Annotated in this window: 41 protein-coding genes (1 of these 41 only partly in view); 18 read left to right on the top strand and 23 right to left on the bottom strand. The window is 61.9% G+C overall.

The genetic code is table 11. The features are described from left to right. From Q0478_RS09940 to Q0478_RS09915, 6 genes are all read left to right on the top strand, one after another. Positions 1-1,836: 2-oxoglutarate dehydrogenase E1 component (locus tag Q0478_RS09940; protein ID WP_298678834.1), on the top strand; the 1,836-nt coding region annotated here is incomplete at its 5' end. A gap of 3 nt (positions 1,837-1,839) precedes the next feature. Next, positions 1,840-3,318 carry a 2-oxoglutarate dehydrogenase complex dihydrolipoyllysine-residue succinyltransferase gene (gene odhB, locus Q0478_RS09935; protein ID WP_298678833.1) on the top strand — a complete coding sequence of 493 codons (1,479 nt, stop codon included), beginning with the start codon at positions 1,840-1,842 and terminating at the stop codon, positions 3,316-3,318. Positions 3,319-3,431: 113 nt separating this feature from the next. Further along, the gene (locus Q0478_RS09930; RefSeq protein WP_298678832.1) at positions 3,432-4,451 is read left to right on the top strand and encodes a glycosyltransferase family 2 protein; all 1,020 of its coding nucleotides are present in this window, start codon (positions 3,432-3,434) and stop codon (positions 4,449-4,451) included. Then, positions 4,448-4,843, top strand: coding sequence for an MAPEG family protein (locus Q0478_RS09925; protein ID WP_298678831.1), 396 nt, complete (start codon positions 4,448-4,450; stop codon positions 4,841-4,843). The genes Q0478_RS09930 and Q0478_RS09925 overlap by 4 nt, the downstream gene beginning before the upstream one ends. A 27-nt stretch (positions 4,844-4,870) precedes the next feature. After that, the gene (lpdA, locus tag Q0478_RS09920) at positions 4,871-6,259 is read left to right on the top strand and encodes a dihydrolipoyl dehydrogenase (protein ID WP_298678830.1); all 1,389 of its coding nucleotides are present in this window, start codon (positions 4,871-4,873) and stop codon (positions 6,257-6,259) included. A 12-nt stretch (positions 6,260-6,271) separates the two neighbouring features. Then, positions 6,272-6,790 (top strand): hypothetical protein, encoded by a 519-nt coding sequence (locus Q0478_RS09915; protein WP_298678828.1) that lies wholly within the window; start codon positions 6,272-6,274, stop codon positions 6,788-6,790. 168 nt (positions 6,791-6,958) lie between these two features. Here Q0478_RS09915 and Q0478_RS09910 read toward each other — a convergent pair whose 3' ends face one another. After that, positions 6,959-8,872, bottom strand: coding sequence for an AsmA family protein (locus Q0478_RS09910; RefSeq protein WP_298678826.1), 1,914 nt, complete (start codon positions 8,870-8,872; stop codon positions 6,959-6,961). A gap of 113 nt (positions 8,873-8,985) precedes the next feature. Between Q0478_RS09910 and rimO the strand changes: the two genes are divergently transcribed. Beyond that, positions 8,986-10,374 carry a 30S ribosomal protein S12 methylthiotransferase RimO gene (rimO, locus tag Q0478_RS09905; RefSeq protein WP_298678824.1) on the top strand — a complete coding sequence of 463 codons (1,389 nt, stop codon included), beginning with the start codon at positions 8,986-8,988 and terminating at the stop codon, positions 10,372-10,374. A gap of 172 nt (positions 10,375-10,546) precedes the next feature. Here the strand turns inward: rimO and Q0478_RS09900 are convergent, their stop codons facing one another. Together Q0478_RS09900 and Q0478_RS09895 are read right to left on the bottom strand one after the other, a co-directional pair. Continuing rightward, positions 10,547-10,912 carry a YigZ family protein gene (locus tag Q0478_RS09900; RefSeq protein WP_298678823.1) on the bottom strand — a complete coding sequence of 122 codons (366 nt, stop codon included), beginning with the start codon at positions 10,910-10,912 and terminating at the stop codon, positions 10,547-10,549. Positions 10,913-10,915: 3 nt separating this feature from the next. Beyond that, on the bottom strand, positions 10,916-11,644 hold the full coding sequence (locus Q0478_RS09895; protein WP_298678821.1) for a M48 family metallopeptidase: 729 nt from the start codon (positions 11,642-11,644) through the stop codon (positions 10,916-10,918). A 151-nt stretch (positions 11,645-11,795) separates the two neighbouring features. Here Q0478_RS09895 and Q0478_RS09890 point away from each other — a divergent pair, with 151 nt between their 5' ends. Both Q0478_RS09890 and Q0478_RS09885 read left to right on the top strand, forming a co-directional pair. After that, entirely contained in the window at positions 11,796-12,038 is a 243-nt protein-coding gene (locus Q0478_RS09890) for a hypothetical protein (RefSeq protein ID WP_298678819.1), read from the top strand. Between the two features lie 124 nt (positions 12,039-12,162). Beyond that, positions 12,163-13,269 (top strand): class II histone deacetylase, encoded by a 1,107-nt coding sequence (locus Q0478_RS09885; protein WP_298678837.1) that lies wholly within the window; start codon positions 12,163-12,165, stop codon positions 13,267-13,269. Between the two features lie 17 nt (positions 13,270-13,286). On the opposite strand, the gene Q0478_RS09880 is transcribed toward Q0478_RS09885, so the two are convergent. From Q0478_RS09880 to Q0478_RS09865, 4 genes are read right to left on the bottom strand one after another with little or no spacing between them, the layout of a single operon-like run. Beyond that, entirely contained in the window at positions 13,287-13,895 is a 609-nt protein-coding gene (locus tag Q0478_RS09880; RefSeq protein WP_298678817.1) for a pyridoxamine 5'-phosphate oxidase family protein, read from the bottom strand. Continuing rightward, the gene (locus tag Q0478_RS09875) at positions 13,888-14,616 is read right to left on the bottom strand and encodes a 1-acyl-sn-glycerol-3-phosphate acyltransferase (protein ID WP_298678836.1); all 729 of its coding nucleotides are present in this window, start codon (positions 14,614-14,616) and stop codon (positions 13,888-13,890) included. Before Q0478_RS09875 ends, Q0478_RS09880 begins: the two co-directional genes overlap by 8 nt. Beyond that, positions 14,613-15,524, bottom strand: coding sequence for a cell division protein FtsX (locus tag Q0478_RS09870; protein ID WP_298678815.1), 912 nt, complete (start codon positions 15,522-15,524; stop codon positions 14,613-14,615). Before Q0478_RS09870 ends, Q0478_RS09875 begins: the two co-directional genes overlap by 4 nt. After that, a complete protein-coding gene (locus Q0478_RS09865; protein ID WP_298678813.1) occupies positions 15,524-16,201 on the bottom strand; it encodes a cell division ATP-binding protein FtsE in 678 nt (225 codons plus the stop codon). The genes Q0478_RS09870 and Q0478_RS09865 overlap by 1 nt, the downstream gene beginning before the upstream one ends. Positions 16,202-16,391: 190 nt before the next feature. On the opposite strand from Q0478_RS09865, the gene Q0478_RS09860 reads away from it, so the two are divergent. Continuing rightward, a complete protein-coding gene (locus tag Q0478_RS09860) occupies positions 16,392-17,216 on the top strand; it encodes a zinc-ribbon domain-containing protein (RefSeq protein ID WP_298678811.1) in 825 nt (274 codons plus the stop codon). 22 nt (positions 17,217-17,238) lie between these two features. On the opposite strand, the gene Q0478_RS09855 is transcribed toward Q0478_RS09860, so the two are convergent. The 5 genes from Q0478_RS09855 to argH all read right to left on the bottom strand — a co-directional run bounded on the left by Q0478_RS09855 (position 17,239) and on the right by argH (position 23,043). Then, positions 17,239-19,818 (bottom strand): TIGR02302 family protein, encoded by a 2,580-nt coding sequence (locus tag Q0478_RS09855; protein ID WP_298678810.1) that lies wholly within the window; start codon positions 19,816-19,818, stop codon positions 17,239-17,241. 35 nt (positions 19,819-19,853) lie between these two features. Next, entirely contained in the window at positions 19,854-21,125 is a 1,272-nt protein-coding gene (gene lysA / locus Q0478_RS09850) for a diaminopimelate decarboxylase (RefSeq protein WP_298678808.1), read from the bottom strand. Positions 21,126-21,187: 62 nt separating this feature from the next. Then, positions 21,188-21,325: a hypothetical protein gene (locus Q0478_RS09845; protein WP_298678806.1), complete on the bottom strand. Its 138-nt coding sequence runs from the start codon at positions 21,323-21,325 to the stop codon at positions 21,188-21,190. A 24-nt stretch (positions 21,326-21,349) separates the two neighbouring features. Continuing rightward, a complete protein-coding gene (locus Q0478_RS09840) occupies positions 21,350-21,655 on the bottom strand; it encodes a DUF2834 domain-containing protein (protein ID WP_298678804.1) in 306 nt (101 codons plus the stop codon). After that, entirely contained in the window at positions 21,652-23,043 is a 1,392-nt protein-coding gene (gene argH / locus Q0478_RS09835; RefSeq protein WP_298678802.1) for an argininosuccinate lyase, read from the bottom strand. The genes Q0478_RS09840 and argH overlap by 4 nt, the downstream gene beginning before the upstream one ends. Positions 23,044-23,066: 23 nt before the next feature. Between argH and Q0478_RS09830 the strand changes: the two genes are divergently transcribed. The 4 genes from Q0478_RS09830 to Q0478_RS09815 all read left to right on the top strand — a co-directional run bounded on the left by Q0478_RS09830 (position 23,067) and on the right by Q0478_RS09815 (position 26,419). After that, a complete protein-coding gene (locus Q0478_RS09830; protein WP_298678800.1) occupies positions 23,067-23,672 on the top strand; it encodes a TlpA disulfide reductase family protein in 606 nt (201 codons plus the stop codon). Between the two features lie 150 nt (positions 23,673-23,822). Further along, positions 23,823-24,215 (top strand): hypothetical protein, encoded by a 393-nt coding sequence (locus Q0478_RS09825; protein WP_298678798.1) that lies wholly within the window; start codon positions 23,823-23,825, stop codon positions 24,213-24,215. Next, positions 24,212-25,141: a sterol desaturase family protein gene (locus tag Q0478_RS09820; protein ID WP_298678796.1), complete on the top strand. Its 930-nt coding sequence runs from the start codon at positions 24,212-24,214 to the stop codon at positions 25,139-25,141. Before Q0478_RS09825 ends, Q0478_RS09820 begins: the two co-directional genes overlap by 4 nt. A gap of 87 nt (positions 25,142-25,228) precedes the next feature. Continuing rightward, on the top strand, positions 25,229-26,419 hold the full coding sequence (locus Q0478_RS09815) for a lytic murein transglycosylase (RefSeq protein WP_298678795.1): 1,191 nt from the start codon (positions 25,229-25,231) through the stop codon (positions 26,417-26,419). 77 nt (positions 26,420-26,496) lie between these two features. Here Q0478_RS09815 and Q0478_RS09810 read toward each other — a convergent pair whose 3' ends face one another. Together Q0478_RS09810 and Q0478_RS09805 are read right to left on the bottom strand one after the other, a co-directional pair. Then, positions 26,497-27,291, bottom strand: coding sequence for an alpha/beta hydrolase (locus Q0478_RS09810; RefSeq protein ID WP_298678793.1), 795 nt, complete (start codon positions 27,289-27,291; stop codon positions 26,497-26,499). Then, positions 27,288-27,893, bottom strand: coding sequence for a 2-hydroxychromene-2-carboxylate isomerase (locus Q0478_RS09805; protein WP_298678791.1), 606 nt, complete (start codon positions 27,891-27,893; stop codon positions 27,288-27,290). The genes Q0478_RS09810 and Q0478_RS09805 overlap by 4 nt, the downstream gene beginning before the upstream one ends. 133 nt (positions 27,894-28,026) lie before the next feature. Between Q0478_RS09805 and Q0478_RS09800 the strand changes: the two genes are divergently transcribed. Then, entirely contained in the window at positions 28,027-29,037 is a 1,011-nt protein-coding gene (locus Q0478_RS09800) for a ribose-phosphate pyrophosphokinase (RefSeq protein WP_298678789.1), read from the top strand. A 34-nt stretch (positions 29,038-29,071) separates the two neighbouring features. On the opposite strand, the gene Q0478_RS09795 is transcribed toward Q0478_RS09800, so the two are convergent. From Q0478_RS09795 to Q0478_RS09765, 7 genes are all read right to left on the bottom strand, one after another. Continuing rightward, the gene (locus tag Q0478_RS09795) at positions 29,072-29,416 is read right to left on the bottom strand and encodes an H-type lectin domain-containing protein (RefSeq protein ID WP_298678787.1); all 345 of its coding nucleotides are present in this window, start codon (positions 29,414-29,416) and stop codon (positions 29,072-29,074) included. A 153-nt stretch (positions 29,417-29,569) separates the two neighbouring features. Further along, positions 29,570-29,965: a F0F1 ATP synthase subunit epsilon gene (locus Q0478_RS09790; protein WP_298678785.1), complete on the bottom strand. Its 396-nt coding sequence runs from the start codon at positions 29,963-29,965 to the stop codon at positions 29,570-29,572. A gap of 11 nt (positions 29,966-29,976) precedes the next feature. Beyond that, on the bottom strand, positions 29,977-31,401 hold the full coding sequence (gene atpD / locus Q0478_RS09785) for a F0F1 ATP synthase subunit beta (RefSeq protein ID WP_298678783.1): 1,425 nt from the start codon (positions 31,399-31,401) through the stop codon (positions 29,977-29,979). 18 nt (positions 31,402-31,419) lie between these two features. After that, on the bottom strand, positions 31,420-32,301 hold the full coding sequence (locus Q0478_RS09780; protein WP_298678781.1) for a F0F1 ATP synthase subunit gamma: 882 nt from the start codon (positions 32,299-32,301) through the stop codon (positions 31,420-31,422). A 15-nt stretch (positions 32,302-32,316) separates the two neighbouring features. Beyond that, the gene (gene atpA / locus Q0478_RS09775; protein WP_298678779.1) at positions 32,317-33,855 is read right to left on the bottom strand and encodes a F0F1 ATP synthase subunit alpha; all 1,539 of its coding nucleotides are present in this window, start codon (positions 33,853-33,855) and stop codon (positions 32,317-32,319) included. Then, positions 33,856-34,416, bottom strand: a complete 561-nt coding sequence (locus tag Q0478_RS09770; RefSeq protein ID WP_298678777.1) for a F0F1 ATP synthase subunit delta — start codon at positions 34,414-34,416, stop codon at positions 33,856-33,858. It abuts the gene before it with no gap. 301 nt (positions 34,417-34,717) lie between these two features. Beyond that, positions 34,718-35,458 carry a class I SAM-dependent methyltransferase gene (locus tag Q0478_RS09765; protein WP_298678775.1) on the bottom strand — a complete coding sequence of 247 codons (741 nt, stop codon included), beginning with the start codon at positions 35,456-35,458 and terminating at the stop codon, positions 34,718-34,720. A gap of 61 nt (positions 35,459-35,519) precedes the next feature. On the opposite strand from Q0478_RS09765, the gene gloB reads away from it, so the two are divergent. The 3 genes from gloB to Q0478_RS09750 all read left to right on the top strand — a co-directional run bounded on the left by gloB (position 35,520) and on the right by Q0478_RS09750 (position 39,713). Further along, the gene (gene gloB, locus Q0478_RS09760) at positions 35,520-36,236 is read left to right on the top strand and encodes a hydroxyacylglutathione hydrolase (protein WP_298678773.1); all 717 of its coding nucleotides are present in this window, start codon (positions 35,520-35,522) and stop codon (positions 36,234-36,236) included. A 156-nt stretch (positions 36,237-36,392) separates the two neighbouring features. Next, positions 36,393-38,714: an ATP-dependent Clp protease ATP-binding subunit ClpA gene (gene clpA, locus Q0478_RS09755; protein ID WP_298678771.1), complete on the top strand. Its 2,322-nt coding sequence runs from the start codon at positions 36,393-36,395 to the stop codon at positions 38,712-38,714. A 3-nt stretch (positions 38,715-38,717) separates the two neighbouring features. Further along, the gene (locus tag Q0478_RS09750; protein ID WP_298678769.1) at positions 38,718-39,713 is read left to right on the top strand and encodes a M23 family metallopeptidase; all 996 of its coding nucleotides are present in this window, start codon (positions 38,718-38,720) and stop codon (positions 39,711-39,713) included. Here the strand turns inward: Q0478_RS09750 and Q0478_RS09745 are convergent. Then, on the bottom strand, positions 39,703-40,497 hold the full coding sequence (locus tag Q0478_RS09745; RefSeq protein ID WP_298678767.1) for a methyltransferase domain-containing protein: 795 nt from the start codon (positions 40,495-40,497) through the stop codon (positions 39,703-39,705). The two genes, Q0478_RS09750 and Q0478_RS09745, sit on opposite strands and share 11 nt — an antisense overlap. Next, a protein-coding gene (ftsH, locus tag Q0478_RS09740) for an ATP-dependent zinc metalloprotease FtsH (RefSeq protein WP_298678764.1) crosses the window boundary here: on the bottom strand, positions 40,494-40,533 show its final stretch. 1,883 nt of this gene lie beyond the right edge of the window; only the last 40 of its 1,923 coding nucleotides appear in the window; its start codon lies beyond the right edge, outside the window; the stop codon is at positions 40,494-40,496. Before ftsH ends, Q0478_RS09745 begins: the two co-directional genes overlap by 4 nt.

Below are 40,533 nucleotides of genomic sequence, written 5' to 3'. Positions count from 1 at the left end.
CAGCTGGGCGACAAAGAGCGCAAGCAGGTTATGGGCGTGCTCTTGCACGGGGACGCAGCCTTTGCAGGCCAGGGCGTGGTGGCCGAGGGCTTTGGCCTCTCCGGCCTCAAGGGCCACCGCACCGGCGGCACCATGCACATCGTGGTGAACAACCAGATCGGCTTTACCACCGCGCCGCATTTCTCGCGCTCCTCGCCCTATCCGACAGACATCGCCCTCATGGTCGAAGCGCCAATTTTCCACGTCAACGGCGATGACCCGGAGGCCGTGGTTCACGCGGCCAAAGTGGCCACGGAGTTCCGCCAGAAGTTTGGCAAGGACGTGGTGCTGGATATTTTCTGCTACCGCCGGTTTGGCCACAACGAGGGCGACGAGCCCATGTTCACCAACCCGTTGATGTATAAGAAAATCAAGAAACAAAAGACCACCCTCAGCCTCTATACCGCCGAGCTGGTCAAAGACGGTCTCATCCCCGAGGGCGAGATCGAGGATATGAAAGCCGCCTTTCAGGCTCATCTCTCCGAAGAGTTCGAGGCCGGCAAGGACTACAAGCCCAACAAGGCCGATTGGCTGGATGGCAAGTGGTCCCATCTCAACCGCGACAAGGAAGATTACCAGCGCGGTGAAACCGCCATCAAACCCGAAACCTTTGCCGAGATCGGCCGCGCGCTGAGCGCCGCGCCAACAGGCTTCCCCGTCCACAAGACAGTGTCCCGCCTGCTGGAAACAAAGGCCAAAATGTTTGAAAGCGGTGAAGGCATTGATTGGGCCACGGGCGAGGCTTTGGCCTTTGGCTCGCTGCTCACCGAGGGCTACCCCGTGCGCCTCTCCGGGCAGGATGCCACCCGGGGCACCTTCTCGCAGCGCCACTCCGGCCTCATCAACCAGGACACGGAAGAGCGCCACTATCCGCTCAACCACATCCGCGCCGGTCAGGCCCAGTATGAAGTGATCGACTCCATGCTCTCCGAATATGCGGTGCTGGGCTTTGAATATGGCTACAGCCTTGCCGAGCCCAACGCGCTCACCCTCTGGGAGGGCCAGTTCGGTGATTTCGCCAACGGCGCGCAGATCATGTTTGACCAGTTCATCTCCTCGGGCGAAAGCAAATGGCTGCGCATGTCGGGCCTCACGGTGCTGTTGCCGCATGGCTATGAAGGCCAAGGCCCCGAGCACAGCTCGGCCCGCCTTGAGCGCTTCTTGCAGATGTGCGGCCAAGACAACTGGATCGTGGCCAATTGCACCACACCGGCCAACTATTTCCACATCCTGCGCCGCCAGCTGCACCGCACCTTCCGCAAACCGCTCATCCTGATGACGCCGAAATCGCTTCTGCGCCACAAGCTCGCGGTGAGCAAAACAGAAGAGTTCACAACCGGTTCCAGCTTCCACCGCATCCTCTGGGATGATGCCCAATACGGCAACTCAGACACAACGCTCGCCAGCGACGACAAAATCAAACGGGTCGTCATGTGCTCCGGCAAGGTCTATTATGATCTGCTCGAAGAGCGGGACGCGCGCGGCCTTGAGGACATCTACCTCATGCGCGTGGAGCAGTTCTATCCCTTCCCGGCCCAATCCGTCGTCAAGGAGCTGTCGCGCTTCAAAAACGCTGAGGTGGTCTGGTGTCAGGAAGAGCCGAAGAACCAGGGCGCCTGGACCTTCATCGAGCCCAATATCGAATGGGTCCTGGGCCGTATCAAAGCCAAGCATGGCCGCCCGCAATACGCTGGCCGCCCGGCCAGTGCCTCGCCCGCCACGGGCCTCGCCTCCGCTCACAAAGCACAACAAGCCGCTCTCATTGACGAAGCGCTCACACTGAAAAAAGGGAAATAACCCATGACCGAAGTTCGCGTTCCCACTCTGGGCGAATCTGTCACCGAAGCCACAGTGGCCACATGGTTCAAAAAGCCGGGTGATGCCGTGCAGGCCGATGAAATGCTCTGTGAGCTTGAAACCGACAAGGTGACAGTCGAAGTCCCTGCGCCCACATCCGGCACCTTGGGCGAGATCATCGCCGCAGAGGGCGAGACGGTTGGCGTTGATGCGCTTTTGGCAACCCTCACCGCCGGAACCGCAGCGGCCGCTCCGGAAGCGTCCCAAGCCAGCGCCCCCGCAGCGGCCAGCGTTGATGTGATGGTCCCCACCCTTGGTGAAAGCGTCACCGAGGCAACAGTTTCCACATGGTTCAAGCAAGTCGGTGACACGGTTGCCCAAGACGAAATGCTCTGCGAGCTGGAGACTGACAAGGTCAGCGTCGAAGTGCCCAGCCCCGCCGCCGGGGTGCTCACCGAAATTCTCGCCGCCGAGGGCAGCACAGTTGAGGCGAGCGCCAAGCTTGGCGTGATCAGCTCGGGCGAAGGCGCAGCCGCTGCCCCCGCGCCCAAAGCCGAAGAGGCCCCCGCCAAACCCGCCGCCGCAGGGGCAAAAAATGCCCCCGCCGCCGAAAAGATGATGGCCGAAAAAGGCATCGACGCCAGCGCTGTGACAGGCACAGGCAAAGACGGACGGATCATGAAAGAAGACGTTATGAAAGCAGCCGCGTCCGGCGGGGCCGCCGCCTCTGCCCCCGCACCTGCCGCACAGGCCCCGCGCGCGCCTGTCGCCGCCGATGATGCGGCCCGCGAAGAGCGTGTCAAGATGACCCGCCTGCGCCAGACCATCGCGCGCCGCCTGAAAGAGGCGCAAAACACCGCCGCCATGCTGACAACCTACAACGAAGTCGACATGTCCGCCGTGATGGCCCTGCGCAACCAGTACAAAGGCGAATTCGAGAAAAAGCACGGCGTGCGCCTCGGCTTTATGTCTTTCTTCACAAAGGCTTGCGTGCACGCGCTGAAAGAAGTGCCCGAGGTGAACGCCGAGATCGACGGGACCGATGTGGTCTATAAAAACTTCGTCCACATGGGCATCGCCGCCGGCACGCCCACAGGCCTTGTGGTGCCTGTCATCCGCGATGTCGACCAGATGAGCTTCGCTGCCATCGAGAAGGCCATCGGCGAGAAAGGCCGCCGCGCCCGCGACGGCAAGCTCTCCATGGCCGAAATGCAGGGCGGCACTTTCACCATCTCCAATGGCGGTGTCTATGGCTCGCTCATGTCCTCGCCCATCCTCAACCCGCCACAGTCGGGCATCCTCGGGATGCACAAAATCCAGGATCGCCCCGTGGCGATCAACGGTCAGGTGGTCATCCGCCCGATGATGTATCTGGCGCTGAGCTACGATCACCGCATCGTTGACGGCAAAGGCGCGGTCACCTTCCTCGTGCGCGTCAAGGAAGCGCTGGAAGACCCCCAGCGCCTGTTGATGGACCTCTAAGCGGTGCGCCGTAAAGGCACACCCTACGATGCCAAGCTGCGCACCCTCTCCCGTAGGGTGCGCATTCACTGCGCACCACCCCACGCAGGCATGTGCCGCATGATCCGTCATACATGACAGCGCCTGCCCCCCACCCCGGCACGGCTCTCGCCGCTGCCATGCGCAATGAAGGCCCCTACCTTCTGGAGTGGCTCGCCTATCACCGCGTCATCGGCTTTGAGCATGTGATCATTGTCACCAATGACTGCACCGACGGCTCCGACAGGCTGCTCGATGCCCTCGCCGCCCGCGGGCTCGTCACGCATCTGTCCCAAACCGTGCCCGAAGGGGCCGCGCCGCAAGAGGGCGCCATGCGGCTTGTCTTTGCCCATCTCGCCGCCACAGAAGGCGCCGAATGGCTCTGCCACATCGACAGCGACGAGTTTCTCAATATCCGCGCCGGCCAGGGCCGCCTTGACGATCTCTTCGCCGCAGCCGGGCCGGCCGATGTCATCGCCCTGCCCTGGTTTTTCTTCGGAACCAGCGGCCATAGGGCACGCACCCTGCCGATATTGCCACAGTTTACCGCCTGCGCCGCCAGCCTGCCAGCGGCGCAAACCAAGTTCAAATCGCTCTTTCGCTTCGCCAAATTCACCCATGCCCATGACCACCGCCCCACCGGGCCGCGCAGCAACGAAATCTGCGTCAAAAGTGCCGCAGGAGAGCGGCTCGTGAGCAATCTGCACGGCTCCGTGAAGCGCGCCAAATATCAGCCCTTTGACAAAGCCGTCGCCCCCGAGGTGGCTGTGCTCAACCACTACGCCACCCGCGCAGAAGAGGATTTCCTGATGAAAAACCTCCGAGGCGACGGGCAAGGCCCGCTGAAAACCAAATACCACCTCGGCTCCAAATGGTTCCAGATCGCCAATCAAAACGCGGCGCAAGACCACTCGATCCTGCGCCATTGGCCCGCCACCGAGGCGCTTATGGCCACATGGCGCAGCGATCCGGATATCCTGGCGCTCGAAAACGCCTGCCTGGCCGCCGACACGGCCGCACGCACCGCAGCACTCACCCCAGAGGCCCGCGCAGGCTGGACCCGGCCACAGTGGGCTGGCACAACAGGGCCAACAGACAAGGAGTGCGCCCCATGACCCCCGAACTCACCGTTCTCGCCCTCGCCGCCCTGTTGCAGGCGCTGCAATTCGTGCTCTACGCCGTGCCCGCCAACCGCGATCTTGGCCCCGGCTACACCATGTCGGCCCGCGACCGCCCCCCGAGCCGCGAAATGTCGCCCCTCACAGGCCGCTTGGGCCGCGCGATGGACAACCACTTCGAGGGCCTCATCCTCTTCACAATCGCCGTGCTGGTCGTGACGCTGGGGGGCCAGTCCACCGGCTTCACAGCCACCTGCGCCTGGGTCTATCTTGCCGCGCGCGCCGCCTATATCCCCGCCTACGCCTTTGACATGCGCCCCGGGCGCAGCCTCGTCTGGGCGCTGGGCTTTTTTGCAACCCTCTTCATGATCCTCGCGGCCCTCCTCTGAGCCGCCCCACAAAAAGGAGCCACTCCCATGGCATCATATGACGCAATCATCATCGGCGCCGGCCCCGGCGGCTATGTCTCCGCCATCCGCTGCGCCCAACTCGGCCTCAAGACAGCCGTTGTCGAGGGCCGCGCAACCCTGGGCGGAACCTGCCTCAACGTGGGCTGCATCCCCTCCAAGGCGCTCTTGCACGCCTCGCACATGCTGCACGAAGCCGAACACAACTTCGCCACCATGGGCCTCAAGGGCAAAGCCCCGTCCGTCGACTGGAAGCAGATGCTCGCCTATAAAGACGATACCATCGGCCAAAACACCGGCGGCATCGAGTTTCTCTTCAAGAAAAACAAGATCGACTGGCTCAAAGGCTGGGCCAGCATCCCCGAAGCGGGCAAAGTGAAAGTCGGTGAGGAGCTGCACGAGGCCAAAAACATCGTCATCGCCTCAGGCTCAGCACCCGCCACGCTCCCCGGCGTGGAGATCGACGAAAAAACCATCGTCAGCAGCACAGGCGCGCTGGAGCTCGGCAAAATCCCCAAAAAGCTCGTGGTCATCGGCGCAGGTGTCATCGGCCTTGAGCTCGGCTCCGTCTACGCGCGCCTCGGCTCCCAAGTCACCGTGGTGGAATATCAAGACGCCATCACACCGGGGATGGACGCCGATGTGCAGCGCAGCTTCAAGCGCATCCTTGAAAAGCAGGGCCTCACCTTCGTGATGGGCGCCGCCGTGCAGTCCGCCAAAGCGGCCAAGGGAAAGGCCAGCGTCACCTACAAAACCAAGAAGGGCGAGACCGAGGAAACCATCGAGGCCGATATCGTCCTCGTCGCCACGGGCCGCAAACCCTTCACCGAGGGCCTCGGCCTTGACGCGCTCGGCGTGAAAATGTCCCCGCGCGGCCAGATCAAAACCGATGCCCACTGGGCCACAAACGTCAAAGGCCTCTACGCCATCGGCGATGTGATCGACGGCCCGATGCTGGCCCACAAGGCCGAAGACGAGGGTATGGCCGTCGCCGAGGTGCTGGCTGGCAAGCACGGCCACGTCAACTACGGCGTCATTCCAGGCGTGGTCTACACCGCCCCCGAGGTGGCCACCGTCGGCAAAACCGAGGCCCAGCTCAAGGAAGAGGGCGTCAAGGTCAAGGTCGGCAAGTTTAACTTCATGGGCAACGCCCGCGCCAAGGCCGTGCACCAGGGCGAGGGCTTTGTCAAAATCATCACCGATGCCGCAACCGACCGTATCCTCGGCGCGGCCATCATCGGCCCGGCCGCGGGGGATATGATCCACGAGCTCTGCGTGGCAATGGAGTTCGGCGCCTCCGCCGAAGACATCGCCCTGACCTGCCACGCCCACCCGACCTACTCCGAAGCCGTGCGCGAAGCCGCCCTCGCCTGTGGCGACGGCGCGATTCACGCCTAAGGCTGCGCAGCGGTGAAGCCGACACATCTCGCTCTCGCAGCGGCACTCACCATGGGCGTGGCCTTCACAGGCCGCGCCCTCTGGCAGACGGCCCATCCACCCGCGCCCGCCGCCGCCTATTCGGCGCTGTTTGAGGCCCACTGCCTCAGCCGCCTTGCCACAGTGCAAAGCGGCGGGGCCGACCCTCACGCCGATCTGCCCAAAAACGCCCAGCACATCACCCGGCTCGATGCCGCCGGCCTTCAGGCCATCCAGAAGCGCGACAGCTGCCAGGTCAAAGACGCCACCCGCCTGATGACAAAAGCGCAACGCGACGCCGCCGTGGCCAACATCGTCGCACTCCTTGCAGCAAAGCTTCCCGACCTCAGCGAAACAGACGATCCCCTCCCCTGGGATCTGCACCGCGCCTTCGTGAGCACGCCCACGGCAGAGCAGCCGCAAAAATGGGGCGTCATCCTCACACGCAACAAGCCCGACAGCGGCGATGCGCTGCAAATGACCGTCACCCAACTGGCCCTGCCCCGCCCCTAAAGCGCAGAGCTCCCGCAAGAACCCCCTTTTCCCTTTCTTATTGCCCTAAATATCCCGGGGGAGCGCGAGGGGGCAGCGCCCTCTCGCATATCGTGGGGAGCGCGAGGGGGCTGGCCCCCTCGCACGGGTCGGATTTTCGCACAGCGAAAATCCGAAACCAAAAGCCCCTCACTCAAATATTTTCAGCAACTCTTTCTTCAACTTCTCCTCAACGCCCTGCTTCACCGCGTCTTGAACGGTTTCGCCCCCGCTGACACCCAGCTCTTCCCCAACCTTCTTCTTAAGCGCATCCTCCGCGCGTTGCTTCACCTCTGCCTTCTTCTCCTTGAAGTTCAGGTCAATCGCAGCGCTCAGATCGGGGCGTATCTTGGGCGCGCTCCACGGTCCGGATACGCGCACCGGAAAGGCCAGGTCCTTGCCCCTGTTCGCGCCCAAGGCCACGGGCGTGAAGACATAGTCAACCGTCTGCGCGCCCAGCCCGACTAGGCCCTTGCCGCTGGCGGTAAAGCCGGGCAGCACCATGTTGAGGTTCTCGTTGCGCAAGACACCGCCCGCCATGTCAAAGCGCGCGCCCAGCCTGTCAAACACGGTTGTGCCCTTTTCGCCATTGCCCGTGCCCATCAGCCCGTTGAGGTCAAACCCCGCAATCGTGCCCCCCGCCATGGCAATCGAGCCGTGGCCCGAAAGCGTGTTCATGATCGCGTCCAAACTGCTGCCAGAGCCGAGAAACTTTATAGACCCATCCGCCTTGCCCGAAAGCCGCTCAATGCCCATGAGGTCGGTGAGCAGCGGCTTTACATCGGCCTGCAACACATTGAGGGTGCCGCCCACAGACAGCCCGCTGCGGTTGTTCACCACGAACTCTCCGGCAATCTGCCCGCCATAGCCCGTAGCCTTGGGCAGCTTCATCACCAGCCGCGAGTTGTCCAAGCTGATGCCGATCTGGCTCGCGCCGAGCTTGATCATCCCTGCATCGAGCGATTGCACCGCAAGGCTCACCTCGGCGTTCACAGCCGCCAGCCCGCGCGCATCAATCGGCGCGGTGCTCCAGCCTGCGCTGCCCGTCTCTTCCCCGCCGCCGCCCGAAGCCGCCAGCGCCGAAAAGTCGAGCGCCCCCGCCGCAAGCCTTGCGGTGAGGCGCGGCTTGGCCCCGCCAAGGCGGATGTCCGCATCGCCCGTAAAACTGTTCTGATCAAGGTTGAGCGTCATCCCCCGCAGGTTCAAAACCTCCCCGCCGGAGAAAATCACCTTGCTCGCAAGGTCAATCTCTCGCCCCAGCCCGCGCGGCAACTCGGCCGCGCCCAGCCCGAGGTTCTGAAGGAATTGCGCGGTGCGCGATGTCTTGAGCGCCAGCTGCCCCTCGGCCTCCAGCGCGCGCGTCATCCGCCCGTCAAAGCTCAGGCTGCCCCCGCCGGTGACAAGGCTCGCGACAACAGGCGTCAGCCGTCCGGTGATCAAATCGCGCGCAGTCTCCGCGCGCGCCTCAATCTCCAAGGTCGCCCCGCCGCGCGCAAAGCTTGCGCCCAGCGTCGCAGGCCCCGCCAGATCGGGCAGGCGCAGGTCAAGGTCCAGCGCCGTGAGCGTCTCGCGCGTGCCGGCGCGGCGGTCCTCCAGCGTCACGGTTCCGCCCGTCACAGTGGCGCGCGCCAGGCTGAACGGCGTCACAGCGCCCGCGCTCTCCCCCTCAGCCGCAGCATCCCTCCCGCTGCCAAAGTCCCAGCTCACCCGCCCGTCCTTGGCGGTGATGAGCGTGATCTCTGGGCGCAGCACATCAATATGGCGGATCTCAATCTCGCGCCTCAGCGCCGCCGCCGCCACGCCGATGTTGAGCCCCTCCGCCACCAGCAGGGGCGTGTCGTCCCACGCCGGCCCGGCCACGCGCACAGGCCCGGTTTTTACGCCCAACACAGGCCAGATGCTCAGCCCGATCTCGCCGGATAGCGTCACCTCCCGCCCCAGTGCCTTGGAAATCTGTGCACTCGCCAGCTTGGCAATCCGCTCCTTGGGCAAAAGCATGAGCCCGATGGCGGCAAACCCCACAAAGACAGCCACACCAAACAAGATACCGCGCAAAATCCGCATGAAACCACACTCCTCTTCTCTCTGTCCGAGGTAGGCCCCGGCAGGCCCAAGCGCAAACAACTTCCCGCGCGCGCCCCCTTCCCCAAGCGCATTTCTGCCGCTATACGCGGGCCATGTCACAAAATCCTCCCGATCTGCGCCCAGATCTTGCCCGCGCCACGCTCTCTGAAACACGCCGTGAAGGCCAGCCGACCATCGGCATGGTCAGCCTTGGCTGCCCCAAGGCGCTGGTTGACAGCGAGCGCATTCTCACCCGGCTGCGCGCGGAAGGCTATGGCATCTCGCCCGATTATGCAGGGGCCGATGCCGTAATCGTCAACACCTGCGGCTTTCTGGATTCCGCCAAGGCCGAAAGCCTCGATGCCATCGGCGAGGCGCTGACAGAAAACGGCAAGGTCATCGTCACAGGCTGTCTGGGGGCGGAGCCTGAGTATATCCGCGCCCATCACCCGCGCATCCTCGCCGTGACGGGCCCTCACCAATACGAACAGGTGCTTGACGCTGTGCACGCGGTTGTGCCGCCCAGCCCCGACCCTTTCATTGACCTTCTGCCCGCCTCCGGCATCAGCCTCACACCGCGACACTATAGTTATCTAAAGATATCAGAAGGTTGCAACCACAAGTGCAAGTTCTGCATTATCCCCGATATGCGCGGGCGTCTCGCCTCGCGCCCGCACAAAGCCGTGCTGCGCGAGGCCGAAAAACTGGTGGAAAACGGCGTCAAGGAACTGCTGGTCATCAGCCAGGATACCTCCGCCTATGGCACAGACTGGAGCCGCGAGACGCGCCTGCAAGGGGGCGGCGAGCAGCCCATCACCACGCTGGCGCGTGCGCTTGGCCAGCTCGGCGGCCCAAAAGAGCTTTGGGTGCGTCTGCATTACGTTTACCCCTACCCGGCGGTGCGCGAACTCATTCCGCTCATGGCCGAGGGCCTCGTGCTGCCCTACCTCGACATTCCCTTCCAGCACGCCCACCCCGATACGCTCAAACGCATGGCCCGCCCGGCCCACGCCGAGCGCACCCTTGATCGCATCACCGAGTGGCGCAGCCTCTGCCCCGACATCACCCTGCGCAGCACCTTCATCGTCGGCTACCCAGGCGAAACCGAGGCAGAGTTCCAGACCCTTCTGGACTGGATGGACGAGGCCCAGCTCGATCGTGTTGGCTGCTTCAAATACGAAAACGTTGCCGGCGCGCGCAGCAACGCCCTGCCCGATCACGTCGCCGAAGAGGTGAAGCAAGAGCGGTGGGAGCGCTTCATGCAAAAGGCGCAAGCCATTTCCGAAGCCAAGCTCGAAGCCAAAGTCGGCCAGCGCATTGATGTGATCATTGATGACATCGACGCAGAGGGCATCGCCACCTGCCGCACCAAATCAGACGCCCCCGAAATCGACGGCAACCTCTTCATTGATGAAAATACCGAAGGCCTGCATGTCGGAGATATCGTCTCTGTCGAGGTCGATGAAGCCGGCGACTATGACCTCTGGGGCAAGCGCGTCTAGGCCCGCCCGCGGGCTGGGCGCACATGACCTTACCAGAGTCTGAGGCGAGCGCACGCTGCGCTCACCGTCTCGCCTTTTTGGCCCGCTCGGGCAACCGGCAGCGCCCGGTGCACGCTTTGTGCACGGGATGTGCACGCATGTCACCCCCCCCGACTCACGGTGCAGGTAAACCTTAACGCCCCCGCAAAAAGGCTTCAAAATAGGCGCTCACCGCGTCTTGCACATGGCGAAACCGGTCGCCCCCCAAGTGCTTGCCGCCATACCAGCGCGTCACCACCAACCCGTGGCCCAAGAGCCCTTCCCGCTCCAGCATCCGCAGGATGACCATGCCAGCGCCGCTCTCGCCGTCATCACTCTTCAAAGGAGTGCCATCAGGCAGGAGAACAGCCCAGGTATTATGCGTCGCCTTGGCGTATTTCTTGTTCTTTTTCAGCGCCTTGAGAAGCGCGTCCATCTCGGCGCGGCTCTGGGCCGGCGCACCGGATACCGCATAGCGCGAGCCGCGATCCCGGATGATATTTTCAAGCTGGTTGAGCACCCGTCAGAGCCGGGACGCGGCCTGACGCACCGCCTCGATCCGGGCCGCATTGGGCGGGTGCGTGCCCAAAAAGCGATCCCCCGGATCGGGGATGCGGCTGAAGAACGCCGCGCCGCGCAGCGGATCATACCCCGCCTGTGCGGTGATCTGCGTGCCCAGCACATCCGCCTCCAGTTCATAGTCCTTCGAATAGGTTCGCGCGCCAAGCTGTGCGCCAATTTCGCCAGCGTTTTGAAGCGCTTGCCCCTCAGCACCGGTGAGCGCGGCGAGCCCCGCAAACACCAGCGCCCCGGCCTGCGCGTTGCGCCTCTGGCGCGTCAGATGACCCGCGATATGGTGGGCCGCCTCATGGCCCATCACAAAAGCCAGCTCATCGGCGTTGCGCACCTCCGCAATCATCGCCAGCGTGAAGGCCAAAACAGGCTGCCCCTGCGCATCCAGGGTCTGATAGGCATTCACCGGTTGGTTCGGCCTGTCATCAATCACAATCTGGAAATCACAATTCAGCCAGGGGGCCTGTGCGCGGCACAGGCGCTCTGCCACCGGCTCCACCGTGTCCACAACCCGCAGGAATTGCCGCGCCGCCGCCACAGAGTCCAGCGGCGCCGATAGGGGGGCTGACACAGGCGCAGCCTCTGAAACCGGCGCAGGCTGCGGCGGTGCGCCCGCCGACATACAGCCCGCCAAAAGCCCCAGAGAGACAAGGCCCAGCGCTCTGTGCAATATCTTCATTGCCCTGTTTCCTTTGGGTTTTTTCGTTACCTCCAAAGCATAGCCCCAGTCAAACCCGCGCGCCAGCCCCCATCCGGCCCGCACCACGGCCACGCCCTCTCTGTGGCAATGAGGGCTTTGCAAGTGGCAAAGATCAGCCTATCCTGAGCCTATGTTTTCAATCGAACACGAGTTTGACTGCACGGTGATCACCCTGGTTGATGAGGGCGGGGCGCACCTGCGTGAAGACGTTGTGATCAGCGCTTTTGGCGACTGTGTGACGCTGGACCAATACGACGCGCGCACCGACAGCACCGCCAAAATCACCCTCTCGCTGGCACAGCTGAAAGACCTCGCCGCTGCGCTCGATCTGCCCGAAGGGGTTTACGCGCGGGTGGCAAGCGACCCCGCCTGACGCCCCGTTTAGGATGTGTTCAGGCATCTGTGCAAAGCTCTGGGCGGCTTGCCATTATGCTGTGTTTTTGTCCTTATAGGCACAAACAGGAAAGGCGCGGCACATGAGCAGCACAAAATCAGCCCTGCAAACAGGTTTTTTTTATGATGAACAAACCTTCTGGCACGGCGGGGGCCATTATGCGCTGACATTCCCTGTGGCCGGGTTGGTGCAGCCGCTTGTCAGCGGCGGCCTGCCCGAAGCCCCCGAGACCAAGCGCCGCTTCAAGAACCTGCTGGAGGTCACAGGGCTCAGCAAAGAGCTGGCAATGCAATCAGCGCGCCCATGCACCCAAGACGAGCTGGCACGGGTGCACCCCCTTGATTTTTTGAATAAATTCAAAGAGATGTCAGACAGCAACGGCGGCGAGCTGGGCCTGCGCACACCGTTCTTGAAAGGCGGATACGAAATCGCTGCGCTCTCTGCGGGGCTCTCGCGAGCCGCCTTGGAGGATGTGCTCACCGGCAAACTCAAAAACGCCTATGCGCTCTCGCGCCCGCCGGGGCACCACTGCCTGCCCGATTGGCCCAACGGCTTTTGTCTGCTCAACAATCTGGCCATAGCCATTGAAGCAGCCCGCGCTGCACAGCTCGCGCAGCGCTTTGTGGTGATCGATTGGGATGTGCATCATGGCAATGGCACCGAACATATCTTCTATGAGCGCGATGACGTGCTCACGATCTCGATCCATCAAGACCGCAACTACCCCACAAACACCGGCGCCCTTGCCGATAAAGGCAAGGGTAAGGGGCTGGGATATAACATAAATATTCCCCTGCCGGCCGGCGCGGGCCATATCACCTATCTGGAGGCGATGACCCGTTTGGTTCTTCCCGCCTGCGAGGCCTTCCAACCAGATGTGATCATTGTCGCCTGCGGGTTTGATGCGGCTATCTTTGATCCGCTGGCCCACCAATTGTGCACCGCCGAGACTTTCCGCGAGATGACCCGCCTTGTGCGCGACACGGCTGAGCGTCTTTGCGAGGGGCGGTTGATGATGTCCCATGAGGGCGGCTATTCCGAGGTCTATGTCCCGTTTTGCGGCCATGCGGTGCTTGAGGAAATGTCAGGCAGCGCCCTCACCGCGCCCGACCCGATGGCCCAGGTCGTGACCGCCCGCCAACCGGCGGCGACGACCACCGCATTTTTCTCGGGGCTGATAGATGAAATGGTCAAAGAACACCTTGGCTAACCGCGCCTAAACCGCGGCTACCAAAGTGTTTTTTCCGCCCGGGCCAGCCAATTCGCATCATAGTCTGCGCCGCCTTGCGCGCCAGCGGTCTGCTCGGCCAGTATCTCGCCCACCGTGGGCAGGTCTGGGCTTTCATCGCCACCGCGCCAAAGCCCCGCCCGCATCGGCGCGCGCGCGCATTGGGCGTAAATTTCCGCAATCTTGATCACCACAACAGAGCGCGGCAACCGCCCTCTGTCGCTGAACCGCGCAATAAGCGCTTGGGACAGGCTCACACGGGCCCGCCCGTTCACCCGCACCACAGTGTCCGATCCCGTCACCATAAACATCAGCGAAATGCGCCCGTCTTCGACAATGTTGCGCAGCGTATCCATGCGGTTGTTGCCCCGCCAATCGGGCAAAAGCAGGGTCTCGGCGTCGGGCGCTTGCACCACGGGGCCGTCGTCGCCACGCGGGCTGCCGTCTGTGCCCTGCGCGCCCACTGTCGAGACAACACAAAAGCGGGAAGCCATGATCCATTGGTGATAGAGCGGTGTCAGCCGCCGGGCCACCTTGCGCAGCGAGGCCTCCCCCGGCGGGCCATACAGCTCTTGGAGCGTGGCGATATCGCTGACATAGTCAGCCATCAAACCCGGCCTCGCGCATCAGATCATCCGAGCACCCTTCCACCTCACGCTCAAGGCGCTCCATAAAGGCCGCTTGCCCCAGGCCCGGCGCAATCGGCTCCATGAACTGCACCACAGCCAGGCCGGGCTTGCGCCCGATCGTGCCCTTTGGCCAAAACAGCCCCGCATTGGTGGCCACTGGCACACAGGGCTGGTTCATCTGTTCGTAAAGTGCGTAAGTGCCTATTTTGTAGGGTCTTTTTTCACCCGGTTTGACACGCGTGCCCTGGCTGTAAATCACCAATTGCCCCGCGCGCACGACCCCGGCCTTCACATCGTCCAGCATTTTCTTGATGGCCAACCCGCGCTTGCCACGGTTCACCGGCACACAGCCGATCCGATGGGCATAAAGCCCGATCACCGGCATCCAAAGGATTTCGCGTTTCATGATAAACTTGGCAGCCGGGCTGGCGTAAAAGATTATCAGGATATCCAGAAACGACTGGTGCTTGGCCGCAATCAGAACCGCCCCCTCAGGTGGCGTGCCCCGCACCTCATGGCGCAGCCCGATCATCCAACGCGCCGACCACAGCACCCAGGCACAATAGCTCTTGCAGGCCAGCCGCGCCCCGCGCGTGCTGATCAGTGCCCAAGGCAGAAAGACCAGCCCAATCAGCAACATCATCACCGCATTCAGACTGACAAAAACAAGGGACATGCCCCAACGCAATGCACCCATCAGCGCAACTCCTTCAATGTGCGGCGGGCCGCTGCCTGTGTCGCGCCAAAAGCCACGGCTCCGGCCAGGGGCGGCAGCCCCAAAGGCCAGAGCCAGCTTGCCCCCGAAAAGCCCAACCCGCTCAACAAACCGCTTTCTGCGCTGCCACTGGGCAAAAAGAGCAGGCCGATCACGCCCAAACACATCCCCAGCGCCGCGCCTGACAGCGCGCGCAGCGTAAAGCGGCGCACAAAGGCGCTGGCAATATAGCTGTCTTTCGCGCCCACAAGCCGCATCACTGTGATCACCGTGGCATTGGCCGCCAGCGCCGCATTGGCCGCCAGCGTGATCATCGCCGCCATCACCCCGAAAATAAGCCCGATCAGCAGCCAGCCCAGCGCCGAGAGCCGCGCCGCCGCATGGGCCAGGGGCTTGCGCCACCGCGCATGATCATCCAGCACAGCGCCGGGCACCTCGCCCAGCAGCCGCAGGCGTAGCGCCTCGGTATCAAGCCCCGCAGGCGTTTGCACAACTTCAATGAGCTGCGGAATGGGCAGATCGGCCAGCGGCATCTCTGTGCCCAGCCATGGCTCCAAAAGCGCGCGCTGCTCGGCGTCACTCAAGACCCGCGCAGCGGCCACACCCGGCGTTGTGTTCAAAACGGCCAGCGCCGCCTCGGTTTGAGCCTGCATCTGCCCTCTGGGTGCCGAAATCCGGATCGTCGCCGATTGCGCAAGCTCCGCTTCCCAGCGCTCTGCAAGCTTGCCCGCCGAAACCGACAGCGCCAAGACAAACACCGCCAGGAACGCCATAACCGCCGCCGCAAACACAACCAGCCGGGCCGTAAACCCGGTGGGTGGCACCGCGCGCTCGGCCTGGGCATCGCCAATGATGAACCCGCTGATTTTATGGATATTTCCCCGCAACCGCATCACAGATCTGCCCCCGCAAGCTGCACCCGGCGGTTGGCAATGCGCAACACCCGCGCCTGAACCTGCGTCTTGGCCGCGCGGATCAATCCCAGATCATGGGTCGCAATCACCACGGTCTTGCCCATCTTGTTCAGCTCAACCAAAAGCTGCAAAAGCCTCTGGGACATCTCCCAATCAATATTGCCCGTCGGCTCATCCGCCAGAATCACATCCGGCGACATGATGACCGCCCGCGCCAAGGCCGCGCGCTGGCGCTCGCCACCGGACAGCTCCGGCGGCAAGGCCGCAGCACGGGCGCGCAAGCCCACCCAGCTCATAAGTTCGGCCAGGTTTTGCTGCTCATCTGCAACCGAATGCCCCGCCACCGTAAGCGGCAGGGCAATGTTGTCGGCTATCGGCAGATGGTCAAGAAACTGGCAATTCTGATGCACCACACCAATCCGGCGACGCAGCTCGGCAAGCCCGTCCCGATCCAGGCTGCGCACATCCTGATCAAACAGGCGCAAATGCCCCGCCGTTGGCAGAAGCTCACCATAACAGAGCTTCAAAAGCGTGGTCTTGCCCGCACCCGACGGGCCGGTGAGAAAATGAAAAGACCCCGCCGGCAAGGTCAAGGACAGCTCGCCCAAAAGCTCACCATCGCCATAACTATAGGCCACGTCGTTCAGCTCAATCACCCACACACCCCGCTGCGCCCCTTGAGGGCCCGATTTGCGCCAGACCATGCCCCAGACGCCGCAAAGTTGCAATCCGCAAGCGCTGTGAAGGCGATTGGGAAGGCCCTGAAATTTGCTCTTTCCGTGCAAAAGCTTAACGCCTATGCTGCACCAAGGTATCGGTATTCAGATTGGGGATGTAGGGGGCGAAATGCGGTTGGTATGCCCGAATTGTGGCGCACAATATGAGGTGCCGGATGATGTGATCCCGCAAGATGGGCGCGATGTCCAATGCTCCAACTGTGGCGATACATGGTATCAGCACCACCCGGACTTCCCTCCCGAAAGCGCGGACACCCCGCCAGATCAAGCCGCTGCGCCAGATCAGGCCGCGGCACCCGAGCCAACGGCGCAAACGCCGCCAGGCCCGTCTTCAGGCCCGTCTTCAGGCCCCGCGCCAGACCCGTCAGAAGCGCCCCGGCGCGAACTTGACCCGGCCGTGGCCCAAGTGCTGCGCGAGGAGGCGGCGCGCGAATCTGCCGCCCGCAAGCAGGAAACGCCGCCATTGGAAGCGCAGCCAGATCTGGGAATAGACGCTCCGGAGGATGAAGCCACCCGCCGCCAGCGCGAATCCAGCGAGCGGATGCAAAAGATCCGGGGCGAAGCCGCAGCAGCGCCCACGGCCATTGCCATGGCGGCCAGCGGATCGCGGCGGGATGTGCTTCCGGATGTCGATGAAATCAACTCGACCCTGCGCAAAGACAGCGAACGGCGCAAAACAGCCTCCGAAGTGGCGGCTTCCCGGGATGCCGCCCCCCGCCAAAGCGGCTTTTTGCGCGGTGTGCTGCTGATGCTCCTTCTCGCGGCTCTGCTGCTGGTGATCTATGTCTTCGCCAAGCCCATGGCAGAGGCTGTGCCGCCGCTTGCCCCTCTGCTGGAAAGCTACAGTGCCGCTGTGCTTGACGCGCGGATCTGGCTGGAGGGCCAACGTCAGGAGCTTCTCGAACTGCTCGGCGCGGCCTCTGACGGCGGATAAAACAAGCAGGGGTCCCATCCGCTCAGAAGCGGTCCAGCAAGCGCTCCAGATAGCTGCGTTCGGTGGGTGAGCGGCTGGCCTCGCCCGTGCGTCGGCGGATCTCGTCCAAGAGCTCGCGCGCGCGGCGATAAACGTCATCTTCCCCCAGCATCTCTTCGCCATCGGCGGAAAAGCCGCGCCGGTTGCGCCCCAGCGGATCACTGCTTTCGCGGCCCGCAGTTTCGGCATTCTGCCCGCTTTGCCCCTCCTGGCCCTCACGCGCCTGCGCCAGAGCTTCGCCAAGGTTGTCCATGCCCTCGCGCAAATTCTCCATTGCCTCGGCCTGCCTATCAAGCGCCTCGGCCAGTTCGTTCTGGCGCAGGGCCTCTTCGGCCTGCGCCATGGCGCGGCCCGCGTTGTCCAGTGCCTCGCGGGCGGCCTCACCCGCTGCGCCGCCCATTTGCGGCAGCCCCTCTGCCTGGCGTGAAAGCTCATCGCGCAAGGCTTGCTGGCGCTCCGCCAAAGACCGCTCCTGCGCGCCGCCTTGCCCTTGGCCTTCGTCCTCGCCCGCGCCGTTCTGGCCTGCGTCCGCGCGCCCCTCGCCCTGGCCTTCATGCTGCTCCCCACGCCCTTCGCCGCCGTTGCGGCCTTCGTTTTCGCCGCTTTCGCCAGCGCGGGCATTGGGGTTGAACTGCTCCTGAAGGTCGCGGAAGGCCTGATCCGACAGGCCTTGCTGCTCGCGCAGGGTCTCGGCCAGCCCCTCCATGGCTTGCTGTCCTTCGCCCTGGCCACTCTGGTTCTGGGTGACGCGCATGTTTTCCATCATCTCCTGAAACTCACGCAAAGCCTGCTCGGCTTCGGCCATCCGGCCCTGCTCCATGAGCTCCTGAATGCGGTCCATCATATCCTGCAAATCCTGTTGGGAGAGTTGCAGGCTCTCTCCGCGCTCGCCCGGCTCCCCATCCTGCGGATCTTGCGGCTGTTGTTGGGCCAGTTGGCGCATATAATCTTGCGTGGCCTCGCGCAGCTCTTGCATCAGCTCGGCAATCTCTGCGTCAGAAGCCCCATTGCGCAGCGCTTGCGAGAGCTTGTCCTGTGCGTCGCGCATCCGCTCCAGCGCGTCCGAGAGGCTCCCGTCTTCCAGGTTGAGCGCCAGCTGCCAGAGCGCCTCGGCAAGCTCTGCCACTGTGGCATCGTCCATCCCGTCAAGGGCGAGGCGGGTTTCCAGACGGCGCAGAACAACCCGCAGGCGCAGATAATCGGTTTCGCGTTTGAACAGCCCGTCGGGCGCGTGAGAAATAGCGCGCAAAAGCTGGGCCACGCGCGGCCCATTCTCCCGGTTCCAGAGCAGATCGCGGCGCAGCTCGACCACGGCCGCCGCAAGAGGGTTGAAAAACTTGCGTGCAACCAGCCGGGCCTCAAAGGGGCCGCTGCTGCCGCTCTGGCCCTTGGCATCCTGGGCCGTCAAAGTGATCAAGACCGGCAAATTGGCCCAGACATCGCGGGAAAAATCCTCCAGCAAGGTCTCTTCAAAATCATCCCGCGCCCCCGCAACCGGCAGCGGCAAAGGCAAGGTCAACGGTGCGCGCGGCTCCGGCGCGAGCGCCAGGCCATACCGGCGCTCAAGGGCTGCCAGATCCAGTTCAATCAGAACATCTCCGCCGCGCACCCCGTAATCGTCCAGAGCCTCAAAGGGCATGGTAAACAGCCCCCCCGCGGCGGTTTCCGCTGGGCCCATGGGCTCAACCAGCGGAGGGTGGTCTGCCTGCATGGTGATCTGCCAGGCCCGCCCCCCCGGCCCCGAAATATCCAGCGCCCCGCTCCGGGTCACAGCGAAACTCTGGGCCGCTGCTGCCTGCGAAGCAGCCGTGCCCAACTGGGCAGACAGCGTTTCAGACACCGTAAGCGCCCCTGCGGCGCCATAGAGCCGCAGAGTGACCACGCTGTCTTGCGGCACAGTCAGCGCGCCCGCCGGAATTTCGTTGAGATAAAGCGCCGGGCGCCCGGTATAGGCGGGCGGCTCGATCCAGCCCTCCCAGCTCGGCCCTGCCAGGGCTGTGCTGCCCGCCGGTGCGGCTCCGAAGGTCTCGCCCAGGGTCAACAGCCGGCCGGGCGCACCAAACAGCAGCGCCACAACGGCAGCCAGCATGGCCAGATGGCGCAGCCCGATGGGATCGGCCGCCGCCAGCCGCACCACAGGCCCAACCGCGCGTGCCTGCCGGACGCGGGCCAGCATCCGGCGCTGGTATTCGGCCCAAACCGCTTCTGAGGCGCTGTCTCCCTTGCCGATCACCTGCTCATCGCGCAGCGCACGCAAGGGCTGCCCCTCAAGGCGGGCATCCACCCGGGCCAGCGCGTCCTCGGCGCGAGGCCGCTGGAAATGACGCTGGGCATACCAAAGCCCGAAAACTGCCGCCAGCCCGGCCAAAGCCAGCACAGCCCACACAAGCTCAAGCGCCAGCAGGCTGTGCAACCCCATGAGAAAAAAGGCAAAAACCGAAAGCCCGAGCCCATAAAGCGGCCAGAGCGCGGCACAAAGCCGTTCGGCCCACAACCCCAGATGGGTGAGCCTGACCTTTTGGTTCAGGTCGTTTTGCTCCGGCTTTGACAGGCCAACTGCCACGGCACGCCTCCGCTTGTTCGCATGGCCAATGCCCCTCAGCGCGTTAGCCATGCGGGTATGCTATCGCGCGCGAGCATCTCTTCCAAGCTCGGACGTGCGCGGATGACAGCAAATTGATCCCCTTTCACCAACACCTCTGGGATAAGCGGGCGCGAGTTATACTCGCTCGCCATCACTGCGCCGTAAGCCCCCGCGCTGCGAAAGGCCACAAGCGCGCCCTCTTTCATCGCCGTCATGCTGCGCGCCTTGGCAAAAGTGTCACCGCTTTCACAGACCGGCCCGACAATATCGTAGACCTCGGGTTCAGCGCCCGCCTCAGGCTCCACCACAGGGATGATATCGTGATAGGCCTCATACATCGCGGGGCGAATAAGGTCGTTCATCGCCGCATCCAGAATGAGAAACTGCCGCCCCTCGCCCTGTTTGACATAGACAACATCGCTCACCAGCACACCGGCATTGCCCGCAATAAGCCGCCCCGGCTCGATCTCGATCTCGCAGCCCAAATCGCCCAGCACCTCTTTCACCATCTTGCCGTAATCGGTTGGCAAGGGCGGCGCTGTGTTGCTGCGCTCGTAAGGGATGCCAAGGCCGCCGCCCAGATCAAGCCGGCGAATGTCATGGCCATCTTCCCGCAGCGCCAGCGTGAGCTCCCTCACCTTTTCATAAGCAAGGCGGAACGGCTCAAGCTCGGTGAGCTGGCTGCCGATATGCACATCAATCCCGACAACCTCGATCCCCGCCATCTCGGCGGCTTGGGCATAGACCGCGCGCGCCTTGGCAATCGGGATACCGAATTTGTTCTCGCTCTTGCCCGTGGCAATCTTGGCATGGGTCTTGGCGTCGACATCGGGGTTCACGCGGAGGGTGATCGGGGCACGCACCCCAAGCTCAAGCGCCACACGGTTGAGCCGCGCCATCTCGGGTTCGCTCTCGACATTGAATTGGCGGATACCCCCCTCCAGGGCCATGCGCATTTCTGCCTGCGTCTTGCCCACGCCGGAGAAAACAATCCTGTCCCCCGGCACGCCTGCGGCCTTCGCGCGGGCGTATTCCCCGCCCGAGACAACATCCATCCCTGCGCCCAAATCAGCCAACACTTTGAGAATCGCCAGGTTTGAGGCGGCTTTCATGGCATAGCAAACAAGGTGTTCCATGCCCTCAAGGGCCTCGTCAAACAGGCGGAAATGCCGCTCAAGCGTGGCCGTGGAATAGCAATAAAACGGCGTGCCCACCTCTGCCGCAATGGTGCGCAGAGGCACATCCTCGGCATACAGCTCGCCGTTGTTGTAAAGAAAATGGTCCATCGCGCGCCCCTTCGCTGTCTTGCGCCTGCTCTAGCGCAAAGCAGCGCGCGCGCCAAGGCGCTTCAGTTCTTCACAACCCCGACAGTGGCATAGCCCGTCACGCTCACACCGCTTGCGCCTTGCGGGCGCTCCGGGGCTCCGTTCGCGCCACACCCTGCCAAACAGCCGCAGGCCAATGCAACAAAAAGACACCGCATCATCACAACACTCCTTTGGCCCGAAGCCTAGCCCTTGCGGCTGCGCAAATACAAGTAGAGCGGCAGCCCACAGCTCACCCCGATGCAAAAAGTCGCCGGTATCGCAACAAGGCGCAGCCAGTCGCGCTTTTGCAGCGTCTCATAGATCACCCAAACCGTGAGACTCAGCGCCGCGATGATCAGATCCCACGTCAAGCCGGTGGTGGAGGCATTCACATACCACGCCTGTGACAGCCCCGTCAGGCCCACACCCTCTTCGCGCATGTAGCTCACAAAGTAAACCATCGGGTGGATCGCCCCCCAAAGCGCAAGTGCCAGCCAGACGGGCTTCATGCCAACGCCTCTTTCCAGCGTGCGATCTGCTTGCGCACCTCGCTGGGCGCCGTGCCGCCATAGCTCGTGCGCGAGGCCACAGAGGCCTCCACCGTGAGAACGTTAAACACATCCGCCGTGATCGCGCCGTTCACGCTCTGCATCTCTTCAAGGCTCAGGTCGGGTAGGTCACAACCCTTTGCCTCGGCCATGGCCACAAGGCTCCCCGTTACATGGTGCGCATCCCGAAACGGCATGTTGAGCACCCGCACACACCAATCGGCAAGGTCGGTCGCGGTGGAAAACCCGCTGCCCGCCGCGCCGGCAAGGCTCTCGCGGTTGCCCTGCATATCGCGCACCATACCCTCCATCGCCGCAAGCGCCAGCATCAGGTTGTCCGCCGCATCAAAGACCTGCTCCTTGTCTTCCTGCATGTCCTTTGAGTAAGCCAGCGGCAGCCCCTTCATCACCATCATCAGCGCCACATTGGCCCCGAAGATGCGCCCCACCTTGGCGCGGATCAGCTCTGCCGCGTCCGGGTTCTTCTTCTGCGGCATAATGCTGGAGCCGGTGGAGAAACTGTCTGAGAGGCTCACAAAGCGGAACTGCGCAGACGACCAGATCACCAGCTCCTCGGCAAAACGGCTCAGGTGCATGGCGCAAATGCTCGCCGCACTCAAAAACTCCAGCGCAAAGTCGCGGTCACTCACCGCATCCAGCGAGTTCGCCGCAGGGCGATCAAAGCCAAGCGCCTCGGCTGTCATGTGCCGGTCAATCGGAAAGGATGTGCCCGCCAGCGCCGCCGCCCCCAATGGGCACTCGTTCATGCGCGCGCGCGCATCTTCAAAGCGGGACGCATCGCGCCCCAGCATCTCGACATAGGCCATCATATGATGCCCCCAAGTCACCGGCTGCGCAGTCTGCAAATGGGTGAAACCGGGCATCACCCAATCCGCCCCCGCCTCGGCCTGTGCCAAAAGCGCCTTTTGCAGCGCACGGATGCCACCTATGGCCGCATCCATCTGCCCGCGTGTCCAAAGCTTGAAATCGGTCGCCACCTGGTCGTTGCGGCTGCGCGCGGTGTGCAACCGCCCCGCAGGCTCACCAATGAGCGCTTTCAGGCGGCTCTCCACATTCATGTGGATGTCTTCCAACGCGGTCGAAAATTCAAAGCTTCCCGCCTCGATCTCTGACAAGACAGTGAGCAGCCCTTCCCTCATCGCCTCCGCATCGCTATCTGTGACAATGCCTGTCGCAGCCAACATGGCGGCATGGGCCCGAGAGCCGGCAATATCCTCGGCCGCCATACGTTGGTCAAACCCGATCGAGGCGTTGATTGCCTCCATGATCGCGTCGACGCCAGCCGAAAAGCGGCCGCCCCACATCTGGTTCGAGGTCTCGTTGCTCATTGCTCTTACTGCCTTTGGAAAGGATGAATATGTCTCGCTCCACGCTGGTTTATACCGCCCTCGCCGCATTCGCAATCATCGCAGGGCTTTTCGCATATGCGCCCTCGCGCGGGCTTACGGGGGGCCTCTCAGAGGACAGCCGCGCCGAAATTGCCGCGCTGCAAACGGGCGATATGAAAAAGCTGGTGGTGCACCCTGCCCCGCAGGCGCTGGCCAGCGCGGCCTACACGCTAGACAGCGGCGGCACAGCGCAGCTCGCAGAGCACAAAGGCAAGGTTATCCTGCTCAATTTCTGGGCCACGTGGTGTGCGCCTTGCCGCAAGGAAATGCCCATGCTGGCCGAGCTCCAGCGCGAGCTGGGCGGGCCTGACTTTGAAGTTATCACACTCGCCACCGGCAAAAACGACCCCGCCGCAATGCAACGCTTCTTTGCCGAAATCGGCGTCAGCAACCTGCCGCTCCACACCGATGCCAACTCGGCCGTGGCGCGCGAGATGGGCGTGCTCGGCCTGCCCGCCACCGTGCTCATCAGCCGCGATGGTGTCGAAGTCGCCCGCCTGCTGGGCGATGCCGATTGGGCCTCTGACAGCGCCAAGGCCATCCTGCAAACCCTGATCAGGCCCCGCTGAGCACAGGCCCTCTCAGCACAGGCCCTCTCAGCACAGGCCCACTGAGCACAGGCGCGCGCAAAAAAGCGCCGCCGCCCCGCCCAAGCAAAAGCAGCCTTTGACAGCGGCGCTTCTTTTGCGCTTAGCTCAAGGCGAAGGGAGGCGGTGCGGATGCCACTGGAGATACTCTTGCCCCTCGTGGTGCTTGGCATTGCAGGCTTGGGCCTGGCCCTGCACCTTCTGGGCTTTAGCACCCCCCTGCGGCTCACCTGTGAGGCCCATGTGCGCGCGGCCTGGCTGCGCGAACACCCCGAAGATGCGCCCCAGACAATCCTGCTCACCCAAGACGGGCGCGCCGCCCTTTTGCGGCTGGCTTCAGGGCACTTGGGCCTTCTGCGCGCCTTGGGCGCCGATACCGTGGCCCAATATCTGGGCCGCGCCACATGGCAGATCACGGCCAACGGCATCAAGCTCACCCTGCCGGATTTTGCCACACAGCCCCTCAACATCCGCCTCACCGAGGCCGAACGCCAAGACTGGCTGGCTCTGAAGGATCACCTATGAACACCCCCCTCACCTACCCGGATGTCACCAGCCTCGCCGTGCCCGTTTTTATCGCTGCCATCCTGCTCGAACTGGGCTGGATCCTCTTCAAAAAGCGCGGCGGGCGCTATGAAACCCGCGATGCGCTCACCTCGCTGATGATGGGCGCAGGCAATGTGGCAACAGGGCTGCTGCTGGGCTTTGTCACCTACGGCTTCCTCATGTGGCTCTGGCAGCTCACCCCGCTTGATCTGGGCAGCTCTCTGGCCGCAGTTGTGCTCTGTTTCGTGCTTGATGATCTGCGCTACTACTGGGTCCACCGCCTCGGCCACCGCGTTCGCTGGGTCTGGGCCAGCCACATCAACCACCATTCAAGCCAGCACTACAACCTCACAACTGCTCTGCGCCAAACATGGACAGGCACGTTCACCCTGATGATGCTCCTGCGCGCGCCGCTGATCCTGCTGGGCTTTCACCCGGCGCTGGTGCTCTTCTGCGGCGGCCTCAACCTGATTTACCAATTCTGGATTCACACCGAAACCATCCAACGCCTGCCGCGCTGGTTTGAAGCGGTGATGAACACCCCCAGCCACCACCGCGTCCACCATGGCCGCAATCCGCGCTATCTGGATGCCAATTATGCCGGGGTCTTCATTGTCTGGGACAAGCTCTTTGGCACCTTTGTCCCCGAAATGGACAGCGACAAACCCGACTACGGGCTGGTGCATAACATTGCCACCTTCAATCCATTGCGCGTGGCCTTTCACGAGTGGGTCAGCCTGTTCAAAGATGCGCTCCAACCCGGGCTCACATGGCGTGAGCGCCTGCTCTATTGCCTCGCGCCCCCGGGCTACAGCCACGATGGCAGCCGCGACACATCTGACGCCATCAAACAGAAATACCTCGCCCGCCACCCCGACCAAAAAGGCACCACGGGCTTTCGCTGATGCGCACCCCTTTTCGGCTTTCGCCGGATGCGCATACCCCTCAGCGCCACACAGGCAAACCGGCTTGCCCCAATCAAGAGGCCCCATATGTTTTTGACCCGTCGCAATTTTACTGCAAGCGCCCTCGCCTTCACCGCGACAGCCGGCGGCGCGCAAACTGGCTTTGACAGCTGGCGCGCGGAGTTCCTGCGAAAGGCCGCCCGCGCCGGCCTCTCCTCAGCCACGTTGAAAGCCGCCCGCCCCGCGCTCACCTTTGCCCCAGAGATCCTGCCACAGGATGCGCGCCAGGCCGAAGTTGCCAAACCGCTGCAAACCTATCTCGCCGCTGCGGCGGGCAGTGCGCGCCTGCGTGCGGGCCGGCAAGCCCTAAAGCATCAGCGCAAAACCCTGCGCATAATTGAACGCCGCTTTGGCGTGCAAAAAGAGGTGCTCACAGCCATCTGGGGGCTGGAAAGCGCCTATGGGCAGCTGCGTGGCAACCGGCCCGTTCTGTCCACATTGGCAACCCTGGCCTATGAGGGCCGCCGCCGAGCGCTCTTTGAAGCCGAGCTGATTGCGGCGCTTGAAATTCTGGAGGCCAAACAGGCGCGCCTCGCACAGATGCGCGGCAGCGGGGCCGGAGCCATGGGCCATACCCAGTTCCTCCCCAGCACCTACCAGCGCTATGGCACCGATTTTGACGGCAACGGCCGGGCCGATATCTGGGGGGATGACCCGGCCGACGCTCTGGCCTCGACCGCCCGTCTGCTGCGCGCCGAAGGCTGGGTCAAAGGTCAGCCCTCGGCGCTGGAGGTGGTCTTGCCCGCCGGGTTTGATCTGGCCCTGAGCGGTCGGATTTTCCCGCGCAGCCCCGGTGCCTGGGCCGCATTGGGGGTCTCGCGCGCAGGCGGTGGGCCGCTGCCCGCAGGCCAGTCGGGCGCTCTGATCTTGCCGGTCGGGCCAAAGGGGCCGGTCTGGATGATCTATCAGAACTTTCATGTGCTCAAAACATACAACTATGCCGACAGCTACGCTCTGGCCATCGGGCATCTGGCCGACCGCCTTGCCGGCGGCGGGCCGCTGCACGCAGGCTTCCCAAGCCAGCCCTGGGACATGAGCGACACCGCGCGCAAGCGCCTGCAACAGCGCCTCACGGCCAAGGGCTTTGACGCCGGCCCAGCGGATGGGGTGATCGGAGAAAAGGGCAGAGCCGCGATCCGCGCTTATGAGCGTGCCAGCGGCGCTCGGGTGACAGGGGTGCCCAGTGCGGCCTTGCTCGCGCAGCTGACAGAGCGGTGAGCCGCGCACCTTTGGCCACACAGGCTGTCCATACAGGCAGCCATACTGCGCGCCCTACAGCCAGCCCTACGCCCTGATCACAGCTGCCAGAAGCCGCGCAGGAGTGCGGCGCAGTCTTTGGGGTGGCTGATGGGCAGCATATGGCCCGCCCCCTCCAGAACGGCTGTTTTTGCGCCCGGAATGCGCCGCGCAAGGCCCTCGTTGATCGTCTCGATCACCGGGTCAGATTGGCTTCCACGCACCAAAAAAACAGGTATTTCAAGCGCTTGCAACCGCCCCTCGCGCAAGAGCCCCGCAGTATCCTGATAAAGCGCCGGCGCGGCATCATTGATCACATGAATGCGGGCCGCCATATCGTCCTGCACCTCTTTGGGCATGGCCTCCCAAGGCAGCCCGCCGCCCCAGGCGCTTAGAAAAGCCTTGGTCGCCTCTCGCCGCTTACCCGCCGCAATCATAAGGTCCAAGCCATTCATATCATTCACAAAATGAGGGTCGTCAGCCAAGGCCACAGCAAAGAACACCGGCTCAAACAACACCAAGCTGCGCACCGCCCCCGGCGCTTCAAGCGCCAGCCGCAAAGCAAGTGTTGCACCAAAGGAATGCCCAACAATATCAACAGGTTCTTCGCCCAAAAAGCTCTGGGCCACGGCGCTGCAAGCCTGATGAAAACAGCCCTGCCCGTTCCAGGCCGCGCTGCGCCCATGCCCAAGCAAATCTGGCGCAACAAAGCTGAACTGATCTTCAAACTGCCCCGCCAAACCACGCCACGCCCCCCCGTGGGCAAGGGAGCAATGCAGCATCAAGCCCCGACGCGCACCCGTTCCCAAGGTGCGCGCATGAACAGTGTGGCCAGCTCTAAGCTCTGCACTCACAACTTGCCTGCGAGATAGGCGTCCAAATCGTCAAGCCGGTCTTGGCCCCAGAATTTCTCACCATTTTCAAGCACATAAAACGGCGCGCCAAAGACACCTCGGGCCACGGCCTCTTCCAGATTGCGCGCATATATTTCCGCACCCGTCAGCAGCCCGCTCATGGTCAGCCCGGTGTCAAAGCCCGCAGCCGCCAGGCACTCTTGCACCACGGCTTCCGCACCAATGTCCTTTTCCTCGGCCCAGCAGGCCCGCATCAGGCTATGGGTCAGCAGCCCCAGATCGCCCGAGCCGCCCGCTTCCTGCGCAGCAATAATCGCATAAGACGAGGGCGCGGGGTTGGTGGGCCAGAACGCCGGTTTTGGCAACGTCATGGCCAGCCCCGTTTTCCGAACCTGTCGGCGCAGCTCCTGACTGCGATACTCCATGCGCGAGGGGTGCCTGTCGGCGGGGGCGGTGCCCCCGGTGCGCGCAAATAGTGCCATGATATCCAATGGCTTATAGGCAATCGTCAGCCCGTGCCGCGCCGCTATTTCCTCGGCGCGCAGCCCTGCCAGATAGGCCCAAGGGCTGAGAGTCGTGAAATAATAATCAAGTGATGCCATGGGCTTTGCCTTCCTTTTTTTCTACAGTTGGCGCTTGCGGCCAAGTGCAACCTTTGCCAGCCATGCGTTAGATGTTAAGCGGTGTCAACTTCACGATTCTGTCATAAAATCCAAAGCCGGGGGGCCGCGCGACATGTCTACCACCAAAGAACCCAAACTGATTGCAGGCAATTCCAATATGCCCCTCTCCAAGGCCATCGCGCGGCGCATGTCCTTGCACCGTGGGGTCAGCCAGGGGCTGGTTGAGGCACGCGTGGAACGCTTCAATGACGGCGAGATTTTTGTCGAGGTCTTTGACAATGTGCGCGGCGAAGACATGTTCATCATCCAGAGCACATCCAACCCCGCCAATGACAACCTTATGGAACTGTTGATCATGGCCGATGCCCTGCGCCGCTCCTCCGCCAAGCGGATCACGGCCGTGATCCCTTATTTTGGCTATGCCCGCCAGGACCGCCGCTCAAAGGCGCGCACGCCGATTTCGGCCAAGCTGGTCGCAAATATGCTGGTCGGAACAGGCATCGAGCGGGTCCTGACCATGGATCTGCACGCCGCGCAAATTCAGGGGTTTTTTGATATTCCGGTCGACAACCTCTATGCCTCTCCGATCTTTGCGCTCGACATCAAACACCAGTTCAAAAACGAGCTTGAAGACATCATGGTCGTTTCTCCGGATGTTGGCGGCGTGGCGCGCGCGCGCGAGCTGGCCAAGCGGATCAACGCCCCCCTCTCTATCGTGGACAAACGCCGCGAAAAGGCAGGCGAAGTGGCCGAAATGACCGTGATCGGCGATGTCTCGGGCAAGAAATGTATCATCGTGGATGACATGGTCGACACCGCCGGCACACTTTGCAAAGCTGCGGAAGTTCTCATAGAGAACGGCGCCAGCGAAGTGCATGCCTATATCACCCACGGAGTGCTCTCCGGGCCGGCTTGCGAGCGCATCACCAATTCAGTGATGAAGTCTCTTGTCATCACCGACACCATCGCAGCCAGCGCAGAGGTCAAAAAGACCCATAACATCCGCGTCGTGCCAACCGCGCCCATGTTTGCCCAGGCGATACTCAACATCTGGAACGGCACGTCGGTGAGCTCGCTGTTTGATACGGAGATGCTGGAACCTATTTACGAAGGCATGTTCTAAGGCGCTCTGCCAAGCCCGCGCGCGCAGTTGGGCGCTACAGCTCCCAACTGTCTTCGCTGCACATGCCGCCAATCGCCATCCAGCTCACCCGCAAGCGGGCAATTCTGGTGTCGCCCCATGTGCGAAACACCAGGTCAAAGCCCGTGGGGGTGATGTTGTCCGCCTCAATATCGGCGCGCAGGTTCGTGGCGCTGTCCACATCCCAAAGCGTGAGCGAGCAGTGCACGACAGGGTTCTCGCGAAACGCCTCGCGAAAGACAACCGGCTTGCGCAGCTCGCGGCTTCCCGTGCCGGTCCACATATCACCGCCATCTTGAAAATGTTCAAAAAGCACATCGTGGCCCTGAGCCACGGCAATCGCACCGCTGAGTGTTTTCATCCTGTCTTGCACCCCTTTACCACTTAAACGCTCGCTTTGCCCCGCTCCTGAAAGGCGGGGCAGATCGTTTTCGCAACCTTAGATCCCAAAACCTAAAAATGCCTCAACCCGCTAGGGTTGAGGCATATCATTTCAGTGCATCTCTGCGCAATATCAGACCATTTTTTGAAGAAGCTCTTCAAGGTCTGCGAGCAAGAGCTCGGCCATATCGCGGTTTTCCGCTGAAGCCGTGGCAGCCGCCTCTTTGGCAGCGGCCACAACAGGCTCAAGATCGGCCGCTTTGGCATCGGCCAAGGGAATGGCCTTCTCCGCCAGAACAGACAGCCCCTCAGGGTTGATCTCGGCAAAACCGCCGGTCACCGCATAGGAGACATCGCCCTCAGGCCCGCTCACAGCCAAAACACCTGGCCGCAGCGTGGTGATCACAGGCGCATGGTTCGGCATTGCCGTCATTTGCCCGTCAGCCCCGGGGATCTGCACAGAGGCAACCTGCATGGAAGCAAGGTTGCGCTCCGGGCTGACCAGATCAAATTGCATTGTATCGGCCATTGGTGCCTCCTTTAAGCAGCGTCAGCTGCCATTTTCTCGGCTTTTGCAATCACTTCGTCGATGCCGCCAACCATGTAGAAGGCGCCTTCTGGAAGGTGATCATATTCACCAGCAACAACCGCTTTGAACGACGCAATGGTTTCTTCGAGCTGAACCTGAACGCCGTCGGAGCCTGTGAAGACTTTGGCAACGTCAAACGGCTGGCTGAGGAAACGCTCGATCTTACGCGCGCGCGCCACGGTCATTTTGTCTTCTTCTGACAATTCGTCCATGCCGAGGATCGCGATGATGTCTTGCAAAGACTTGTAGCGCTGCAAGATTTTCTGAACATCGGTCGCAACCGTATAGTGCTCTTCACCAATGATCTGCGGGTCCAGCAGGCGCGATGTTGAACCAAGGGGGTCAACCGCCGGGTAGATGCCTTTTTCCGAGATCGCACGGTCAAGAACCGTTGTCGCGTCAAGGTGGGCAAATGAGGTCGCAGGCGCCGGGTCGGTCAAGTCATCCGCAGGAACGTATACGGCCTGAACAGACGTGATCGAACCGTTCTTGGTTGAGGAGATACGCTCTTGCATCTGGCCCATGTCGGTTGCCAGAGTTGGCTGATAGCCCACCGCTGACGGAATACGACCCAAGAGAGCCGAAACTTCAGAACCGGCCTGTGTAAAGCGGAAAATGTTGTCGACAAAGAACAGAACATCTGACCCTGAGTCATCACGGAACTGCTCGGCAAGCGAAAGGCCCGTCAAGGCAACCCGCATACGCGCTCCGGGAGGCTCGTTCATCTGGCCGTAGACCAGAGCAATTTTTGACTCCGTGAGGTTGTCAGGCACGATAACCCCGGATTCGATCATCTCGTGGTAAAGGTCGTTGCCTTCCCGCGTGCGCTCACCCACACCCGCGAACACAGACACACCCGAGTGCACCTTCGCGATGTTGTTGATCAGCTCCATGATCAGAACGGTTTTACCAACACCCGCACCCCCGAAGAGGCCGATTTTTCCGCCCTTCGTGTAAGGCGCGAGCAGGTCGATCACCTTGATGCCGGTTGTCAGAATTTCGGTCGCTGTGGACTGGTCTTCAAAGGCAGGCGCATCGCCGTGGATCGAGCGTGTGCCCGAAGCATCCACGGGGCCTTTTTCGTCTACAGGGTCGCCTGTGACGTTGAGGATACGGCCCAAGGTGCCTGGCCCAACGGGAACCGAGATCGGCTCACCAAGGTCCGTAACATCTTGACCGCGCACGAGGCCCTCTGTTGCGTCCATAGCAATGGTGCGCACCGTGTTTTCTCCGAGGTGCTGTGCAACCTCAAGAATGAGGCGCTTGCCATTGTTGTCTGTTTCAAGTGCGTTCAGAATTTCGGGCAGGTGGTCGCCAAACTGAACGTCCACAACGGCGCCGATCACCTGCGTGATTTTGCCTTTTGCATTAGCCATTATTTCGTCTCCGGTTCCTTAGAGCGCCTCAGCGCCCGAGATAATCTCGATAAGCTCGTTCGTAATCACAGCCTGACGTGAGCGGTTAAACTCGACTGTCAGATCGTCGATCATGTCGCCAGCGTTGCGGGTCGCGTTGTCCATAGCAGACATCCGCGCGCCCTGTTCGCTTGCGCCGTTTTCCAGAAGCGCCGCAAAGATCTGCGTCGCCACACCGCGCGGCAAGAGGTCTGCCAGGATCTGGTCCTGGTCAGGCTCATAGTCGTAATCGGCACTGGCACCGCCTGCGTCCCCTTCCGGCGCGTCATAACTCGCAGGGATAACCTGCAACGCCGTTGGGATCTGGCTGATGACCGACTGGAACGCGCTGTAAAAGATCGTCGCAACATCATACTCACCCGCCTCAAAGCGCGCGAGAAGGTCTGTCGCAATGTCCTTGGCGTTATCATATCCAAGGGTCTTCACTTCGCTCAAATCAACATGTGCCACCAGATTGCTCTGGAAGTCCCGTTTCATCTGCTCGCGGCCTTTTTTGCCAACGGTCAGGATCTTGACGGATTTGCCCTCGGCCAGAAGCTTCTGGGCATGTTGTTTTGCCAGTTTTACGATGTTGGTGTTGAAACCACCGCACAAGCCGCGCTCTGAGGTCATGACAACGAGCAGATGCACCTTGTCGTCCCCTGTGCCGCGCAGCAAGAGCGGCGCGCCATCAGAGGTTCCCACAGAAGCGGCCAACCCGCCCAGAACCGCATTGAAGCGCTCTGTATAGGGCCGTGAGGCTTCGGCAGCCTCTTGGGCCCGCCGCAATTTTGCGGCGGCCACCATTTGCATAGCCTTCGTGATCTTGCGGGTCGATTTGACCGACGCGATCCGGTTTTTAAGGTCCTTGAGATTTGGCATTGCCCTATCTCCCCCTTATGCGAAGTCAGCGGCGAATTCGTCCAGCGCTGCTTTTACACGGTCCGCGGCTTCGCCTTTGATCTTCGGATCTTCTTTTGTGATCCACTCGATGAGATCGGCGTGCTTGGAGTGCAGGTGCTTGAGAAGACCAGCTTCATAGCGTGCAACATCTTTCACAGCGATTTTGTCGAGGTAACCGTTTGTGCCCGCAAAGATAACACAGACGATCTCGGCATTGGTCAGCGGCGAATACTGCGGCTGCTTCATAAGCTCTGTCAGGCGTGCGCCCCGGTTCAGAAGCTGCTGCGTTGCCGCATCCAGGTCTGAGCCGAACTGGGCGAAGGCCGCCATCTCGCGATACTGAGCGAGTGAGAGCTTCACAGGGCCCGCAACCGAAGACATCGCAGATGTTTGGGCCGAAGAACCAACCCGCGAAACCGAAAGACCTGTGTTCACAGCCGGACGGATGCCTTGGTAGAACAATTCTGTTTCCAGGAAGATCTGACCGTCGGTGATCGAAATCACGTTGGTCGGAATAAAGGCTGAAACGTCGCCGCCCTGGGTTTCAATGATCGGCAGGGCCGTCAAAGAGCCTGAGCCGTGGTCTTCGTTGAGCTTTGAAGAGCGCTCAAGCAGGCGTGAGTGAAGATAGAAAACATCCCCAGGATAAGCTTCGCGGCCGGGTGGACGACGCAGAAGAAGCGACATCTGGCGATATGACACAGCCTGCTTGGAGAGGTCATCATAAACGATGAGCGCGTGCTTACCGTTGTCACGGAAGTATTCGGCCATGGCTGTCGCCGCGTAAGGCGCGAGGAACTGCATGGGGGCTGGGTCAGACGCCGTCGCCGCCACAACGATCGAATACTCGATCGCGCCGCTTTCTTCGAGGCGCTTAACCAGCTGCGCAACAGTCGAGCGCTTCTGGCCGATCGCAACATAGACGCAGTAAAGCTTCTTGCTCTCGTCGTCGCCTGCTGCTTCGTTGTAGGACTTCTGGTTGAGGATCGCATCAAGCGCCACAGCCGTTTTACCTGTCTGACGGTCCCCGATGATCAGCTCGCGCTGGCCACGGCCAATCGGGATCATCGCGTCAACCGACTTCAGGCCCGTCGCCATCGGCTCGTGAACCGATTTACGCGGGATGATGCCTGGCGCCTTGCTGTCTGCAATCGCGCGGTTCTTTGTTTTGATCGGGCCTTTGCCGTCAATCGGGTTGCCGAGGCCGTCAACCACGCGTCCGAGAAGCTCGGGGCCTGAGGGAACGTCCACAATCGCCTTCGTGCGCTTGACAGTGTCACCTTCTTTGATGTCACGGTCAGACCCGAAGATAACCACACCCACGTTGTCTGTTTCAAGGTTGAGGGCCATGCCCATGATCCCGCCAGGGAATTCAACCATCTCACCAGCCTGGATATTGTCCAGACCATATACGCGGGCGATACCGTCACCAACGCTAAGAACTTGACCGACTTCAGCAACTTCGGCTTCTTTGCCGAAATTTTTGATCTGGTCTTTCAGGATCGCAGAAATTTCTGCTGCTTGGATACCCATTTATCCGACCTCTTTCATTGCATTCTGGAGGGAGCTGAGCTGCGAACGGATCGACGTGTCGATCATTTTCGAGCCCACCTTGACGACAAGACCGCCGATGAGGGTTTCATCCACGGTCGCATTGATAGTCACAGTCTTGCCAAAGCGCTCTTTCAAAGTCTTGGCAAGCTTGTCTGATTGCGTCTTGGTCAGCGCCTTCGCACTTACGACCTCGGCCGCCACTTCCCCTTTGTCTTGCGCAATCGCGGCGCGCAGGGCGCGCACGAGCTGAGGCAGGACAAACAGACGCCGCTTCGCAGCCATAAGGCCGAGCGTGCTGGTCATCATCGGGGAAAGTTTCATCTTCTTGGCAAGCCCGGCCACAGCCGCGCCCTGCTCTTCCCTGCTATACACAGGGCTTGAGATGAGATTGTTAAAATCTGCGCTGTCAGCCAGCGCGGCTTCCAAGCTGTCAAGGTCCCCCTCGACGGCTTTGAGTTTCTTCGTTTCACTGGCCAGTGAGAATACGGCCGTGGCATAGCGCGCAGCAATGCCGGAAGAGATCGAAGCTGGTTCGGACACGTCCACCCTTTCGATTTTCTGGCCCTTCGCGGTGTCATGTGCAAAATCTGCACATAGCTCGCTCGGGGGCGTTTTCACCCTGAGTTTTCTCAAAGCAGCTAAATCGAGGCGGGTGTAGCAGAGCAATCAGGTTGCGGCAACCTGCTTGAGCATTTTTCGACACTGCCTAAAATCGACTGTTAACAACTACTTACCCAAACTGCGACCGTTTGCGCCTGCAAATATCACCATTTGAATCAGCTTTTGGGCGATTCACCGTGCAAAAGTTAACGCTATCATGGCAGAATCCCTCAAACCCCGCTCACACCGGCAAGCCCTCCGGCATCGGCTGAAGCACAAAAGAGGGTTTTCGCACCCTTTGGCCAAGGCCGGGCCGTTTGGGTGCAGGGATCTGTTTGCTCACCTCCACCATCAAGACCCCCCCCGCCGCAATCAGCGGCAAACTGTGCCCCAGTTTTTCGCAAAACCCCGCCGTCTTGCGCCAAAACCGCCGCTCGCTCGGAGGCTGGTAGAGCGCCGTCTGGCTGCGCTCGGGCTTGAAGCCCCAAAGCTTGAGCTGCTGGTCAAGTTGGCCCATCGTGAACGGGCGGCCAAACCCGAAAGGCGTGCGGTCGTTGCGGCTCCAAAGTCCGGCGCGGTTTGGCACGATAAACAGCGCCCGCCCCCCCGGGCCCAACACCCTGTAACATTCCTCCAAAACGGCCGCAGGCCACTCGCTGGTTTCCAGCCCGTGCATCACAACAAGCCTGTCCACATGCCCCGTCTCGATCGGCCAATGGGTTTCCTCGCAGAGCACGCTGACATTGGGCTGGCCCGCGGGCCAGGGCATAACCCCTTGCGGGCCGGGCATCAGACAGCTCACGCGGCGGGCCTGCCCGAGGTAGGGGCGCAACAGAGGTGCCGCAAAGCCAAAGCCAACCACGGTTTGGCCTTTGGCCTCGGGCCAAAGCGCCAGCATCTGGTCGCGGATCACCTTTTGCGCCGCGCGGCCCAAAGTGCTGCGGTAATAAAAGTTTCGCAGATCTTTCACATCAAGATGCATTGCGTGCGCCAAACCAATCCGTCACTCTGATCATACCATACCAACCATCCGGGAAAACGCCATGCCTCTTGAGCTGATCACCATCCCCTGCCTGTCAGATAATTATGCCTTTCTGCTCGTCAATGCCAAAGGCGAGGCCGCGCTCATAGATGCCCCTGAGGCCGCGCCCATCAATGCCGTGCTGGCCGCCCGTGGCCTCACCCTCACGGCCATCCTGCTCACCCACCACCACTGGGACCACGTCGAGGGGCTTGACGGCCTCAGCCCCGCGCCCCGCACCATCGGGGCCAAAGCCGATGCCCACCGCCTGCCCCCTCTGAGCGAAACGGTGCAAGACGGCGACAGGCTCACAGTCTTGGGCGAAGAGGTTGTGATCTATGATGTCTCAGGGCACACGCGCGGCCATATTGCCTTTCACTTTCCCGCATCAGGCTATGTGTTTACCGGCGATAGCCTCATGGCCTTCGGCTGCGGGCGGCTTTTTGAGGGCAGCCCCGAAGAGATGTTCCAAAGCCTGCGCAAGCTTGCCGCTCTGCCCGCAGACACACTGGTGTGCTCGGGCCATGAATATACCACCGCCAACGGAGAGTTTGCAGCCGCCGCCTTCCCGAACGACAGCGCAATCATGGCCCGCTGCGCAGAAACAGCCCGCCTGCGTGCCGCCGGCCAGCCCAGCGTGCCCTCTTCGCTCGCGCTGGAAAACGCCACCAACCCTTTCCTGCGCGCAGCCGATGTCGCAAGCTTTGCAAAGCTGCGCGCCGAAAAAGACGTATTTTAACCGGCTCACCGCTTCGTGAGGCAAATTATGAAGATCTTTTTTCAGAAAAGCCTTGAAGCTGGCGTGATATCGACCAAACTTTAACCTAAGTGCGCGAAGGTGCCGTATAGGTCCCAGAGACGTAAGATAACTTAAGTCAAAAGGAGCACGAGAGCAGTGCCATCATTTTCAACAACACTCGAGCAAGCCATTCATGCGGCCTTGGCCACTGCCAATTCCAAGCGCCATGAATTCGCCACGCTCGAACACCTGCTGCTCGCGCTGCTCGATGAGCCTGATGCGGTGCGCGTGCTGCGCGCCTGCTCGGTGGAACCTGAAGAGCTGCGCCAGACCCTCATGGAGTTTATCGAGGAAGACCTCAGCAACCTCGTCACCGACATCGAGGGCTCTGAGGCCGTGCCAACAGCGGCGTTCCAAAGGGTGATCCAACGCGCCGCCATCCACGTTCAAAGCTCCGGGCGCAATGAAGTCACCGGAGCCAATGTGCTTGTCGCCATTTTTGCCGAGCGCGAAAGCAACGCCGCCTATTTCCTTCAGGAACAGGACATGACCCGCTATGATGCGGTGAATTTCATCGCCCATGGGGTTGCCAAAGACCCCGCCTTTGGCGAGGCCCGCTCCGTCTCTGGCGCGGATGAGGAGATCGACTCCGAAAGCGGCACCACCGCCGACTCGGGCGAGGAAACCGCCCTGGCCAAGTATTGCGTTGATCTCAACGCCAAAGCGCGCAAAGGCGAAATCGACCCGCTGATTGGCCGCGACTCCGAAGTGGAGCGCTGCATCCAGGTGCTCTGCCGCCGCCGCAAAAACAACCCCCTGCTGGTGGGCGACCCCGGGGTAGGCAAAACCGCCATCGCCGAGGGGCTGGCCAACCAGATCATCAAGGGCGAAACACCCGAAATCCTTGCCAACACCACGATCTATTCGCTCGACATGGGCGCACTGCTCGCCGGCACCCGCTATCGGGGCGATTTTGAGGAGCGCTTGAAAGCTGTCGTCAAGGAACTCGAAGATCATGCCGACGCTGTGCTGTTCATTGACGAAATCCACACCGTGATCGGCGCCGGTGCCACCTCGGGCGGGGCCATGGATGCCTCCAACCTGCTCAAACCCGCGCTGGCCGGAGGTAAGCTGCGCACCATGGGCTCCACCACTTACAAGGAATTTCGCCAACATTTTGAGAAAGACCGCGCACTCTCGCGCCGCTTCCAGAAGATTGATGTCAACGAACCCTCGGTTGAAGATGCCGTGAAAATCTTGCGGGGCATCAAGCCCTATTTTGAAGAGCATCACGGGGTCAAATACACCAATGACGCGATCAAAACCTCGGTCGAGCTGGCCGCCCGCTACATCAACGACCGCAAATTGCCCGACAGCGCCATTGACGTGATCGACGAGGCCGGTGCCGCACAGCACCTGCTCAAATCCGCAAAACGCCGCAAGACGATCGGCACCAAAGAGGTTGAAGCAGTGGTTGCCAAAATTGCCCGTATTCCGCCCAAAAATGTGTCCAAAGACGATGGTGCCGTGCTCAAGGATCTGGAGAAATCGCTCAAACGTGTGGTCTTTGGCCAGGATGAAGCCATCGAGGCCCTGTCCTCGGCCATCAAACTGTCTCGCGCAGGCCTGCGCGAACCTGAAAAGCCCATTGGCAATTATCTCTTCGCCGGTCCGACGGGCGTGGGCAAAACCGAGGTCGCCAAACAGTTGGCAGATGTGCTCGGTGTTGAGCTTCTGCGCTTTGATATGTCCGAATATATGGAGAAACACGCGGTTTCACGGCTGATCGGCGCGCCTCCCGGCTATGTCGGCTTTGATCAGGGCGGGCTGCTCACCGATGGGGTAGATCAACACCCCCATTGCGTCTTGCTGCTTGATGAAATGGAAAAAGCCCACCCCGATGTCTACAACATCCTGCTTCAGGTCATGGACAACGGCGAGCTCACCGATCACAACGGCCGCAGCGTCAGCTTCCGCAATGTTGTCATCATCATGACCTCAAACGCCGGGGCCTCGGAGATGGCAAAATCCGCCATTGGCTTTGGTCGCGACCGCCGCGAGGGGGAGGATACAGCCGCGATCGAGCGCACCTTCACACCCGAATTCCGCAACCGCCTGGACGCGGTGATCAGCTTTGCACCGCTGGCCAAAGAGGTGATCTTGCAGGTTGTCGAGAAATTTGTGCTCCAGCTTGAGGCCCAGCTCATGGACCGCAATGTGACCTTCGAGCTCACCCGCGCCGCCGCCCAATGGCTCGCAGACAAGGGCTATGATGACAAGATGGGCGCCCGCCCTCTTGGCCGCGTCATCCAGGAGCACATCAAGAAACCGCTCGCCGAGGAACTGCTCTTTGGCACGCTGTCCAAAGGCGGCGTTGTCAAGGTGGGCGTCAAGGATGGCAAACTTGATCTGCGGCTGGACGGGCCTGACAAACCGCGCTTGTCCGGTGCCAAGCCGCCGCTGCTGACAGCCGAGTGATCCATGTGGCGGCGCGGCTTTCTTTTCGGCCTCGCCGCCCTGCTCGCCTCTGCCGCAGCGGCCGAGGCCCCACGCCTGGCGCTGCCTGTCGCCTGCACGCTTGGTGAAAATTGCTACATCCAGAACTATGTCGATACGCTCCCCGCAGAGGGCCGCGTGGCCGATTATGCCTGCGGCGCGCTCAGTTATGATGGCCACAAGGGCACGGATTTCGCCCTCGCCACCCGGGCAGAAATGGAGGCGGGCGTGGCCGTTCTGGCCGCCGCCGACGGGGTTGTGCGCGGCCTGCGCGACGGGATGCCCGACACCGGCCTGACCGCAAATACGCGCGCCAGCCTCGCCGGGCGCGAATGCGGCAACGGGGTCGTGATCGACCATGGCGCCGGCTGGATCAGCCAATATTGCCACTTGAAACGCGGCTCTGTGCGCGTCACCACGGGCCAAAGGCTTGTCGCCGGCACCCCCCTTGGCCTCATTGGCCTCTCCGGGCGCAGCGAGTTTCCGCATCTGCACTTTGCCCTGCGCCACAACGACCAAGTGATCGACCCATTCGATCCTGACAACACAGCCACCTGCGGCGCGGCGGCCCAAACGCTCTGGGCCGATCCTTGGAGCTATCAGCCAGGCGGGCTTCTCGGGCTTGGTTTTGCGAGTGCCGTGCCGGAGTATTCAGACATCAAGCAAGGCACAGCCCACAGCACGCTTTCAACAGAAGCCCCGGCGCTGGTGCTCTGGGGCTATACCTATGGCACGCGGGCAAACGACATCCTGCGCCTGGAAATCACCGGGCCCGAGGGCTTTCGCTTTGTGCAAAATGCCCGGATTGAACGGCCCCAAGCCCTTGGCTTTCGGGCCGCCGGCAAGCGGCGCAGCACCAAGGCTTGGCCAGAGGGGCGCTATATCGGGCAGGTGACCCTGCTGCGCGGACAGCAGCCCCTGGCCCGCCAGAGCCGCGCAATCACCCTTGCAGCGCCCGCTGCCAGCCCCTCTAAACCGTGAGCGTGAAGAACAACCGTTTGAACGGGAACAAAACCGTGCCCTGCGCCCCGCGCGGGTAGGTCTTTTCCATGATCTGTTCGTAACGCTCGATCAGCGCCGCCTGCTCGTCCGGCGCAAGCGCCTCCAGAATCGGGCGCGCATAGGTGCTCTCTGTAAACCGGCGCACAGGGTGCCCCCCCTCATCAGAGGCCAGAACCTGATAATATTCGGTTTCCCAAATGGCCAATGCGCCCAAATCTGACAGGGCCGAAAAATACTGCGCCGGCATCAGAGCGCTCGGGCCCGTCTCAAAATCAATCCGCTGCGGAAAAAGCTCTTCCGCAAGGCTGCGCCACATCCGGTGGGAGGGGGCATTGTTTTGATGTGGCAATTGCACGGCCAAAGTGCCCCCTTTGCCCAACATGCTCACAAGCCTCGGCATCAAGGTGGCATGGTCGCCCAGCCAGTGCAGCGCGGCATTGGAATAGATCAGCCCCGCGCCCTGCACTTGCCACTGGCCGATCTCGGCCTCTTGCAAGGCATCATAGCTGTCAACCTCGCGCGCCTTGGACAACATAGCTGGCGAGCGGTCCACACCCACCAGTTGATGTCCCGCAAAGCGCTCCTTGAGCCGCGCGCCCATCACACCGTTGCCACAGCCCAGATCAATCACATCCCCACCCCCGACAGAACGGACCGCCAAGAGCAGGTCCAGCGCAGGGCGCAAGCGCAAATCCCGAAACCTTGCATAGGCCTCGGGATTCCAGTCGCCTGTCTGAGCGCGGGTTTGGGCGCTTGCCGTCATGCGGAGGGCTCAGGTTCCATATCACCCTCGCCGCCT

It is taken from the genome of uncultured Lentibacter sp. (assembly GCF_937123735.1).
Classification (GTDB): Bacteria; Pseudomonadota; Alphaproteobacteria; order Rhodobacterales; family Rhodobacteraceae; genus Lentibacter.
This window is presented reverse-complemented; position numbering and strand designations above follow the sequence as displayed.

Bases quoted from the DNA above. Each gene is read 5' to 3' on its own strand.
- odhB (WP_298678833.1), top strand. From the start codon at position 1,840: ATGACCGAAGTTCGCGTTCCCACTCTGGGCGAATCTGTCACCGAAGCC.
- Q0478_RS09930 (WP_298678832.1), top strand. From the start codon at position 3,432: ATGACAGCGCCTGCCCCCCACCCCGGCACGGCTCTCGCCGCTGCCATG.
- Q0478_RS09925 (WP_298678831.1), top strand. From the start codon at position 4,448: ATGACCCCCGAACTCACCGTTCTCGCCCTCGCCGCCCTGTTGCAGGCG.
- lpdA (WP_298678830.1), top strand. From the start codon at position 4,871: ATGGCATCATATGACGCAATCATCATCGGCGCCGGCCCCGGCGGCTAT.
- Q0478_RS09910 (WP_298678826.1), bottom strand. From the start codon at position 8,872: ATGCGGATTTTGCGCGGTATCTTGTTTGGTGTGGCTGTCTTTGTGGGG.
- rimO (WP_298678824.1), top strand. From the start codon at position 8,986: ATGTCACAAAATCCTCCCGATCTGCGCCCAGATCTTGCCCGCGCCACG.
- Q0478_RS09895 (WP_298678821.1), bottom strand. From the start codon at position 11,644: ATGAAGATATTGCACAGAGCGCTGGGCCTTGTCTCTCTGGGGCTTTTG.
- Q0478_RS09890 (WP_298678819.1), top strand. From the start codon at position 11,796: ATGTTTTCAATCGAACACGAGTTTGACTGCACGGTGATCACCCTGGTT.
- Q0478_RS09880 (WP_298678817.1), bottom strand. From the start codon at position 13,895: ATGGCTGACTATGTCAGCGATATCGCCACGCTCCAAGAGCTGTATGGC.
- Q0478_RS09870 (WP_298678815.1), bottom strand. From the start codon at position 15,524: ATGCGGTTGCGGGGAAATATCCATAAAATCAGCGGGTTCATCATTGGC.
- Q0478_RS09860 (WP_298678811.1), top strand. From the start codon at position 16,392: ATGCGGTTGGTATGCCCGAATTGTGGCGCACAATATGAGGTGCCGGAT.
- lysA (WP_298678808.1), bottom strand. From the start codon at position 21,125: ATGGACCATTTTCTTTACAACAACGGCGAGCTGTATGCCGAGGATGTG.
- Q0478_RS09845 (WP_298678806.1), bottom strand. From the start codon at position 21,325: ATGATGCGGTGTCTTTTTGTTGCATTGGCCTGCGGCTGTTTGGCAGGG.
- Q0478_RS09840 (WP_298678804.1), bottom strand. From the start codon at position 21,655: ATGAAGCCCGTCTGGCTGGCACTTGCGCTTTGGGGGGCGATCCACCCG.
- argH (WP_298678802.1), bottom strand. From the start codon at position 23,043: ATGAGCAACGAGACCTCGAACCAGATGTGGGGCGGCCGCTTTTCGGCT.
- Q0478_RS09830 (WP_298678800.1), top strand. From the start codon at position 23,067: ATGAATATGTCTCGCTCCACGCTGGTTTATACCGCCCTCGCCGCATTC.
- Q0478_RS09825 (WP_298678798.1), top strand. From the start codon at position 23,823: ATGCCACTGGAGATACTCTTGCCCCTCGTGGTGCTTGGCATTGCAGGC.
- Q0478_RS09820 (WP_298678796.1), top strand. From the start codon at position 24,212: ATGAACACCCCCCTCACCTACCCGGATGTCACCAGCCTCGCCGTGCCC.
- Q0478_RS09815 (WP_298678795.1), top strand. From the start codon at position 25,229: ATGTTTTTGACCCGTCGCAATTTTACTGCAAGCGCCCTCGCCTTCACC.
- Q0478_RS09805 (WP_298678791.1), bottom strand. From the start codon at position 27,893: ATGGCATCACTTGATTATTATTTCACGACTCTCAGCCCTTGGGCCTAT.
- Q0478_RS09800 (WP_298678789.1), top strand. From the start codon at position 28,027: ATGTCTACCACCAAAGAACCCAAACTGATTGCAGGCAATTCCAATATG.
- Q0478_RS09795 (WP_298678787.1), bottom strand. From the start codon at position 29,416: ATGAAAACACTCAGCGGTGCGATTGCCGTGGCTCAGGGCCACGATGTG.
- Q0478_RS09790 (WP_298678785.1), bottom strand. From the start codon at position 29,965: ATGGCCGATACAATGCAATTTGATCTGGTCAGCCCGGAGCGCAACCTT.
- atpD (WP_298678783.1), bottom strand. From the start codon at position 31,401: ATGGCTAATGCAAAAGGCAAAATCACGCAGGTGATCGGCGCCGTTGTG.
- Q0478_RS09780 (WP_298678781.1), bottom strand. From the start codon at position 32,301: ATGCCAAATCTCAAGGACCTTAAAAACCGGATCGCGTCGGTCAAATCG.
- atpA (WP_298678779.1), bottom strand. From the start codon at position 33,855: ATGGGTATCCAAGCAGCAGAAATTTCTGCGATCCTGAAAGACCAGATC.
- Q0478_RS09765 (WP_298678775.1), bottom strand. From the start codon at position 35,458: ATGCATCTTGATGTGAAAGATCTGCGAAACTTTTATTACCGCAGCACT.
- gloB (WP_298678773.1), top strand. From the start codon at position 35,520: ATGCCTCTTGAGCTGATCACCATCCCCTGCCTGTCAGATAATTATGCC.
- Q0478_RS09750 (WP_298678769.1), top strand. From the start codon at position 38,718: ATGTGGCGGCGCGGCTTTCTTTTCGGCCTCGCCGCCCTGCTCGCCTCT.
- Q0478_RS09745 (WP_298678767.1), bottom strand. From the start codon at position 40,497: ATGACGGCAAGCGCCCAAACCCGCGCTCAGACAGGCGACTGGAATCCC.